The sequence below is a fragment of the Nocardia sp. NBC_00511 genome (genome assembly GCF_045161165.1).
Taxonomy (GTDB): Bacteria; Actinomycetota; Actinomycetes; order Mycobacteriales; family Mycobacteriaceae; genus Nocardia.
This window is the reverse complement of sequence record NZ_CP107849.1, coordinates 113,282-170,952: the sequence shown is the minus strand read 5'-3', so window position 1 is coordinate 170,952 and position 57,671 is coordinate 113,282. Positions and strand designations below refer to the sequence as shown.

Annotated in this window: 52 protein-coding genes (2 of these 52 running past the window's edge); 26 read left to right on the top strand and 26 right to left on the bottom strand. The window is 67.6% G+C overall.

What is annotated here, in order from left to right:
* Both OG300_RS00820 and OG300_RS00815 read left to right on the top strand, forming a co-directional pair.
* Window positions 1–610, top strand: partial view of a bifunctional 3,4-dihydroxy-2-butanone-4-phosphate synthase/GTP cyclohydrolase II gene (locus OG300_RS00820; protein ID WP_405491069.1) — the 3' portion only. Its footprint begins 617 nt before the window's first position; the window shows 610 of its 1,227 coding nt (coding positions 618–1,227); its start codon lies off the left edge, out of view; it ends in the stop codon at window positions 608–610.
* A 25-nt stretch (window positions 611–635) separates the two neighbouring features.
* The gene (locus OG300_RS00815) at window positions 636–1,187 is read left to right on the top strand and encodes a carbon-nitrogen hydrolase family protein (RefSeq protein WP_405491067.1); all 552 of its coding nucleotides are present in this window, start codon (window positions 636–638) and stop codon (window positions 1,185–1,187) included.
* Here the strand turns inward: OG300_RS00815 and OG300_RS00810 are convergent.
* The 3 genes from OG300_RS00810 to OG300_RS00800 form a co-directional block, all read right to left on the bottom strand.
* Window positions 1,184–2,329 (bottom strand): erythromycin esterase family protein, encoded by a 1,146-nt coding sequence (locus OG300_RS00810; protein ID WP_405491065.1) that lies wholly within the window; start codon window positions 2,327–2,329, stop codon window positions 1,184–1,186. The genes OG300_RS00815 and OG300_RS00810 overlap by 4 nt on opposite strands.
* Window positions 2,330–3,437: 1,108 nt before the next feature.
* The gene (locus OG300_RS00805; protein ID WP_405491063.1) at window positions 3,438–4,904 is read right to left on the bottom strand and encodes a DUF222 domain-containing protein; all 1,467 of its coding nucleotides are present in this window, start codon (window positions 4,902–4,904) and stop codon (window positions 3,438–3,440) included.
* 91 nt (window positions 4,905–4,995) lie between these two features.
* On the bottom strand, window positions 4,996–5,598 hold the full coding sequence (locus OG300_RS00800; protein WP_405491061.1) for a TetR/AcrR family transcriptional regulator: 603 nt from the start codon (window positions 5,596–5,598) through the stop codon (window positions 4,996–4,998).
* Between the two features lie 52 nt (window positions 5,599–5,650).
* On the opposite strand from OG300_RS00800, the gene OG300_RS00795 reads away from it, so the two are divergent.
* Entirely contained in the window at window positions 5,651–6,499 is an 849-nt protein-coding gene (locus OG300_RS00795) for an alpha/beta fold hydrolase (protein WP_405491059.1), read from the top strand.
* Between the two features lie 55 nt (window positions 6,500–6,554).
* Window positions 6,555–7,496: an alpha/beta hydrolase gene (locus OG300_RS00790; protein WP_405491057.1), complete on the top strand. Its 942-nt coding sequence runs from the start codon at window positions 6,555–6,557 to the stop codon at window positions 7,494–7,496.
* Here the strand turns inward: OG300_RS00790 and OG300_RS00785 are convergent.
* Window positions 7,471–7,854, bottom strand: a complete 384-nt coding sequence (locus OG300_RS00785; protein ID WP_405498865.1) for a hypothetical protein — start codon at window positions 7,852–7,854, stop codon at window positions 7,471–7,473. The two genes, OG300_RS00790 and OG300_RS00785, sit on opposite strands and share 26 nt — an antisense overlap.
* Window positions 7,855–8,010: 156 nt before the next feature.
* On the opposite strand from OG300_RS00785, the gene OG300_RS00780 reads away from it, so the two are divergent.
* The gene (locus OG300_RS00780) at window positions 8,011–10,311 is read left to right on the top strand and encodes a LuxR C-terminal-related transcriptional regulator (protein ID WP_405491055.1); all 2,301 of its coding nucleotides are present in this window, start codon (window positions 8,011–8,013) and stop codon (window positions 10,309–10,311) included.
* A gap of 4 nt (window positions 10,312–10,315) precedes the next feature.
* Here the strand turns inward: OG300_RS00780 and OG300_RS00775 are convergent, their stop codons facing one another.
* From OG300_RS00775 to OG300_RS00755, 5 genes are all read right to left on the bottom strand, one after another.
* Complete coding sequence (locus OG300_RS00775) at window positions 10,316–10,837, bottom strand: DinB family protein (protein WP_405491053.1); 522 nt, start codon at window positions 10,835–10,837, stop codon at window positions 10,316–10,318.
* Between the two features lie 119 nt (window positions 10,838–10,956).
* Complete coding sequence (locus OG300_RS00770; RefSeq protein ID WP_405491051.1) at window positions 10,957–11,811, bottom strand: alpha/beta fold hydrolase; 855 nt, start codon at window positions 11,809–11,811, stop codon at window positions 10,957–10,959.
* Complete coding sequence (hsaA, locus tag OG300_RS00765) at window positions 11,811–12,971, bottom strand: 3-hydroxy-9,10-secoandrosta-1,3,5(10)-triene-9,17-dione monooxygenase oxygenase subunit (RefSeq protein ID WP_405491049.1); 1,161 nt, start codon at window positions 12,969–12,971, stop codon at window positions 11,811–11,813. Before hsaA ends, OG300_RS00770 begins: the two co-directional genes overlap by 1 nt.
* Before the next feature lie 107 nt (window positions 12,972–13,078).
* Window positions 13,079–15,334 (bottom strand): alpha/beta hydrolase, encoded by a 2,256-nt coding sequence (locus tag OG300_RS00760; RefSeq protein ID WP_405491047.1) that lies wholly within the window; start codon window positions 15,332–15,334, stop codon window positions 13,079–13,081.
* Between the two features lie 65 nt (window positions 15,335–15,399).
* A complete protein-coding gene (locus OG300_RS00755) occupies window positions 15,400–16,908 on the bottom strand; it encodes an FAD-dependent oxidoreductase (protein WP_405491045.1) in 1,509 nt (502 codons plus the stop codon).
* Between the two features lie 166 nt (window positions 16,909–17,074).
* Here OG300_RS00755 and OG300_RS00750 point away from each other — a divergent pair, with 166 nt between their 5' ends.
* The 5 genes from OG300_RS00750 (at window position 17,075) to xylB (ending at window position 24,383) form a co-directional block, all read left to right on the top strand.
* Window positions 17,075–19,462 carry a PEP-utilizing enzyme gene (locus OG300_RS00750; protein ID WP_405491043.1) on the top strand — a complete coding sequence of 796 codons (2,388 nt, stop codon included), beginning with the start codon at window positions 17,075–17,077 and terminating at the stop codon, window positions 19,460–19,462.
* Window positions 19,463–19,720: 258 nt separating this feature from the next.
* Window positions 19,721–20,674 carry a tyrosine-protein phosphatase gene (locus OG300_RS00745; protein WP_405491041.1) on the top strand — a complete coding sequence of 318 codons (954 nt, stop codon included), beginning with the start codon at window positions 19,721–19,723 and terminating at the stop codon, window positions 20,672–20,674.
* A gap of 152 nt (window positions 20,675–20,826) precedes the next feature.
* Window positions 20,827–21,837, top strand: a complete 1,011-nt coding sequence (locus OG300_RS00740) for a glycoside hydrolase family 172 protein (protein ID WP_405491039.1) — start codon at window positions 20,827–20,829, stop codon at window positions 21,835–21,837.
* Window positions 21,838–21,973: 136 nt separating this feature from the next.
* Window positions 21,974–22,981 carry a zinc-dependent alcohol dehydrogenase family protein gene (locus tag OG300_RS00735; RefSeq protein WP_405491037.1) on the top strand — a complete coding sequence of 336 codons (1,008 nt, stop codon included), beginning with the start codon at window positions 21,974–21,976 and terminating at the stop codon, window positions 22,979–22,981.
* Window positions 22,982–22,994: 13 nt separating this feature from the next.
* The gene (xylB, locus tag OG300_RS00730; protein ID WP_405491035.1) at window positions 22,995–24,383 is read left to right on the top strand and encodes a xylulokinase; all 1,389 of its coding nucleotides are present in this window, start codon (window positions 22,995–22,997) and stop codon (window positions 24,381–24,383) included.
* An 8-nt stretch (window positions 24,384–24,391) separates the two neighbouring features.
* Here the strand turns inward: xylB and OG300_RS00725 are convergent, their stop codons facing one another.
* The 5 genes from OG300_RS00725 to OG300_RS00705 all read right to left on the bottom strand — a co-directional run bounded on the left by OG300_RS00725 (window position 24,392) and on the right by OG300_RS00705 (window position 29,186).
* On the bottom strand, window positions 24,392–24,562 hold the full coding sequence (locus OG300_RS00725; protein ID WP_405491033.1) for a ribbon-helix-helix protein, CopG family: 171 nt from the start codon (window positions 24,560–24,562) through the stop codon (window positions 24,392–24,394).
* Window positions 24,563–24,635: 73 nt separating this feature from the next.
* Window positions 24,636–25,295: a TMEM175 family protein gene (locus OG300_RS00720; RefSeq protein ID WP_405491031.1), complete on the bottom strand. Its 660-nt coding sequence runs from the start codon at window positions 25,293–25,295 to the stop codon at window positions 24,636–24,638.
* A gap of 60 nt (window positions 25,296–25,355) precedes the next feature.
* Entirely contained in the window at window positions 25,356–26,831 is a 1,476-nt protein-coding gene (locus OG300_RS00715) for an FGGY-family carbohydrate kinase (protein WP_405491029.1), read from the bottom strand.
* A gap of 1 nt (window position 26,832) precedes the next feature.
* Window positions 26,833–28,251 (bottom strand): L-fucose/L-arabinose isomerase family protein, encoded by a 1,419-nt coding sequence (locus OG300_RS00710; protein ID WP_405491027.1) that lies wholly within the window; start codon window positions 28,249–28,251, stop codon window positions 26,833–26,835.
* A 92-nt stretch (window positions 28,252–28,343) separates the two neighbouring features.
* The gene (locus OG300_RS00705; protein ID WP_405491025.1) at window positions 28,344–29,186 is read right to left on the bottom strand and encodes a glycosyl hydrolase family 32; all 843 of its coding nucleotides are present in this window, start codon (window positions 29,184–29,186) and stop codon (window positions 28,344–28,346) included.
* Between the two features lie 53 nt (window positions 29,187–29,239).
* Here OG300_RS00705 and OG300_RS00700 point away from each other — a divergent pair, with 53 nt between their 5' ends.
* The 5 genes from OG300_RS00700 (at window position 29,240) to OG300_RS00680 (ending at window position 34,485) form a co-directional block, all read left to right on the top strand.
* A complete protein-coding gene (locus OG300_RS00700) occupies window positions 29,240–30,331 on the top strand; it encodes a winged helix DNA-binding domain-containing protein (protein ID WP_405491023.1) in 1,092 nt (363 codons plus the stop codon).
* A gap of 75 nt (window positions 30,332–30,406) precedes the next feature.
* A complete protein-coding gene (locus OG300_RS00695) occupies window positions 30,407–30,724 on the top strand; it encodes a type VII secretion target (RefSeq protein WP_405491021.1) in 318 nt (105 codons plus the stop codon).
* A 4-nt stretch (window positions 30,725–30,728) separates the two neighbouring features.
* Entirely contained in the window at window positions 30,729–32,576 is a 1,848-nt protein-coding gene (locus OG300_RS00690) for a hypothetical protein (RefSeq protein ID WP_405491020.1), read from the top strand.
* 100 nt (window positions 32,577–32,676) lie between these two features.
* A complete protein-coding gene (locus OG300_RS00685) occupies window positions 32,677–33,450 on the top strand; it encodes a hypothetical protein (RefSeq protein ID WP_405491018.1) in 774 nt (257 codons plus the stop codon).
* Between the two features lie 231 nt (window positions 33,451–33,681).
* The gene (locus OG300_RS00680; protein ID WP_405491016.1) at window positions 33,682–34,485 is read left to right on the top strand and encodes a hypothetical protein; all 804 of its coding nucleotides are present in this window, start codon (window positions 33,682–33,684) and stop codon (window positions 34,483–34,485) included.
* 25 nt (window positions 34,486–34,510) lie between these two features.
* On the opposite strand, the gene OG300_RS00675 is transcribed toward OG300_RS00680, so the two are convergent.
* A complete protein-coding gene (locus tag OG300_RS00675; protein ID WP_405491014.1) occupies window positions 34,511–35,272 on the bottom strand; it encodes a tyrosine-protein phosphatase in 762 nt (253 codons plus the stop codon).
* The gene (locus OG300_RS00670) at window positions 35,262–37,424 is read right to left on the bottom strand and encodes a pyruvate, phosphate dikinase (protein WP_405491013.1); all 2,163 of its coding nucleotides are present in this window, start codon (window positions 37,422–37,424) and stop codon (window positions 35,262–35,264) included. The genes OG300_RS00675 and OG300_RS00670 overlap by 11 nt, the downstream gene beginning before the upstream one ends.
* Window positions 37,425–37,690: 266 nt before the next feature.
* Here OG300_RS00670 and OG300_RS00665 point away from each other — a divergent pair, with 266 nt between their 5' ends.
* The gene (locus tag OG300_RS00665) at window positions 37,691–39,310 is read left to right on the top strand and encodes an AMP-binding protein (RefSeq protein ID WP_405491012.1); all 1,620 of its coding nucleotides are present in this window, start codon (window positions 37,691–37,693) and stop codon (window positions 39,308–39,310) included.
* A gap of 226 nt (window positions 39,311–39,536) precedes the next feature.
* Here OG300_RS00665 and OG300_RS00660 read toward each other — a convergent pair whose 3' ends face one another.
* From OG300_RS00660 to OG300_RS00645, 4 genes are read right to left on the bottom strand one after another with little or no spacing between them, the layout of a single operon-like run.
* Window positions 39,537–40,352 (bottom strand): SDR family NAD(P)-dependent oxidoreductase, encoded by an 816-nt coding sequence (locus tag OG300_RS00660; RefSeq protein ID WP_405491010.1) that lies wholly within the window; start codon window positions 40,350–40,352, stop codon window positions 39,537–39,539.
* Between the two features lie 10 nt (window positions 40,353–40,362).
* Complete coding sequence (locus OG300_RS00655) at window positions 40,363–41,094, bottom strand: glucose 1-dehydrogenase (RefSeq protein ID WP_405491008.1); 732 nt, start codon at window positions 41,092–41,094, stop codon at window positions 40,363–40,365.
* A gap of 1 nt (window position 41,095) precedes the next feature.
* Window positions 41,096–42,850, bottom strand: a complete 1,755-nt coding sequence (kstD, locus tag OG300_RS00650) for a 3-oxosteroid 1-dehydrogenase (RefSeq protein ID WP_405491006.1) — start codon at window positions 42,848–42,850, stop codon at window positions 41,096–41,098.
* Between the two features lie 12 nt (window positions 42,851–42,862).
* Window positions 42,863–43,618 (bottom strand): glucose 1-dehydrogenase, encoded by a 756-nt coding sequence (locus OG300_RS00645; RefSeq protein ID WP_405491004.1) that lies wholly within the window; start codon window positions 43,616–43,618, stop codon window positions 42,863–42,865.
* A 174-nt stretch (window positions 43,619–43,792) separates the two neighbouring features.
* Here OG300_RS00645 and OG300_RS00640 point away from each other — a divergent pair, with 174 nt between their 5' ends.
* From OG300_RS00640 to OG300_RS00625, 4 genes are all read left to right on the top strand, one after another.
* Window positions 43,793–44,974: an LLM class flavin-dependent oxidoreductase gene (locus OG300_RS00640; RefSeq protein ID WP_405491002.1), complete on the top strand. Its 1,182-nt coding sequence runs from the start codon at window positions 43,793–43,795 to the stop codon at window positions 44,972–44,974.
* A complete protein-coding gene (locus OG300_RS00635) occupies window positions 44,967–45,719 on the top strand; it encodes an SDR family NAD(P)-dependent oxidoreductase (protein WP_405491000.1) in 753 nt (250 codons plus the stop codon). Before OG300_RS00640 ends, OG300_RS00635 begins: the two co-directional genes overlap by 8 nt.
* Before the next feature lie 28 nt (window positions 45,720–45,747).
* The gene (locus tag OG300_RS00630; protein ID WP_405490998.1) at window positions 45,748–46,707 is read left to right on the top strand and encodes an alpha/beta hydrolase; all 960 of its coding nucleotides are present in this window, start codon (window positions 45,748–45,750) and stop codon (window positions 46,705–46,707) included.
* A gap of 125 nt (window positions 46,708–46,832) precedes the next feature.
* A complete protein-coding gene (locus OG300_RS00625; protein WP_405490996.1) occupies window positions 46,833–47,270 on the top strand; it encodes a DUF4189 domain-containing protein in 438 nt (145 codons plus the stop codon).
* 74 nt (window positions 47,271–47,344) lie between these two features.
* Here the strand turns inward: OG300_RS00625 and OG300_RS00620 are convergent, their stop codons facing one another.
* The 3 genes from OG300_RS00620 to OG300_RS00610 form a co-directional block, all read right to left on the bottom strand.
* On the bottom strand, window positions 47,345–47,713 hold the full coding sequence (locus tag OG300_RS00620) for a DUF5313 family protein (protein ID WP_405490994.1): 369 nt from the start codon (window positions 47,711–47,713) through the stop codon (window positions 47,345–47,347).
* Window positions 47,710–48,201: a MarR family winged helix-turn-helix transcriptional regulator gene (locus OG300_RS00615; RefSeq protein WP_405490992.1), complete on the bottom strand. Its 492-nt coding sequence runs from the start codon at window positions 48,199–48,201 to the stop codon at window positions 47,710–47,712. The genes OG300_RS00620 and OG300_RS00615 overlap by 4 nt, the downstream gene beginning before the upstream one ends.
* A 98-nt stretch (window positions 48,202–48,299) precedes the next feature.
* A complete protein-coding gene (locus tag OG300_RS00610) occupies window positions 48,300–48,728 on the bottom strand; it encodes a nuclear transport factor 2 family protein (protein ID WP_405490990.1) in 429 nt (142 codons plus the stop codon).
* Window positions 48,729–48,812: 84 nt separating this feature from the next.
* Here OG300_RS00610 and OG300_RS00605 point away from each other — a divergent pair, with 84 nt between their 5' ends.
* From OG300_RS00605 to OG300_RS00595, 3 genes are all read left to right on the top strand, one after another.
* Entirely contained in the window at window positions 48,813–49,367 is a 555-nt protein-coding gene (locus tag OG300_RS00605) for a TetR/AcrR family transcriptional regulator (RefSeq protein WP_405490988.1), read from the top strand.
* A 223-nt stretch (window positions 49,368–49,590) separates the two neighbouring features.
* The gene (locus tag OG300_RS00600; RefSeq protein WP_405490986.1) at window positions 49,591–50,814 is read left to right on the top strand and encodes a transporter substrate-binding domain-containing protein; all 1,224 of its coding nucleotides are present in this window, start codon (window positions 49,591–49,593) and stop codon (window positions 50,812–50,814) included.
* 80 nt (window positions 50,815–50,894) lie between these two features.
* A complete protein-coding gene (locus OG300_RS00595; protein WP_405490984.1) occupies window positions 50,895–52,118 on the top strand; it encodes an RtcB family protein in 1,224 nt (407 codons plus the stop codon).
* 5 nt (window positions 52,119–52,123) lie between these two features.
* Here OG300_RS00595 and OG300_RS00590 read toward each other — a convergent pair whose 3' ends face one another.
* Both OG300_RS00590 and OG300_RS00585 read right to left on the bottom strand, forming a co-directional pair.
* Entirely contained in the window at window positions 52,124–52,609 is a 486-nt protein-coding gene (locus OG300_RS00590) for a hypothetical protein (RefSeq protein ID WP_405490982.1), read from the bottom strand.
* A 119-nt stretch (window positions 52,610–52,728) separates the two neighbouring features.
* Entirely contained in the window at window positions 52,729–53,475 is a 747-nt protein-coding gene (locus OG300_RS00585; protein WP_405490981.1) for an MBL fold metallo-hydrolase, read from the bottom strand.
* A gap of 70 nt (window positions 53,476–53,545) precedes the next feature.
* Here OG300_RS00585 and OG300_RS00580 point away from each other — a divergent pair, with 70 nt between their 5' ends.
* Window positions 53,546–54,157: a TetR/AcrR family transcriptional regulator gene (locus tag OG300_RS00580; RefSeq protein WP_405490979.1), complete on the top strand. Its 612-nt coding sequence runs from the start codon at window positions 53,546–53,548 to the stop codon at window positions 54,155–54,157.
* 31 nt (window positions 54,158–54,188) lie between these two features.
* On the opposite strand, the gene OG300_RS00575 is transcribed toward OG300_RS00580, so the two are convergent.
* Complete coding sequence (locus OG300_RS00575; RefSeq protein WP_405490977.1) at window positions 54,189–55,382, bottom strand: amidohydrolase family protein; 1,194 nt, start codon at window positions 55,380–55,382, stop codon at window positions 54,189–54,191.
* 176 nt (window positions 55,383–55,558) lie between these two features.
* On the opposite strand from OG300_RS00575, the gene OG300_RS00570 reads away from it, so the two are divergent.
* Both OG300_RS00570 and OG300_RS00565 read left to right on the top strand, forming a co-directional pair.
* On the top strand, window positions 55,559–55,927 hold the full coding sequence (locus OG300_RS00570; protein WP_405490975.1) for a hemophore-related protein: 369 nt from the start codon (window positions 55,559–55,561) through the stop codon (window positions 55,925–55,927).
* 140 nt (window positions 55,928–56,067) lie between these two features.
* Window positions 56,068–57,671, top strand: the 5' portion of a protein-coding gene (locus OG300_RS00565; RefSeq protein WP_405490973.1) for a RecQ family ATP-dependent DNA helicase. It continues 541 nt past the right edge of the window; only the first 1,604 of its 2,145 coding nucleotides appear in the window; it begins with the start codon at window positions 56,068–56,070; the stop codon falls past the right edge of the window.

Genomic DNA, 57,671 nt, shown 5'->3' with positions numbered 1-57,671 from the left:
CGGCATCACTCGTGTCGTGGAGACGCGTTTGCCGACCCGCTTCGGCGAGTTCCGCATGCTCGGCTATTCGGACGCGCATTCCGGCGCGGAGCATCTTGCGCTGGTGTACGGCGAACCGTCCGGCGCCGACGTTCTCACCCGGGTGCATTCCGAATGCCTCACCGGTGACGCCTTCGGTTCACTGCGCTGCGATTGCGGCGAACAGCTCGACGCCGCCCTGGAAACCGTTGCCGCCGAAGGCCGTGGCGTGATCGTCTACCTGCGCGGGCAGGAAGGGCGCGGCATCGGCCTGCTCAACAAGCTGCGCGCCTACGAACTCCAGGACGCCGGAGCCGACACCGTCGACGCCAATGTCCGGCTCGGCCTGCCCATCGACGCCCGCGACTACGGTTGCGCCGCAGCCATTCTCACGGATTTGGACATCGAATCCGTTCGTCTGCTGAGCAACAACCCCGCCAAGCAGGCGAGCCTGGAAGACAACGGCATCGTTGTCATCGCGCGCGTTCCGCTGCAAACCCAGCCGACCGAGCACAACGTCCACTACCTGAGCACGAAGCGCGACCGGATGAGCCACCAGCTCCCGCGCTTCGACGCTGTCGGCTACCGCTGAGTAGTCCACTGCCATGCTGGAGCGCATGAGGATCGCCGCCGATCCGGCGCTCTGGACGCAACCCACAGACCCGAGGCTGGACGCACTGCGCGGCAGCGGCATCGTCACCGTGATCAATTGCGCCGCTGTCGGCGAGAACGGTCCGGTCATAGCGACTTTCGTCTACGGACCGGATGGCGAACTCCTCACCCGCTATCACAAACAGCACCTCTACGCGCACGAGCAATCCGTCTTCACCCCGGGTGACGAGGACGGCTGTTTCGAATTCGCCGGTCTACGTTTCTCTCTTGCCACCTGCTACGACAACCATTTCCCCGATCTCACCGCTCGCGCCGCCGACTGCGACATCCATCTGGCCAGCTCCCTCTACGGCACCGGCGGTGGAATACACGAACGCGCCACGATCTATCCACGGATCGCTCACAACTCGAATATGTATGTGGCCCTAGAGAATCACGTCGGCCCCGCCGGGCCGTGGACCGGCTGCGGCGGGGCCGCGATCTGGGCACCCGGCGGGGTGCTTCTCCAGGAGTGCGACACCATCGCACCCGGAATCGTCACGGCGACAGTCGGTTAACTCGACAGCCACCGCACCGCCGACACCTCCCGGATGTGCACAAGGACATCGAACGCCTCGGGCAGATCACTGACCCCGAGGTGCTCGTCGGCATCCCGGACCGGGTCGTACACACCGCTGATGACCCGCAGCTTGGCCGGGCCCGGCATCGGATCCGTGCGCAAGTCGACCCAGAGTTCCGACAGACCGGCATCACCCAGTGCCGCATCCAAGAAGTCCGCGGCGGGTGCCGGAACATTCGCCACCCCGAGATCCCCGTGATGGAACCCGATCGCCACCGAGGCGTATGCGCGCCCGAACCGAGCCCGCAACACACTCCCGACCGTGGCCTGCGATCCGGCACTCGCGCCCAGCCCGAAGACGGACGGCGCAGCCGAAACATGGCTGATGCCATCCCAATACACGACTCGAGCCCCAGTCCGTTCCACATCCTCGACGATCGTCTGGGCCCACAACTCGGCCTCACCGGCGTAACTCCCGCGCCCGGCAACACTGTGCGCGTGGTATTCGACGATCGAATCCATTCGGGCAAGCACGGATTCACCAACCTCCGGCAGCTGCGCGACTAGCGCGGCAGCCTCACGAGCCTGCTCGACGAACGGACGCCCGGGATGCACACCTCTAGCCCGCTGCACATGCTCGTCCAGCACATGAGCAGTCCGAATCGGATCCAGCCGAGCCGCGACCTCCGCCAATCGTTCCGGCGCATGCCCCCTGACCGCATCCAGCACAGCGTCATAGTCATCGGCACTCGCCAACACAGGCTTCACCCCGATAACCCGCACCCGATCATCCGGATTCTCCCGGTTGAACTCCCGAACCCAATCCAACGCCCCCACCATCTCCTCCGTACGCCAAGGCCGCCAAGCGTTCCCCAACGCCTCGACCCCATTCCCCTCTCCCCCACTCACATATCGATCGATCGCCGCCCCGACCCCAGCGGTGTCCTGAACAGCGAGAGTCCGAAACCCGTAGTCCTTGATCAGCGCACGGGTGACAAGCTCCCGGGTGGAGAACGTCTCATGAGAGAACCGCGTCGACTCCCCGATCCCGACGATGGTTGCGCCTGAGAGCGATTCGGCCAGAACTGCGATGGTATCGGCGTTGAGCGGATGCAGTGCCGATGGCGTAGTTGCGATCATGGGATCTACCTTGCAACCTGAACCATTGTTCAGGTCAAGACGGGCGGATGAGGCGCTGCTCCCGTAGCGGTGGACGTGGTAGTCGCTGGGTGAGGTTCTCCCTCGTACCCTTGGATAAACCCATCACCGGTTCACAATGCAGGCTCAGAGATTTAGTTAGCGTGGTCGCGTTGGGTGCCCTACCGGACTTGGGCTGACGCCAGGTTGGGAGCCGCCACCCTCGGTCCCAGCCCACGGACTGCACGCATCACCTTTCAAAACCAAGACCGCCCGGACAAGAACAAGCAAGAACAAGACCCTCAAGACAAACCCGAAAAGACAAACGCCCCAACTACTCTCGCTGTGTAGCCCCGCACCCTCGAACCAAGGTCAGGGAGCTCTCACCGTGGTGAACCGGACATAATTTCACGGTGAGAGCTCCCTGACCTTGATACCGCGGTACGCGAACATACGGAGGCTGCGCGGATCCGACAATCCCGGCGATGGTCGAGCTACTTCCCGGACAGGTGGCCTCTGGGAGGGATTGGTGAAACGTAATGCGTGCAGTCCCTGGGCCGGGACGAGAGGAGACGGCTCCCGTATCGGCGTCAGCCCAAGTCCGGCAGGGCACCCGACGCGACCACGCTTCCCCGATCTTTGTGCCTGCATTGTGAACCGAGGGCGGGTTTATCACAGGGTACGAGCTGGCTTGATCGCTGATGCGGAGTGTCCGACAAGGCATTAGGGAGTCCGGTAGTGCCGGAACCGAGGCAGGCTCGGCTGCACTAGCGAGAAGCAAGTTCTCGATCTGCGAGGGACACAGCCGAGTCGAGTGAGACATCGGATTGTCCCGCGTGACAGCAGGTCCGCCGTCTGCATTTCCGCCGCACCGACTGATGCCCGCATGATGGGCGAGTACAGCTGGATATGCCGAGTCGTAGCGGCTGCGCTGTCCAGATGGCAGTGGTCGTGGCGCCCGCATGATGGGCTCGCTGAGCGTGGCAGGTTCCGCTGGCTGGCACCGACTTACGGAGATGTCTGGCCGCGCACAGTCGAATGTCGTGCAGCGGGCAGCCTTCAGCACGCTGAATGCCGTGTTGGATGTGGCAGGCCGAGATGCGACTGTCCGCTATTCGGGTGCGCGGTGGGCGATGCGCGCTTGATACGCGAGCCGTGCTCGCCGATTCTGGCTGCGTGCCACGGACTGCGCGATCTGCTCGGCCCTGTGGTGGAGATGATTGACTTGCGGAGTTTGTGTCGGATCGACAGGCAGAGGCTTGATCCACCCGGTCCGACCGGCAAAGGGTGAATCCTTACCCATCACTACGGTTTTCCACCCATTCGGGCCGTCATTCACCAACGCATGGCAGTGATCGCACGCCAAGGTCAGGTTCCGCAGGTCGGTGGGTCCGCCCTTGGCCCAGTCGGTGACGTGATGCACCGCGCACATGCTGGGCGGGGCATCGCATCCCGGTCGGGTGCAACCCTTTTCGGAGGCAATCAACGCGAGGCGCTGAGCCGAACTGGCCAGGCGGCGGGCGCGGCGCAGGTGCAGGGGCATGCCGTGGCGGTCGAAGATCGCAAGGATCGGCTTAGTGCCCGCCGCCATCTTCAACGCCTCATTGATCGAAAGCTGCGTACCAGTCGCGGTGTTGGCGATACCGGCCGCGTTCTCCAAGTCTTCCAGGCTCATCGTGATGACCGCCTGGACCGGAAGGCCGCGGTGCTTACCGAGCTTGGCCGGATCGATGTCCGGGTTCAGGACCATCGCCAGAGCATCATGAATACGCATCGCTGCGGTACGCGTGTCACGCCGCGCGGCAGCCTCGAGGACAGCCTTGTCGACCTTGCCGTAGAACAAGTTCGGGCTCTCGGGATCATCGAGGTTGCACACACCGGGGCGCGCGTACTTCGAAATGATCACATCCCAGACAGTGCGAACGGTGGGCATGATCCAGCCCTGGACCCAGGACATGCCGTCGGCGCGTTGGCGACCGATCGTGATGCCCCGCATACGCTTACGATCCGCATCAGTGGTCAGGGAACCGTCGGGGTCGAGGCGTGCGGTGATTTCACGACCGATGCGCGGCAGGTCATCCGGCCAACCCTCACGCGAGTAGTCGAGCAACTGGGTTTCGACCTCGGTACGGGTTTCCGCGTCGACCGCGTCGGGCAGCTGATGCAGGACCTCGATGATGTTGCGGACATGGTCACGGGAGATCTCACCGATCTCGTACGCATGTGCCGTGGCAGCGAGAGCAGGCTCGCGCAGATGCCCTGTGGGGTCACGGAATTCACCGACCTGCTCGGTGACTTTCGCGCGGCAGGTGGCGTCGTATTTGGTGAGCCGCAACGTGTCCCGCAGGTACCGCACCACCCCACCCGCGCCGGAAGTTTGTGGCATGGAGCGGTCGGAGACTTCGATGATCAACCGGGAATCCATCGCCGACAACACACGCTTGCACATCTCGCACTGCTGCAAGAACTCCGTGAGCTCATCCTCGGAGAAGTGAGTGAAATCGGTGGAGGCGACACCATTCACCGCGGCGACCAGGTCGGCCATACCGCTCATGTTGGATGATTCCCCCGAATTCATACCTCCATTCTACTCCTGCGCAATCGCATCAGGAACCCAAAATGTCCACTATCGCAAGGATTTTCGAGAAGTTGACCTGCGATATTCCAGCCTATTTCGCCACATCCGCACGGTCGAGAATTTCTGTAATTCTCGCCTTCATTGCCTTCCCAGCCGACAGCAGCGGCTCAGTGGAGCGAAGGGTTCTGCTGAGGATGAATGCACCCTCCAGAGCGGAGAGGGTTGCGAATATCAGGTCTCGGGATTCGGGTGGAGATACGCCTCGTTGGACGAAATATTCTGCGCCCTGGTCTATCCAGGATGTCATGACTTCGGCTGCGACCGTTCGGAGTTCGGGTTCGCTGTCGGCCGTTTCTCCTGCCACCGTAGCGACGGGGCACATGTTCATCCAGCCGCTGGAGGAAATGACTTCGGCGGCGGCCTCGAACGCGGCCGGGATGGCTTCGCGGAGGTCCTGGTGAACGTCCATCAGCAGCGGCAGCAGCTGGATGTAGGCCGCGCCCGAGGTGCGCAGGGCCTCGGCGGCGATCTGAATTTTGCCGTTCGGGAAGTGGTGGTAGAGCGAGCCCATGGGGGCGTTGGCGGCCGTGGTGATCTGTTTGACGGTGATCGCGCTGTAGCCCTGCGTGCGCATGAGTTCCGCGACCGCGGTGATCAGTCGGTCGCGGGCGGTGGTTGACAGCTTCTCCGTCATGGTTCCAGACTAGAGCAAACGCACTAGAGCGTCTGCTCTATAGGAGGGCGATATGCCTACTATCGATATTCCCGCAGGTCGGATCCACTATGCCGAGCGCGGGGAGGGGCCTGCGGTGGTGCTGTTGCACGGGCTGCTGATGAACCACACGCTGTGGGACTCGGTGCTCGACAAGCTGCCGGACGGGTTCCGGTATGTGCTGCCGGATCTGCCGTTCGGGGCACATCCGGAACCGCTGAAGCCGGACGCCGACCTCAGCATGCGGGGTTTGAACCAGGTCATCGCGGACTTCCTCGCGGCACTGGAATTGCGGGATGTCACCCTGGTGCACTCGGATTGGGGTGGCGGGTTGTTCCTCACCGCGTACGGCCTCGATGAGCGAGTGGGGAGGTTGATCGTGCTGCCGTGCGAGGCTTTCGGCAACTTCCCGCCGGGACTGCCGGGCAAGATGGCGATTGTCGCCGCTGCCCTGCCGGGTGGAATCGCCCTGGCGCTCAGGCAATTACGGATCTCGTGGCTGCGGAGTTCGCCGCTGCTCTTCGGCTGGATGGCGCGCTACCCGATCGCGGATGAACTGGCGTACGGCTGGACCGTTCCCGGCCTGCGCGACAAGGATATCCGCCGGGATGTGCTCGCCTACGCCAGATCTCCGCGCAGCAAGTCGGAGCTGATCGCGAATACCGAAGCGCTGCGCGACTTCTCCGGTGACGCGCTGGTCCTCTGGTCCTCGGCGGGCAAGGTGATGCCGCGCGAGCACGGTCGCCGCCTGGCCGAGATCATCCCCAAGGCGCGGCTGGTCGAAATCGACGACGCCTACGTGCTTTCCATGTTGGATCAACCCGATGCGGTCGCACAGGCCATGTCGGCGTTCCTCACCGGAGCGACCATCGAACACGAGTAGCGGCGGTTGGGTATCGTCGAGGCGGCGGACCGGCTGCCGAGCACATGGAGGTGCGATGCCCAGCTTCCTCAGCGAAATGGTGCCCTGGTATCTGCGGATCACGCGCGCGAACCAGGCTTTCGTCAGCGCGGAGGGGGCGTGGAATCACATTCGTGAGCGCAGTCTTCGACCGCAGTCGTATGGCCCGCCGCGACTGCTGCGGTCGGATGTCACGGTGTCCGCGTCGCGGTACGAAGGCTGGCCGATCTACACGGTGACGCCGCGATCTCGTTCCGCGCGTGGCAAAGTCGCCACTCCCCCGCGTGGCAATGTCGTCTACTGCCACGGCGGCGGGTGGGTCAATGAGATCGCTCCGCAGCATTGGGCGTTGGCCGCCGATATCGCGGTGGGGGCCGGGACCACGGTGACGGTGCCCATCTATCCGCTGATTCCGTTCGGCACCGCGGACCGGGTGATTCCGGCGTTCGCGGAACTGGTGCGCGCGAACACCGCCGAGTACGGCGCGGTCTGTCTGGCCGGAGATTCCGCGGGCGGGCAGATCGCCCTGTCGACGGCGGCACTGCTGCGCGATCAGGGACATGCGAGTCTGCCTCGGACCGTGCTGATCTCACCAGCCACCGACCTGTCGATGAGCAATCCGGAGATCCCGGTGATCCAGCCGTCCGATCCGTGGCTGGGCAAGGCGGGCGGTCTGGTGCTGGGCGAGCAGTGGCGGGGGTCGCTGCCGATTCATGATCCGCAGGTCAGTCCGTTGTTCGCGGACTTCAGCGGGCTCGGGCCGCTCACCGTGTTCTGCGGCACTCACGACATCCTGGTGGCCGATGTCCGGTTGATGGTGGAGAAGGCGCGGGCGGCGGGGGTCGAGGTCGACTATCACGAAGGTGCGGGGCTGGTGCACGTATATCCGCTGACGCCGACACCGGAGGGCCGGGCGGCCAGTCGCCTGATCGTCAGCACCCTGCGGGACGCTCTCAGCCGAGCGGAGAGCCTTCGGTGACACCCCGGTCGGCCAGCCAGCGTTTCCCGCGGGTGGCCGAGGCGCGCGAAAGCCAGGCGTCCCGAATCACTTCCGCGAGTTCGCTCACGGACAGTTCGGGAATTCGGCTGCCGCGCAGCAGGACCGAGAGGTGGCCGTCGAAGTGCGCGGTGGTGAAGAACGGTGAGTCCGGGTCCTGGGTGAGGGCCAGTTTGTCGGACTCCGACGGGACCCAGAAGACGATGACGTCGCTGTAGCGTTCGCCGGTGTCGGGGTCTTTGGCGTCGGGGCGCGGAGTTCTGAAGAAGACGAAGGATTTGCCGCCCACCTGGTACACCGGATTCCCGGCGGGACCGTCCACCACGGTCACGTGCGGCATGGCCTGGGCCAGCTCGTGGACGTCTTCGAGGCGGGCGCGGCGCGATTTCCTCGGCACCCGGTGAGTCTATCGAGGCGCGCCATACCAGAGCGACGCGAACAGCCTTTATGTACCGCCGGTGGCATGGAATGGGACAGATCACATAGGTTGGAGTCCATGGCGCGGCGTGTCAATGGAAACCTCCCCGAGGAGGTCACCAGTTTTGTCGGCCGCCGCGACGAGCTGGCCACCGCCAAGCGACTACTGCCCACCACCCGGGTGCTGACCCTGCTCGGACCGGGCGGTATGGGCAAGACCCGGTTGTCCCGGCAGATCGGCCAGCTGGTGTCGCGCGCGTTCCCGGACGGTGTCTGGCTGATCGAGCTGGCCGACATCCAGGACCCCGACCTGGTGACCCTGAGTGTGGCCGAGGCGCTGAACCTGCGCGACGAGTCGACCGCGCCGCTGCCGCGGCTCACCGAATTCCTGGCCGACAAGCGGCTGCTGCTGATCATGGACAACTGCGAGCATCTGATCGAGGCGTGCGCCGCGCTGGTCGGGCGGATTATCGCGACCACCCCGGACGTGCGGGTACTGGCCACCAGCCGCGAGGTGCTCGGCATTCCGGGCGAGCAGGTGATGCCGGTGCCGCCGCTGACCGTGCCCGCCGCCGGTGAGGACGGGGACGCTCTACAGCTGTTCATCGAGCGCGCGAGTGCCGCCAATCCCGGGTTCACCGTCACGCCCGCGAATCGGCTGGTGCTGGCCGAGATCTGCCGTCGGCTCGAGGGGATGCCGCTGGCGCTGGAGCTGGCGGCGCTGCGGCTGCGCATGTTCACGCCGGAGCAGATCCTGGACCGGCTCGACGACACCATGGGGCTGCTCAGTGCCGGGCCGCGTACCGCGCCTGAGCGGCAGCAGACCATCGAGGGTGCGATCCGCTGGAGTTACGACCTGTGCACGCCGGCCGAACAGCTGCTGTGGGAACAGCTTTCGGTGTTCTCCGGTGGTTTCGACATCGAGGCGGCGGAGGCCATCTGCGAGCTCGGGGCCGGATCGCTGATCGTCGCGCTCACCGGGCTGGTGGACAAATCTGTGGTGGTGCTGCGCCTCGACGGCGACACCGCGCGCTATTCGATGCTGGAGCCGATCCGTCAGTTCGCCGCCGATCGGCTCGCCGATCGTGGTGTGGCGCAGGAGGTTCGGGCTCGGCACCGGGAGCACTATCGGCAGCTGGCCATGCGCGGGCAGACCGCGTACTGGACGGCGGCCGACGTCGACTGGTTCCGGGAGCTCAGTCGCGAGCACGCGAATCTGCGTGCGGCGCTGCGGTCGGGGCTCGAGGACGAGCCGTTGCGGACCATGGCGACAGTTACTGTGCTGCGGCCGTTCTGGGAGCACAACCGGTTCCTGTCGGAGGGGTACCGCTGGCTGACCGATTCGCTGGAGCGCAACCCGGAGCGGACCGCGGAGCGAGCCAAGGCGTTGTCGTCGGCGGCTTCGCTGGCGGCGCTGCTCGGTGATCGGGAATCGGCGAGCCGACTGGTCACCGAATGCCTGGAATTGGCCGCGACTTTGGACGACAGCGACATCATGGCCGAGGTGGCCCTGGATCAGTCGCTGCTGGCGTTCGCGGAGAGCGACCGGGAGCGGTCACTCGAATTGGGGCGCACGGCAATCGAGTTGGCGGCCACGCACGGGCAGCATGCCATCGAGATGGATTCGCACGCCTTCTCGTTCATGGCGGCGATGGTGCTGGATGCTCCCGGGCGGACCGAATTGGCCGACCGTTTCCTGGAATTGACCACCGCGAGCGGGTCGCATCTGCTCGGCGGGCTGGCGTTGTGGACGGTCGGCATCGACCATTGGCGGCGCGGTGAACTCGATACGGCGGCCGAATTCCATGGTCGTGCCATCGAGCAGCTCGCGCTGTTCGAGCGGTGCATCTGGTTGTCGTCCGCGTTCGAGGGGCTGGCGTGGACGGTTTCGGCGCGCGGCGACCACGAACGCGCGGCGCGGCTGCTCGGGTCGGCGGAGAGCTTGCAGCGCAGCACCATTCGGCTCGCGCACACCATCACCACCGAGGTGGGCGACAAGGAGCGCAAGCAGGTGCAGGAGGCACTGGGCGAGGACGCGTTCCGGGCCGCGTTCGGCGCGGGGGCGAATCTGCCGTTGGACGAGGCCATCGACTACGCGCTGGGTCGCACTCCGGCCGCGGCGGAAATCGTGGTGGCCGCGGCAGTTCCGAAGCGCGCGACCCGCACCGCGATGGCGACGGCAGCGGAGACGGCGCTGCTGACCAGGCGGCAGAAGGATGTCGCGCGGCTGGTCGCGGCGGGGCACAGCAACAAGAAGATCGCCGCCGATCTGGTGATCTCCATCCGGACCGCCGAGACCCATGTCGAGCACATTCTCACCAAGCTGGGGCTGACCTCGCGCACCCAGCTCGCCGCGTGGGCCCACGAGCACGAACTGTGAGGCGTCAGTAGCCGGTCGCGCCGTCGATGCGTTCGCGCAGGAGATCGGCGTGGCCGTTGTGGCGGGCGTACTCCTCGATCATGTGCAGGTAGATCCAGCGCAGGGACAGGTCCAGGCCGGTGCGGGGGTGGGTGACGGTGTGGTCGAGGGGCAGGGCGGCGACTGCCTTGTCGCACAGGGTGATTTCCTCGCGGAAGCGGGTGAAGTCGGGTTCGGCGTCGGCGGGCACGGTGTCGTCGAAGTCGCCGTCACGGTTGGTTTCGGTGCAATAGACGTAGGGGACCTGCTCCCCTGCCGCCTTGCCGCGGAACCAGCCGCGTTCGACCTCGGTCAGGTGCCGGACCAGGCCGAGCAGCGACATGCTCGAGGGGTCGGTGCTGCGGGTGGCCAACTGCTCGCCGGTGAGGCCCTGGCATTTCAGGAGCAGCAGGTCACGCTGGTGGTCGAGGAAGGATTGCAGCATGGCGCGTTCGTCGCCGCTCAGGTGCTGTCTGGTGCGCTCGATTTCCGGGGCAGTCCACGTCATGGTCGGACTGTAGCGCTGGGGGCGAGGGGGGAACAGTGAATTGTCGCGGCCGCGAACGACTTCGCGCCCGCCGCGCGACACCCGGGTTCGGATGCGTGCGACGGGCACGAAAGACGTTGTCAGAGACCGTTGTTCAGGAAGTCGATGACCGAGCGCTCGAAGGCGTCCTTGCGTTCGACCATCACCCAGTGGCCGCAGCGGGAGAAGATCCGCAGGTCGGCGTTGGGGAGTTGGCGGGCCGCGAACAGGGAGCCCTCGACGGGGGTGACGCGGTCGTCGCGGCCCCACAGGATCAGGACCTCGCCGGTGAGTTGCTTGAGCCGGGCCCACAGCGGCAGCGGCTCGGCCAGTTTCGGGTTGTAGAAGGTGGCGTAGGCGTCGCGCAGGGCGGCCTGGGCCTTGGGGTCGGCGGCGGCTTTCAGCCGGGTCGCCACCAATTCCTCGGTGAGGGTGGCCGGGTTGGAGACCATGGCGCGCAGGAAGCCCATGGCCTTCTCGTCGGTGGGGTTGGCGTTGAACTCCATCAGGCGCGAAATGCCTTCGGAGGGTTCGGGTCCCAGGATGTTGACGCCGACGCCGCCGGGGGCCATCAGCACCAGGCGGTCCACGCGGGCGGCGTGGTCGAGGGCGAGCAGGGTCGCGACGGTGCCGCCCATCGAGTTGCCGAGCAGGTGGGCCTTCTCGATGCCGAGTTCGTCGAGCAGGCCGAGCACGGCGTCGGCGGCGATGCGCAGGTAGTTGCGTTCGTAGACCTCGGGGCGGCCGCTCGCGCCGAAGCCGGGCAGGTCCAGGACCAGACAGCGGAAGTGCTGCGAGAGGACCTCGAGGTTGTTGCCGAAGTTGGCCCAGCCGGAGACGCCCGCGCCGGAGCCGTGCAGCAGCACCAGGGGTGCGCCGGTACCGGCCTCGTGGTAGCGCAGCCGGTGGCCGTCGACGGTGACCCAGCGGGTGGTGTTCTCGACCGAAAGGGTCATCAGAGCATCCGATCCGCGACCTCGAGGCCCATCGCGCCCTTGCCGTACATGGCCAGCGCGCGCTCCACATCGTTGATCACGTGCACGCTGCCCGCGTGGGCGTCGCGCCAGTTGCGCTCGATGATGTTCGGGCGGCGAATGGCGTGGCCGCCGGAGTTCTTGAACAGCAGGTCGATTGCCTCGAGCGCGCGTTCGGTGCCGCGCACCTGGTCGCGGCGGGTGGCCAGGCGCAGTTCGAAGGGGATCTCCTCGCCCGCTTCGGCGTAGCGCAGCTGCGCGCCCATATTGCGTTCCATCTGAAGGACCGCGGCGTCGATTTCCGATGCGGCGCGGGCGATCCGGACGTGGGCGAAGGGATCCTCGGAGACCTTCTGGCCGCCGTAGGACAGGCGCACGCGCTCACGCTGACGCTCGATGTGCGCGTCGTAGGCGCCCTGCGCGGCGCCGATGATGGGGGCGGTGATGGTGTTGGAGAACAGCGCGCCGAACGAGATCTTGTACAGCGGAGCGGTATTCACGGCCTGGCCGGGACCCACCAGGTTGGCCTGGTCGGCGGCCGAGTAGGCGCGGTGAGTGGGCACGAAAGCCTTCTCGATCACCACATCGTTGGAACCCGTGCCGGACAGGCCGGACACGTTCCAGGTGTCCTCGATGCGGTAGTCGGTGCGCGGCACCAGGACCGTGAAGTAGTCCATGCCGGTGGCGGTGGGGACCAGGGCGCCCAGGAACACCCACTGGCCGTGGTCGCAGCCGGAGGAGAACTGCCAGCGGCCCGAGAGCTCGTAGCCGCCGTCGACGACGGTGAGCTTGCCGGTCGGCGCGTACGAGGAGGACACCAGGGTGTCGGGGTCCTCGCCCCACACGTCCTGCTGCGCCTGGTCCTCGAACAGGGCCAGCTGCCATGGGTGCGCGCCCAGTACCGAGGAGACCCAGGCGGTGGACGGGCAGACGGTGGCGATGGTGCGGATCACCTCGTAGAAGGCGACCGGCGACTCCTCCAGACCGCCGAAGCGGGCCGGCTGCAGCATGCGGAACACACCGGCTTCGGTGAGCTCGGCGATGCTGGCGTCGGGGACCCGCCGCTGCTCTTCGGCCTCCACGGCCCGGTCGCGGAGCGCGGGCAGCAGATCGCGGACTCGATCGAGCACCTTGTCAGTCATGCGGGTGTTCCCTCCTCGTGCAAGAGTTCTTGCACTCGAAGCTATGGCCCGTGAGGTGTTTCTAACCGAAATAGTCCCGATCATCGGAATCCCGGTCTCGGCGGGTGCTATTTGTGGGCGTACTCCCAGGTGATGTCCTCGTCGAGGGCGACACGGACCTTGGCCTCCAGGTCGGGGCTCCAGTCGGTCGGCTGGGCGACGGCGGTCCAGCCGTCGAGGACCAGGGTGCCGTAGCGGTGGCCGTGGCCGGACGGGACGCCCTGCGCGTTGGCCAGGTCGGCGCTGATCTGCCAGAAGGTGACGATGGGCCACCAGCGGATGGATTTGGAGACGTCGGAGCCGCGCGGTTCCTTGAGCCAATCCGGTTGGGTGAACAGCAGATCCGGCGACCACCAGACGATGGGGTCGGAGGCGTGCTGGAGGTAGACGATGCGCGGGTTCACCCACGGGCGGGCGGGGCGCCCGAGATCCGGTGCGGTGCCCGCGAATCGGACGATCAGGCCGTCGGCGTAGACGGGCAGGATCTCGGGAGTGCCCGGATCGCGGCGCTGTTCGAGCTGGGTCCAGATGCGGTTGGAGTTGGGCGGGCCGACCCAGAGCACGCCGTCGACCATGCTGCGAATGTCGTCGAGGCCGGTGAAAGCGCCCTCGGAGCCCTGGGATCCGAGGCTCTCGCCGTAGATCAGGAGTTTGGGGCGCTTGTCGGGCGGCAGTTGCGCCCAGCGTTCGTGGACGGCGTGGATGACGAGTTTGCCGGACTGGGTGGCCTTCTGGCGGTCCGAGAGGAACGACAGCACGCTGGGCAGGTACGAGTACTGGGTGGCGGCGATGGCGGTGTCGCCGCCGAACATGTACTCCACGGAGCCGGTGGTGGTGGAGTCCACCCAGCCGGTGCCGGTGGTGGTGACCACGACCAGCACCTTGCGGTCGAAGGCGTGGGTGCGATCCAGTTCCCGGACAACGAGATTCGCGACGTCCTCGGGGGTCTTGGCGGAGTCGAGCCCGGCGTAGACCCGGATGGGTTCCTTGGCGGGCCGTCCGGTGACCTGGGCGATGCGGTCGGAGTTCGGGCCGTTGGAGACGAACCAGCGACCCTCCGAGCCGAGGGTGTTCCAGGCCGCCAGCGACTGCGGGCTGCCGGAGCGTTCGGCCTGCTGCGGCTGGATCGCGAAGTCGGAGGTCTTGCCGTTGCGCAGGCTGAACGCCGAGTTCGCCACGGCGAAGAAGCCTTTCGCGAGCACGCCCTGGAACAGCAGCACCGCGACCGTGGCGACCAGCACGACGGCCAGCGGGTAGGCGACATTGCGGGGAATCCGCAGGTCCATATTGCCCAGCCGCACCAGTCGCCGAATGACCCAGCGCAGTACGCGATACACCGCGATCACCAGCGCGAGCGTTCCCGCGGCCACCAATTCGGCCCGCAGATAGCCCGAGGTGGTCGTCGGCTGCATCCCCATCAGCGACTCGAGATCCCGCTGCCACCTTGCCGACCGCGCCAGCACCAGCGCCGCCCCGACGATGGTGCCCACCACCACGATCGCCTTGCCGACGGCCCGGGCGGTCTCACCCGGCCGCCACAGCTTGGCCCATCCCACCGAGGACTGCGGGATCCGAGGCAGCACCCACTTGCTGAACGCCCACTCGAGCACACACCCGACGCCGTATCCGATGGCCGCGCTGATCCCGCACACGAGTCCCTCGAACAGCCAGGTCCGGGGCAGCAGCGACGGAGAAACCGCCCACAGGAAGAAGATCCACGCCACCACCAAGCCGGGATAGTTCGGCCGCACCGCCTGCTCGGCCCGATCGAGCACGCCCCACACCCGCGCCAGCAACGACTTGCGGTCTGCGGTGCCACCCGTTTCGGCCGAATCCGCCTGTCCCGCCACGGCTCCGGCAGCCGTACCCGAACCCGCTGACCCGCCTCCGGCCGCACTGTCGGAGGCCCCTGCGGAGACCAGCACCGCAGCCGCGGTCCCCGTACCGCCCTCCGCGTCCTCCGCACGCCGATGCCGGCCGTGCCGCGGTGTGCCGTCCGCCTCCCCGGAAGTCACCAGCTCCGATGCGACCAACGCCGCGGAGGCCGTGCCCGTTTCGCCCAACTTCGCCGCCTCGTGCCGGCCGTGTTCGGGGCTCACCTGTTGTGCGACATCGCTATCCGGTTTCTCCACACCGGTGCTCGTCACCGAGGCGGTCGGCGCGGCGGCAGGAGTTTCACCGGCACCGGCCGATTCCCCACCGCCTGCGGAATCCGTGCGCGGCAACTCTCCCGGTGCCGGGTTCTTCCCCGACTCCGCCTCGTCACCGCGCTCCGATAGGTCGTCCTCTGCCGCTCGGTCCTGCCCCGGACCTTCACCCTTCATGCCCTCGAGTCTGCCCCGCCGCAGGTCAGCCACCCGGACACGACACGAGGCCAATCTGTGATGTGTCAGGAGTTGCGGGCGGCGGAGGTTCCGGCGCGGCGGCCGAAGAAGGTGCCGTCGCCCAGGGAGGTGCCGCTGATGTAGCCGAAGCCGTGCAGGCCGTTGGCGGCTCGGCCCGCGGCGAAGAGGCCGGGAATGGGGCGGGTGTCGAGGTCCAGGACGTGGCCGTCGAGGTCGGTGTGGAGGCCGCCGAGGGTGAAGACCGAAGCGCCGGTGCCGCGGCGGTCGCCGGATTCCGACGGGGGGCGGATTCCGGCCTTCACGTCGATGGCGGCGAAGGGGGCGGTCAGGGGGCGCAGCCAGCGGGGGGATTTGTGGTGGTCGAGATCGGTTCCGGCGGTGGCCAGTTCGTTGTAGCGGGCGAGGGTGGCGGTCAGGGAGCCGGTGGGCAGGCCGGTGAGTTGTTCGAGTTCGCCGGGGGTTTCGGCGACGTGGGTGGGTCGCACGCCCCAGCGCTGGGGTTCGGGGACGTCCTCGAAACCGGTTTCGTCGACGATCACCCAGACGGCGGTGTCGTCGCCCGCCCAGCTGCCGCCCATGTTCTGGCGGTAGAGGGCGTGCTGGCCGATGCGGCCGGGGTAGGTGTCCTCGTTGACGAAGCGGCGGCCCAGGCCGTTGACGACCAGGCCGCGCGCGGCGAGGCCGGGGATCAGGGACATGCCGACCTGGCCCGCGGACAGGTGGCGCACGCCCGCGCCGAGCGCCTGGCCCATGCGGATGCCGCTGCCGTCGTCGGTGCCCGCGCTGACCTTGGTGTGGCCCAGCAGCTGTGGGGCGTGGGCGGCGAGCATGTCGTCGTTGTCGACGAAGCCGCCCGTGGTGAGCACGACGCCGCGGCGGGCGCGGACGGTGATCTCCTTGCCGTATTGCCGCGCAACGACTCCCACGACGGCGCCGTCTCGGGCGACGATCAGGGTCGAGACATAGCAATCGAACATCGCGGTGGCACCGGCGGATTCGGCCGCTGCGGCCAGACATTCCATCAACAGCTTGCCGCCGAAGTCATTGGCGGTGGGGCGGTGGCCGCGCGGTGCGGGGGTGGCCAGTTCGGTGAAGGGCCAGCTGTTCTCGCCGAGCCACATCAGGCCGTCGTCGGTGGGCGGCACCCAGGTGGGCGAGTCCCACAGGGTCGGCTTGAACGGGACCCCGCGATCGACCAGCCAGTGGAAGTGCTCGACGCTGCCCGCGCTGTACTCCTCGATCTTGGCGACGTCCGCGCCGACCCCGAGCGCGGCGGTCAGGAAGGCGGCCATGGCTTCCGGAGTGTCATTGAAACCGCAGGCCAGCTGTACCGGGGTGCCGCCGCCGAGGTAGATCTCGCCACCCGACATGGCCGACGCACCGCCGGGTCCGCCCGCGCGGTCGAGCACCAGCACCTGGGCTCCGGCGTGGGCCGCCTCGAAGGCGGCCGACGCCCCGGCCGCGCCGTAGCCGACGACCAGCACGTCGGTCTCGATGTCGTAGCTGGCCACTTCGCCGGCCGCCCGGGGCGTGACCGAATTCCGCACTGTCATGCCTCGACGGTGCCTGCTGCGGGCCCCCGTACTTAGCGCCCCATCTTGCTGAGCGAATCCCCGATCCCGTTGACCGGGACTGTGACCGGTGAGCCGAGTGCGCACTGGGGATGGTGTGTGAACGGCGTCACTGTGGTTGGGGATGCCTGCACGAGGAGGAGAGTCAATGCGGATTCTGGTCACCGGAGTCACCGAACCGAGCGGACGCGCCGTGGCGCGCATGCTGACGGCAGCCGGCCACCAGGTCGTCGGCCTGGACCGGCAGCGGCATCGCTACGTGGACCCGCAGGTCGAGGTGATCGTCGGCGATCTGTCCGATGCCCGGGTCTGCGCCCGTGCGGTGGCCGGAGTCGACGCGGTCGTGCACCTGGCCGGTCCGGCGGTGGCCGCCATCGCGGCTGCCGCCGAGGACGCCGGGGCGCGCCTGGTGGTTCCCGTTGCGGCGGGCCAGGATTCGGGTGTCGAGAAGATCGTCACCGGCAGCGGGGTGGACGCGCTGATCGTGCGCACCCCGGTGGTCGCGGGCCGCCGCATCGACGACAGCAGCTGGCGCACCCTCGAGACCCTCACCGCCGGTCAGGCGATCCTGCAGGTGCTGCACTACGACGACCTGGAACGCTTCCTGGTGCTGGCGGCGCTGTCGCAGCGCGGCGGCGTGGTCGGACTGGCCGCGCCCGGCGAGCTGGCCGGGCCCGAGGTGAAGCGCATCTTCACCGACGCGGGCGTGAAATACAGTGCGTGGCTGCCGAAGTCGTCGTCGAACCGGCCGAAGGTGGACACCGCCGCCGCTCGTGACGAGTGGGGTTTCCGGTACGGCTGGACCGCGGCCGAGACGATCGCGGATGTGGCGCGTGGGCTGCACGGGCGCAAGAGCGGCGGCTCGGGCATTCGGGCCAAGCGTGGTGCGATCCCGCTGCCCTCGCACGTGGTGCCGCAGAATGCCCCGACCTCCGACGGCTACGCATTGAAATCCGCTGCCCCCGAGGGCCTTCAGGGCGAGTTCGACGATCAGGTCGACGACCGCATCCCCGTCTACACCGCCACCAACACCTCCGAGGCGCTGCCCGGCCCGCTGACTCCGCTCACCATCGATCTGCAGGCGGGCGCGATCCGCCTGGGCAACGAGGCGATGGGCCACATGATCGCGATCGAGGGAATCGCGTTGGAGCACTGGGTGTCCCGGGTGACCAGCGTGCTCGGCCACCACATGTACATCAATGCCTCGATCGGCGTCTTCTCCGCGCAGAACATGCCCGGCTGGGACGAGGAGAGCGTGCGCCGCGACGTCTACGGCACCATCGGCGATGTCGAGCTGCATCCGAAGGGCCGTCCCGCCATGCCGACCGGCCTGGCCGCGCGAGCGGGCACCTTCAAGGCCATGGGTCGGGTCGCCGCCACCGCGCTGAAGTTCTCCGCGACCGCCGAGCACATCAATGCCGCCTCGCACGCGGAAGCCCTTGACCGCGACCGGATCTCGGAGCTCACCGACGAGCAGCTGCACGCTCGCGCGCTGCTGTGGCGCGACCGGCTCAACCAGGCCTGGCAGGCCGCCTCGATCGGCGTGATGATGACCGGTGCGGCCACCGCGGCGCACAAGGGCGAGGTGAAGATCGACCTCAACCGGCTGGAGTCCGCGAAGACCATGCTGGCCGTCGAGCGTCTGGCGGCGTTGTGCCGCAAGGACTCCGGATTGCAGGGTGTCGCCAAGAGCGGTGATGTGGGTGCGGCGCGCGAGAAGTCGCCGGAGTTCGCCAAGGCCCTCGACGAGGAGCTGGCCCGCATCGGCCACCGCGGTCCGGGTGAGTGCGAGCTGATCAACGCCACCTTCGGCGACCGTCCCGAACTGCTGGTGACCGCCGCCGGTCGCGCCGCGGAAATGCCCGCGCCGCAACGGCAGCCGGTGCCCGAGCCGACCAGCCGCACCGCGAAGATGGCGGTCGGCGCGACCGTCTACCGCGAGCGGGCCCGCGACGCGGTGGTGCGGGTGACCAACTGCCTGCGCCTGGTCACCCAGGAGCGGGCGGCCCGGCTGGTGCAGGCGGGCAAGCTGACCGAGATCGAGGATTCGGTGTTCCTGAACCTCGACGAAATCCTGTGGGCCCCGGCCGATATGAAGGACCGGGTGGCCCGCCGCCGTGCCGAGCGCGCTCGCTTCCAGGAGCTGCGCATGCCCGACGTGGTCAACGGCCCGTGGGAGCCGGAGGAGATCTCCGGGGCGCTGCCGGTCGGTGAGACCCTGACCGGTCTGGGTGTGAGCCCCGGCGTGGTGGAGGGCACCGTCAAGCGGGTGCTGGGCCTCGACGACGATATCGAGCCGGGCGACATTCTCGTTGCCGCCGTCACCGATACCGGCCACACCGCGATGTTCGCGTACGCAGGCGCGGTGGTCACCGATATCGGTGGCGCGGCCTCGCACGCCGCCATCGTGGCCCGCGAATTCGGCGTCCCGTGCGTGGTCGACACCAAGACCGCGAGCACCGCGCTGGCCGACGGTCAGCGGGTGCGGGTCGACGGCGCGGCGGGCACCATCACGTTGCTGGCCGACGTGGAGTAACCCGCGCGCTAACACGCCGCCGCCGACCTGTCCGCGCGAAAACCGTTGGTGCGATGCGCGATCCCGCTCAGCGGGACCCGCACCGGACCGTTGCCCGCAGGACACTTTGCCGCCGCTCGTCGGAAACCGATCGGTCCGGAAACTCCGGCCGAATGATCCGGCCCCGCGGGCGCTCTCCCCGACCCCGGTGGAAAGCGCCCGCGCCAGAACTCGGACCGGGACACCTACAACCGGTCCGTGATGGAAAGGAAACCCCTAGTGACGATTTCGCGTGCAGTACGCGGCACACTGACCGGTGCAGCCGCAGCGCTCATCGCCATCACCCCGATGACGCTCGCACCGGCCGCCTTCGCGGCTCCGGTGTCGATCGTGCATCAGGCCCCGGCCCCGAGCTTCGGGCTGCAGGCCGCTCCCAATGCCCGTGACATCGGCGGCGTCGCGGCGATGAACGGCAGCATCAAGTCCGGTCTGGTCTTCCGCTCGGACGCGCTCAACCGCTTGACCGCGGCCGATCAGCAGTCGCTGGTCACCGCGGGCATCACCAAGATCATCGACTTCCGCAGCCCGACCGAACGGGCCGCGAATCCGGATCAGCCGGGTTCGGTTCCGGTGGAGTCGCTTCCGGTCTACGACCCGAACAACGATTTCTACGTGTTCTTCGGCAAGGTGGTGCAGGGCGGTCCGACCGTTCAGCAGCAGCAGCTCGGTGACGGCAAGGGTGCCGCGTACATGGAGAACTACTACCGCTGGATGGTCACCGACGACACCGCCCGCGCCCAGTTCTCCACCGCGCTCAAGGAGATCGCCAACACCGGCGGCGGCGTGCTGTACCACTGCACCGCGGGCAAGGACCGCACCGGCTGGATGACCGCGATCCTGATGACGATCCTGGGCACCCCGCAGAACAACATCTACGACAACTACCTGGCGTCCAACGATCGCCTGGCGGCCAGCAACAAGGCCACCCTGGACGCGCTGGTGTCGCAGGGCCTGGTGACCGACCGCAGCCTGTTCACCCCCGTGCTGGGTGTGCAGCGCAGCTTCCTGGACGCGGCGTTCACGCAGGCTGTGGCGTCCTACGGTTCGATCCAGAACTTCATCAGCAATGGTCTGGGCATCGACGCCGACACCTACAAGGCGCTGCAGACCAAGCTGATCGCGCAGGGCGCGTCCTCGGGCTCCTCGGGTCTGGGCACCGGTTCCGCCAACTGATCGCCGCGCGCCGTTCGGATCGATATCGCGTTCTGAACGGTCGGTAGATAAGCACTGAACTCGAATGCCGACGCCGGGTGTGGGACGGCGTCGGCATTCGCATGTCCGCATCATGTCCGCTTCACATTCTCGTTCGCCGTGCGAAAATTCGCATGGTGCAGGAGATCTGGCAGCTCGATGGGCGGCGTACCCGTTCGATAAGCGCGGAGAACCCCACCGGCGAACCCGGCGCGGGCGGCCGGGCCATTTCCGGGACCGGCGCATTCGCCGCCGCGGGACTCGGTCGCGGCTGGAAAGTCTCACCGTCGATAGATCTGCCCGCGGGCGAAACCGCCACGCTCGCCGACATATCCGGCGGGCCGGGTGTCATCCGCCATCTGTGGCTCACCACCGACCGTGCCGTTCTCCGCGATTTCACCCTCCAGATGTATTGGGACGGTGCGGCGGAACCGGCGATCGCGGTGCCGCTGGGGGATTTCTTCTGCAACGGCTGGGATCAGCTGGCGCTGGTCAATTCACAGCAGATCGTGGTGGCTCCGGCGGGCGGGCTGAACAGCTACTGGCCCATGCCTTTCCATTCCAGCGCGCTCATCACATTGCACAATGGTTCAGACCGGTCGGTACCTGTCTACTATCAGATCACCTACGTCGAGGAAGAGTTACCCGAGGCCGCCGGGTACCTGCATGCCCGGTGGCGCTGTAGCGATCCGCTCGGCACGCCCGCCGAGCATCCGCTGGTCGAGATCGACAGTGGCCCAGGCCGATACGTGGGCACCTACCTGGCGATCGCGCCGCGCGCACCCGGCTGGTGGGGCGAGGGCGAGCTGAAGTTCTACCTGGACGACGACACCGAATTCCCCACCATCTGCGGCACCGGCACCGAGGATTACTTCGGCGGCGCTTGGAATTTCGACCTCGACGGGGCTTATCGCCCCTACTCCACCCCGTATCTGGGCATGGTGCAGGTGCTGCCGCCGCATCGAATCTACGAACCGCACCAGCGATTCGGCATGTACCGCTGGCACATTCCCGACCCGATCTGTTTCTCGCACGGGCTGCGTGCGACGGTGCAGGCGCTGGGCTGGCGCGAGGACGGACATTACCTACCGCTGGATCAGGCGCACGTCGCCTCCACCGCCCTCTGGTATCACCTGCTCCCTTGATCCCCCACCGGCGCACCCATTCTGCTGCCTCGCATCCCCTACGCGCTCCCGTAACGATTGCGAGAAGACAGAAAGAATGCGATTGCTATTGCGTAAAACGCGCCGAGCACGCGCCGCCCGGGTGCATGGTATTGCTATGCGCGCCTTGGTCGTCGAGAAGCCTGGACAGTTCTCGGTGGAAACCGTGCCGGACCCGGTACCGGGTGCCGGCGAAGCGGTGATCCGGGTGGACGCCGTCGGGATATGCGGTACGGATATCCATATCGTCGAGGGTGAATTCCCGCCCACGCCCTATCCGATCGTGCCCGGACACGAATTCGCCGGGGAGGTAGTGGCACTCGGTGCCGACACCGCCGGAGTGCGCGTCGGCGACCGGGTGGCGGTGGATCCGTCACTGTTCTGCGGACGCTGTCACTACTGCGCGATCGGCCGCGGCAACCTGTGCGAGAACTGGGGCGCGATCGGCGACACCGTGGACGGCGCGATGGCCGAATACGTGAAGGTGCCCGCCGCCAACTGCTATCGGCTGCCCGGGCACCTGTCGCCCGCGCACGGGGCGCTGGTGGAGCCGCTGTCGTGCGCGGTGCACGGATTCGACGTGCTGCCACGGCAACTCGGGTCGCACTATCTGATCTACGGCGCGGGCACCATGGGGTTGCTCATGCTGCAGTTGGCGATCGCGGCGGGCGCGGCGTCGGTGTCGATGGTGGACACCAATGCCGACCGGCTGGCGATCGCGCGCACCCTCGGCGCGGACGGGGCCACCATCTCCGCCGACGATCTGGACCGGCCGCAGGGCTGGGAGATCGTGATCGATTGCAGCGGAACGATCGCCGCCATCGAGGACGGTCTAGCGCGGGTGCGCCGCGGCGGGACCTATCAGCAGTTCGGCGTCGCGCCCGCGGCGGCGCGGGCGAGCATCTCACCCTTCCGCATCTACAACGACGAGATCACCATCATCGGATCCATGGCCGTGCTGCACAGTTTCGGGCGCGCGGTGGATCTCATGGGCGAGGGCGTGATCGACGCCGACACCGTCATCACCCACGACTTCTCGCTCGACGAATTCGGCGATGCCCTGGCGACTTTCCGCGCGGGCACCGGTCGCAAAATTCAGCTGCATCCCGGACGTGCGGCACGATAGACGGGCAGGACCAATGACGGTCGTAGCCGGTGTGGATTCGTCCACCCAATCCTGCAAGATCGTGGTGTGTGATGCCGACACCGGAGTGGTGTTGCGGCAGCGGCAGATTCCCCATCACGACGGCACCGAGGTGCCACCCGGGATGTGGTGGGACGCGCTACGCGCGGCCTGCGATCGGATGATGCGCGATGTGGAGGCCATCGCGGTGGCCGGGCAGCAGCACGGGCTCGTCGTGCTGGATGTGGCCGGGAATCCGGTGCGGGACGCGCTGCTGTGGAACGACACACGGTCCGCGGAGGCGGCCACGCAACTGGTGACCGAACTGGGCGGTCCGCAAGCTTGGGCGGACGCGGTGGGTAGTGTGCCGCTGGCCGCGCACACCGTGGCGAAGCTGCGCTGGTTCGCCGATCACGAACCCGAATTGGCCGACCGCACAGTGCGAGTGCTACTGCCGCACGATTACCTCACCTGGCAGTTGCGGGGTGGGGATCCGCGCACCGAACCCACCACGGATCGCGGGGACGCCTCAGGGACCGGGTACTGGTCACCGGCGGCCGGGGCGTATCGCACCGATCTGCTGTCGATGGCGTTTCGCGGACGAAATCCCGGACTGCCGCGCGTGCTGGCCCCCGCCGAGATCGCCGGGCACACCCCTGGCGGGCGGCTGGTGGCCGCGGGCACCGGCGACAATGCCGCTGCCGCACTGGGTCTGGGCATCGAAGACGGGGATGTGGTGATCTCGCTGGGTACCAGCGGCACGGTGTTCACCCGCGCCACCGAACCGAGCGCCGATCCCTCGGGGGCGGTCAACGGATTCGCCGATGCCACCGGAGCGTTCCTGCCCCTGGTCTGCACCCTCAACGCGGCCCGAGTCCTGGACGCCACCGCCGTCCTCCTGGGAACCGACATGTCCGGCCTGGAAGTCCTTGCGGCCCAATCCCCCGCCGGTGCCGACGGTCTGACTCTGCTCCCCTACCTGGCAGGCGAACGCACCCCGAACCTCCCCCACGCCACCGGCAGCCTGCATGGCCTGCGCCCGCACACCATGCGCCCACACCACCTGGCCCGCGCCGCCATCGAGGGCATGCTCTGCAATATCGCCGACGCCTTCGACCGCCTGCCGACGGTCCCGCGCCGAATCCTGTTGATCGGCGGCGCATCCCGCTCCCGCATGATCGCGCACGCCGCGGCCACCATCTTCGGCTGCACCGTCACCGTCCCGGAGCCGAGCGAATACGTGGCCCTCGGCGCCGCTCGCCAAGCGGCCTGGGCCCTGCGCGGCGGCCCTCGCCCACCCAAGTGGCCCACGCCGGGCGCGAGCGAATTCCATTCGGTCGCCGTCGGAATCGGGGCGGCGATCCGCCAGCGCTACGCCGACATCAGGGATGCCTACTACCCCTGACGCCCGATTCAGCCGTAGACGACGGAGTCGTCCGAGAGGTAGTCGTCCCAGGTCTTGTGCCGAGTGATGTAGGTGCGAACGGCGTCGCGAACCAGCTCCTGTTTGGAGCGTCCCTCGACCGCCGCCTGCGCGCTCAGCGCAGCTTCTTCGTCCTCGCTGAGCCGCAAAGTCCATGCCACCGGCAAGTCATACCATCCCGGAGACACACTGTCTGTAAAACGGGCGTCCAGTATGGAAACCGGAGGTTACCGATCAGAGCCGGTCGAGTCCGCCGATGCGCGGGGAGACAGCCGAATACACCTGTAAGGCGATGAGCAGGCCGATACTCAGGTAGGTGCTGATCGGGGACACGGCGACGCTCACCAGGTAGAGCAGCTGGAAGATGCCGATGCGGCGGCGGACGGCCGTGACGTCCTCGGATGGGGTGCTCTCGGCCAGCAGGTCGGCTCGGCGGGCGTAGCGCAGGCCCGCGAGTTGGACCAGGCCGAGGTAGAGCAGGTCGATCCAGTAGACGAGGACGGCCAGGCGGGATTGGGGGAAGGCCGCGAGCAGGGAGGTGGCGAACGGCACCAGGCAGATGCCGAACAGGAACATGATGTGGATCCAGGTGAGGGAGCGGTCGGCGCGTTCGAGCAGGTTCAGTTGGGTCTGCTGGCCGATCCAGAACATGCCCAGGGTGAGGAAGCCGAGCAGGCAGATGAGGAATTGGGGGCCGACGTGGGTGAGGGCCTGCCAGACCGGTTGTTCGTCGGAGACCGCGCCCGGTGACCACAGGGCTCGTGCGCGCCACGTCTCCTCGGCGGGGACTCGTAGGTCCAGCACCAGCAAAGTCATGGCGACAGCGAAGATTCCGTCGCTGAGCGCCCCGAGTCGCCCGAGATCCTGACCCGCGATCCGGTGATACCTACTCATGCGCCGGACATTAGCGGTGTGGGACCTCGTGCGCCCTATGAGAATTCGTGGGCACCTCGGTCACGGGGCGGCGCGGTGCTGTTCCCGCGCCAGGAAATGGGCTGTGGCGCGGGTGTTCTCGTAGAGGGTGCGGTAGTGGCGGTAGAAGGAGTCGTAGTGGCGGGTGCGAGCCGGGTCGGGCTCGACGGTGGCGATGACCGGGTTCCAGGATGAGGTGTCGCGGCCCTGGGATTCGGCGGCGAGGTAGGCGTTGCCGAGGGATGCGCCGATGGTGTCGGTCGGGAGTTGCTGTGGGAGGCCGGTGATGTCGGAGACGATGCGGGTCCACAGGCCGCCCTTGGTGCCGCCGCCGACGGCGACCAGGCGTTTGGCGTGCGCGCCCGCGTCCGACATGACCTCGAGGTTGTGGCGGACGCCGTAGCCGATGCCCTCGAGTATCGCGCGGTAGATCTCGGGGCGCTGATGGCTGAGGGTGAGTCCGGCGATGATGCCGCGGGCGTCGGGGTCGAACAGGGGCGTGCGTTCACCTGCGAAGTAGGGCAGCACCAGGAGGCCGCGGCTGCCGGGCGGGACCCCGGCGGCCTCCTCGAGGAGTTCGCCGAACTCGCCGCCGGTGAGGACCCGCAGCCAGTCGGTGACCGCGCCGGAGGTGGCCATGCCGGCGGCGGAAGTGTATGTGCCGGGCCAGGTTCCGCAGGTGGTCCACAGGCCGGGGTGTGGGCGCGGGAGGGTCAGGATCTGGGTGAGGAACATGGTGGTGCCGTACATCAGCATGATGTCGCCGGGCTCGCGGACGCCGACCCCGGCGGCCTCCGCCCAGGCGTCGATGGTGCCGGTGGTGACCGGCAGGCCCACCGGGAGGCCGGTCGCGGCGGCCGCCTCGGGGGTGATGCGGCCGACAACCTCTGTGGGCCAGGCCAATTCGGGTAGTCGCAGGCCGGGAGCCACGGATTCGGCCCAGTCGATGGCCCAGTCGCGGGCCATCAGGTCGTACATGGGCACGCACTGGCTGGCGGACTGGTGGTCGAGCACGTAGCGGCCGGTGAGGCGGTGCACCAGAAAGGAGCTGGCCATCAGCAGCATGCGGGTGGCCTTCCACACCTGCGGTTCGTGGCGGATCAGCCAGCGTAGCTTCGGGCCGACCGCCTGGCTGGTGAGCGGTGAACCGCAGCGCTCCAGCACGGTCAGCGGGCCCAATTCGGCTTCCAGTTCGGCGATTTCGACGCCGGCGCGGGTATCGACACCGTAGAGGATGGCCGGGCGCAGCGGGCGGCCGTCGACGTCGGCGGGCAGCAGGCACGGGCCGATGCCGCTCACGGCCAGAGCCTCGATCGGCTCGCCGTCGGCGCAGCGCACCAGTTCGCGGGTGAGAGCCACGAAGTCGGCCCACCAGATCGTTTCCGCGTCGTGTTCCACCCAGCCGGGGCGCGGGGTCGAAACACCGTGTGGTTTCTCGGCTCTCACGATGGCCTTGCCGTCCGGCCGGACCAGGACGCCTTTGGAGGTGGAGGTTCCGATATCGATTCCCAGGTACATGTCAACGCGCCCTGGTGAATTCGTCGACCGTGATGTCGAGTAGTTCGCACGCGGTGCGGACGGTGTCGCGGTGATCGCCCGGGACGGCGTGAATGTGGTTGGCTCCGAAGCGCGACAGGAAGTCACCGGCGTCGGCGTCCAGGCGGGCGAAGGCGTGCGGCCACTCCCAGGTGGACTGTTTCATCAGCGCTTCGTTGGTGACGTCGTCGTAGGATTCGAACTCGCCGAGCATCAATTGCATTCGGTAGGAACCGTTTCGGCGGGTGAAGCGGCCGAAGGTCATCTCTCCGGGCGCGGCCAGGTGGTGGACGGACGCGCCGCCCGCGGGGAAGAAGAACACCTCGGGGTACAGGTGCACGCGGGACAGGTTCTCGGCCGGATCGTCGCTGCGGGCCGCGTACCAGGTGGCGTGCTGGCCGGAGTTGCACAGATCCCAGATATCGCGGTCGGCGTGATAGTGGCGGACGTCGGCGAAAAGCACCGGCGTACCGGCGATCTGCTGGAACAGCTGCATGGTGAGCGCGCCGTCCATATCCGCCTCGGTGGCGCAGACGTGCGGCTGCTTCGGGCCGTTCCAGTCGTAGGGGTCGTTGAGGAACGCCTCGGTGATGTCCATGGTGGCGAAATACTGGGTGAGCTCCGGCTGGCCCTTGATGCCGGAGAAATCCAGGTGCCATTCGGCGATCAGGTCCCGCATGGCCAGGTACGAGCGGATCTGGCGTTCCAGGATTTCCGGGGTGAGTTTGCGGTCGTCGTAGTGCACTCCGGCCGTGGTGCGCTCCAGCCATTCCCGGGCGGCGCGCGCCTCACCGGCGTCGGCGAGTTCGGCGCGGCGCACGATCTCCCACTGGTCGATCTCCTCGACGTCGATACCGAAGAGGCGTTGCCACTGATCGGTATTGGCGACGGCGGTGTTCATGCCCATCGGGCGGCCACCGATGCGGCCGAAGGTCTTGCCGCGCAGACTCGCCACCGCCGCGGCCGCGCGGGCCCGCACCCCGATGGCGGCGATCAGTTCCGGATCGGCCGGGTCACCCCACAGTCGGGCGTGTTCGCGGCCGATCTGATCCAATGCGCCACCGGCGGCCAGCATCCCGACCATGCCCGGCTGCACCGGGTCGATATTGGACAGCAACAGCAGCGGGCCGTTCAGCGCGCCCGCCGCCAGCATGGTGAAGTGCGGGAACGCCCACACCGCGTAGTGCAGCACGGTGAGGTCGACGCCCGCGGCCTGCACCTTGCGGGACACCTCGACCGCCTGCTCGTTGCCGCCGACCGGTTCTACACCGCGAATCACGGTGTGCCCGGCCGCGGTCAGCTCGGCGACGAGCCGATCCTCCACCGTCCGAATGAAACCGACGATGCCGCCGTGCACATAATCGCGGCCGTCGGAAAAGCTGATCACGCCGATTCGGGCCATACTTGCCTGCCTCCCCGCACTGGGTGGACTCTCGACTCCCGTTCAGAATCCCAGTTCAGAACGATCGCCACGCCCGAAATCGGCACATTCGCTCAGTCGGCGAAGATCAAGGGGGCCAGCGCTACTCCGCCCTGCCCCCAGCCGCAGTGGGTGATCCAGTGGGTGTCACCGGCGGTGATCACCTCGGCGGCGTGGGCCGGGAGCCAAGCGATCCGGTCGGTCGGTTCGAAGTGAAAAGGGTTCCGGCTGCGGAAGATTTCGGTGCCGACGTAGTCGGGGCGCGGGCCGATCAGCAGATACCAGGCGTCGCCGTGACGCAGCACGAACGGGGATTCGGTATTGCCCGCGCCGGTGCCGGTGGTCGGGTCGGCGTAGGCGACGCGGCGATCGCTCCAGTGCAGCAGGTCGATGCTGGTGCGGTAGGCGACCACGTGGTTACCGCCGCGCGGAGTGGAATTCGCGCAGTAGTACATGACCCACCGGTCGCCGACGCGCAGCACCATGGGGTCACGGGCGTCGTAGCCGTCACGGAAGACCGGGGTTCGTGGGTGGCGGGTCCAGGTGACCAGGTCCGGGGAGGCGGCCAGGCCCATTCCCGTTGCGGTGCGGTCGATTCCGCCGCCGTCGTAGAACATGAAGTAGGTGCCCGCGTCGTGCACGACGAACGGAGCCCACAGGTGGGTTTCACCGTAGCCCGGAGCCACCGACAGCACCGGCGGGTGTTTGGTCCACGGCCCGTGCAGATCCGCGGCGGACGCGTGCGCGAACTCGGTCTCGTCGAACGGGTCCGCCGGTTCCGGGTGGGTGATGCCGAACAGATGCCACCGCGCGTCCGGCCCGCGGATCACGGTGTGATCGTTGATGTACCAGCGCCGACCGGGCTCGCTCGGGTCGTAGATGTGCCGGAATTCGCCCGCCCGCACCTGCCGTCGCACAGCCCCTCCAAGTAGGACACGAATGGTCCTAGTTGCCTCGCATACTGGGAAACATGCGAGAACTGTCGTTGCGAACTCTAAACCGCACCCTGCTGCTGCGTCAGCGGTTGACCGAACGGGTCTCGATGCCTGCCGCCGACCTGATCCGGCAGCTGATCGCGGTTCAGGGGCAGGACGCCAACTGGCCGTACATCGGGCTGTGGACGCGGCTCACCGACTTCCGCAACGAGCAGTTGAGTGAGCTGATCGAGCAGCGAAGCGTGGTGCGCGCCACCATGATCCGCCGCACCGTCCACCTCGCGCACGCCGACGATTACCGCTGGCTCTACCCCACCGTGCGTCCCGACAGTGCCGCGGCCTTCAACACGGCCTGGTTCCGCGACGATCTGGCGGGCCTCGACGCCGCCGAATTGGCCACCGCCGGAAAGGAACTCCTCAGCGGCCGCACCCTGCCCCGCCGCGAATTGGGCCGCGCACTCGCCGATCGTTTCCCGCATCGCGACACCGCCAAGTTGGTTCACGCTCTGGGCCATCTGCATCCGCTGGTCCACGACTCGGCGGCCGGTGCGTGGGGTGCCTGGCGCGGCCGTTCCGTCGCGGTCTCGCTGGCCGAGGACTGGCTCGCCGCGCCCCTGTCCCCCGGCCCGCAGGCCGAAACCATGGTCCTGCGGTACCTCGCGGCCTTCGGTCCGGCCACCGTCGCCGATATCCAAGCCTGGTCGGGAACCACCCGCCTGGCCCCGGTCGTCGAGCGCCTCCGCCCCGACCTCCGCACGTATCGGGACGACTCCGGGCGCGAACTCTTCGATGTCCCCGATGCTCCCATCGCCGACCCTGACCTGCCGGTTCCGGTGCGGTTCCTGCCCGCGTTCGACAATGCCCTACTGGCGCACAAGGACCGCCGTCGCGCGATCAGCGACGAGGATCGGGCCCGCATCGCGAAGATCGCCTCCGGTGGCGTGCCCATGTATCTGGTCGACGGATTCGTGCACGGCCGTTGGGATCTCGATGGGGAGGACATTCGAGTCACTCCCTGGCATCCTTTGTCGCGTGCCGATGAGAAGGCGGTTCGGGCGGAGGCGGAACAGCTGCTGCCAGCCATCACACCCAACTCCGAAGGCCGGGTCATCATCGAAAGCCGCTGATCAGACGCCTTCCACATCCGGTTAGCAACGTCGCAGCAATGGTACGGTTGCCGCGAATATCCGGGAGGGGAACTCATGGGCCTGAAAGTGACGCCCGCCTCGCTGACCGACGCGGCGAACACCATCGGAAAACTGCAGGACGGCATGAACGACGCCAAGGCCACGCCGCCGCTGGGCGCGAGCCGCGGCGTCGACGGCATGAAGGGTTCGGCCATCGCCGCCGCACTGGGCAAGGCGGACGCCGCCAGCTCGGTCGCCAAACAGGTGCTCAACGGGCGTTTTCAGCAGTTCTCGCAGGCCCTGTCCACCTCGGCCAAGACCTACCACGACACCGACACCGATGCGGCCACCAAGCTGTGGGCGATCGGCGAGCTGAACGACGGACAGGTCTGACCTCGTGGGCACGCCGAGCAAAGACCAGGTGCTGGCCTGGAACCCGCTGTCGCTGGCCGAGGTCGCGTCCGCCGCGAACGGCATCGTGATCACCATCGACAACGCCGCCGACACGGTGCAGCGCACCATCCACAACCTCGACTGGTCCGGCGGCGCGGCCACCGCCGCCCTCGGCCGCGCCGACCACGAATACACCCAGATCAAGGCCGTCGCCACGGCGTATTTCACCCTGGCCGACGCCTGCTCCCAAGCGTATTCGGCCATGCAGCCGATCATTTCGGACCTGCAATCGAGCGTGAAGGCCCTCGAAGCCGACAGCTACACCGTCGACCAGGACTTCACCGTCCACGACACCAAGAACGACAAGGCCCGCGCCGACACCGCGAAAAACGACACCATCCGACTACAGGCGCTGGCCGAATCTTTGGGCACCAGCGACGACACCTGGGCCGCCGAGATCACCACCGCCATCGCCGACATCGAAAAACTGGCACCCGTCACCAAGGTCGACAACACCTTGATCGGCCTCCTCACCGGCGGCCTCCAACAACCACCCCAGGACGCCTTCAACCCCGCCCTCGCCGCAGTGAAACTCCACGACGGCATCCCCGTCTCCACCGAAGGCCCCGACGGCAGCCGCCTCACCCTCACCCCCAACCCCGACGGCACCATCACCACCGCCCAATCCACCGTGGGCCCAGACGGTGTAATCACCACCAAAACCCACACCGGCCCCGGCGGCCCCGAAACCACCTCGGTCTCCACCCCACGCAACGACGGCACCGGCACCATCGACACCGTCACCACCGCCCCGGACGGCAACACCTCCCGCACCGTCTCGACGCCGAAGGGCGACGGCCGCATCAGCACCCGCCCGGTCTCCACCGACGGAACACTGGGCCCCGAAACCCTTTCCAGCCCTTTGGGAAACGGTGCCACCCTCACCGAAATCCCTGGCGCGGACGGCAAATCCGTCACCAATGTCCTCACTCGCCCGGACGGCTCCACCAACACCCAAACCTTCGCCATCGGCCCCGACGGCAAACAACAGCTGATTGCCATGGCCGACTCGCGAGGCACACGGTCCACTCAGGAACCGGACGGATCCATCTACACCCAGTACGCCGACGGCAAATCGGCTATGACCACCACACAACCCGACGGCAAGGTAGTCACCAGATTCAGCGATGGATCCGTGCTCGGATCTCCTGCCCCGGCGCCGGGACAGCCGAGCCTGGTGGCGTGGGATTCAGTGAAATCCTGGACGGGCAAGCAGTTCGGTGAGTTCTGGGACTCGACAACCGGCACATTCAGAGAGCATCCCGGCGCTATCACGACCGGTATCGTCGCCGACGCGGCTGGAAAGCAGATCGACCTCTCGAGCCAATCCATGGCGCAGCGGGCTCAGATACTCTCCCGGACGTCCGATGACGCCCTGACGAACATGGTCACTCAATTGGAAGCCGGCGACCCCGCCGCCGGGCGCAGTGCGGTCACCGCTGTCAGCACCGCCGATGATGCGGCAAACCTGGCGGCAAGGGCCGAAACACTAGGAAAGATCAGCAAATTCGGTGGACCCGTCGCCAGCGCCGGACTCGCGGCCTATGTCAATTGGCAGGACTGGGAACACGGGAAGCCCGCACCGGCCGCGATCGCGAATGCGGTGGGCACCACAGCCGGCGATATCGGCGGCGCATGGGCGGGTGCGGCGCTCGGCGCCCAGGTCGGGCTGATCGGCGGCCCCTTCGCAGAGGTCACTGTCCCAGTCTTCACCGTGCTGGGTGCGGCGGCAGGCGGTTGGTTCGGCGGCTCTCTGGGCGGCTGGGCGGCAGAAAAACCATTCGACAACTGACACTTCGAGGTAGGTACGCATGCACGTTCCTTGGCCCACTGAATTCGGCAGGTCGCCTCGGTGGCCGATCGCCGCAATCCTCATGTTCGGTGCAGCCTCGGTGTACTACGCAGCGATCACTGTCGGTGGACTGTCCGCCGGAGACGGTGGCCGGGCTCTGTTCGGACTATCGGGATTGCTGGTTTCGGCGTTGTTCGTGGTGCTGGGTGCCCTCCGCCTACGCCCACACCGGCCCACCTCCGCAGGTCGAATCCTGCTCGAACACAATGAGAACGGCGGGACCTCGGTTGCCGTGCCCGCATCGCGCTCGTCTTTCGTTCTGGGCTCGCTCCTGAGCCTGTTCGGTGGTGTTTTCCTGCTGATGATGGCAATCACCCGAATCGCCTCCCACTCGAGCGGTTCCGCGCAGGCCGCGCGCCTACTGCTGGCCGTGCCATTGTTGGCCGCTGCGATCGCCGCGATCGCAGTCGCGGCACTACTGGCGGCGGTACTGCGTGTCCCACGTCGACTCGTTTTGTCCGAGCAGGGCGTTCATCAGAACAACGGCGCGCTGGACCAGTACCTCCCGTGGGCCGCGATCGCCGAGGTGGAACCGGTCCGAGCTGACCCCACCGGTACCCGCTCGAAACGACGTATCCCGATGGTGCTGCTGCACCCGACCATCCCATCGGACATCGCGATTCTGTGGCGGTTCCGGTGGTTCCGGCAACGCACCTTCCTCGATGCGATCTCCATCCAGCCTGTCACCTACCCGGTCGACGGCGGATTGCTCTACTACACGCTCCGCTTCTACTGGCAGCACCCGGAATTGCGGCACGAGCTTGGGTCCGACGGGGCGATCGAGCGGATGCGGCGTGGGGATGTAGTGGGCTGAAACACAGCCGAGTTCCGTGGCCGGACGAATTCGGCAAGCCGCCATCGTGGCCGATCGCCGCAATGCGGATGTTCGGTTCTGGCTCTGTGTTCTACACGGCGGATCACTAGGCAGATAGGCGGAGAAACCATTCAGATGACGACACCAGGAAATCACTCGGATAACAGCACCGGCCCTGATTCGGTCCCGTGGCCAGATGAATTCGGGCGCGCCAGACCGCGGTTCCCCACCGTGGCGGCAACCATGTTCGCCTGCGCGGCGGTCTATTTCGCGATCGCGATGATTGTGGCACTTGCCGCCGGGCAGTTGCTGCGATTCGTGCTCGATGTGGGCGGGCTGGTCTTCGCGGGTGCCGCTGCGATTGTCCTCGTCGAACGGCTGCGACCGCGCAGGCCACTCACCTCGGGCACTGTCTCGATGGAGTCCGGCTCCGACGGCACTGCGGCGGTGGCCATTCCGATGAGTCGGCTGCTCGGCATCGCACTACCGACCGCATTTCTCGGCGGCGCGGTATTCATGGTCGCCCTCGCCATCGTGCGGATGACGGACCATCCGAACGACTCGGTACACCCGATCCGAGTGGTGACCAGCCTGTTCCTGATCGTCGTCGCACTCACCTGCCTGGCCATGGGCATGCTCATGGCGGCAGTGAGCCGAGTTCCACGCCGACTGGTGATGTCCGAGAACGGGATTCACCAGAACAATGGCTCGCTGGATCAGTATGTGCCGTGGTCGGCGATCGCCGCGATCGTGCCCACCGAAGCAGATCCGACGCAGGGTCGATCACGCCGACGAATTCCCATGGTCCTGATCGAGCCGAACACCGCATCGGATATCACTGTGCTGTGGCGGTTTCGGTGGTTCCGCCAGCACACCTTCCTGGATGTGATCTCGGTGCAACCGACTGCCTACCCGGTGAACGGCGGCCTGCTCTACTACACACTCCGCTTCTACTGGCAGCATCCGGAATTGCGACACGAACTCGGGTCCGATGCCGCGATCGAACGGATGCGGCGGGGCGATGTGATGGGGTGATCGTGCCCCGCCGCTGGGTGCGGTTCTAGTGCTGGTCGACCAGGGCGGTGTGGAGGTCGTCGAGCTCTTCCTGCGAAAGGCCGTTGGCCAGTAGCCATTTGGCTGCGCCGCCGTGGTCGGCGTGGAGGTTTTCCAGGAAGCCGAGCATTACCTGGGGGGTGATGGCGAGGATGCCGGTGTTGGCGGCGGGGAGGCCCTCGTAGGAGGGGAGGGCGTTGAGGCGGTCTCGGACTTTTTGCATGCGTTCGTTGGTGAGGATGTAGTCGGTGGCGATTTCTTCGGCGGGGACGCCTACGGCGTCGAGGAGGACTGCGGCCAGGACGCCGGTGCGGTCTTTGCCTGCGGCGCAGTGGAAGAGGACCGAGCGGGCGGAGGGGGTGATGATCAGGCGGACCGCGGCGACTATGTGGTCGCCGCTGCCTGCCAGGAGTTGGCCGTAGAGGTCGGTCAGGTCTACTCGGGTCTTGTCGGGGACCAGATCCCTTGCCGCGAGGGAGGACTGGGGGGATTTGCGGATGGGGAGGTTGGCGATTTCGACGGGGGCTTCGGAGATCAAGCCGTAGCCTTCTCGTTCGACTTCGTCGGGCAACCTCAGGTCGATCACCGTGCGCAGGTGCAGGTCGTCGACCAGGTGGGAGAGGTCTTCGGGGGTGGCCTGCTGCAGGGTGCTGGAGCGGAAGACCACGCCGAAACGGGTTGTGCCGCCGCCGATTACGGGGAGACCGCCGAGGTCGCGGACGTTGTCGATCTGGGCGAAGTCTACCCAGCGGGGGGTGTCAGTGGGCACGGCCGGCCGCCGCTTCCTCGGCGCGGGTGAGACCGCACAGGCCGATCAGGTCTTCGTGGAGTTCGAACCAGACGGTGTGGTAACTGTCCATGATGGGGCGGGCCACGTAGGTGTGGTCGCCCTCGGCGATGCGGTCGACGGCGCGGTCGAGGCGGTCGAGGTAGCGCGACAGGCGGGGGGCCGTGCGGCCGAGGCTCGCGATCAGATCGCGCAGGCTCTGGTGGGTTGCGTTGAGGCGGGCCAGGACCGAGGCGTCGTAGTCGGGGTCGCCGTGGTCGTTGACGGTGGCCGGATCCTTCATCTGCCAGTCGGTGATGATCACCTTGAGGTCGGCGTTGTAGACGCAGAACTCGTGGTAGGCGGTGGTCAGGGCGGCGGCGTCGACGGTTGCGCGCTCCTCTTCGAGCAGCTGCGCGAGGCGCGGGCGGCCCTCGGGGGTGAGACGGAAACCAGCGGGCGTGGTGGCGCACAGGCCCGTGGCGACCAGCTGCTCACAGCAGGCGGCGACCTCGGCGGCGTCGGCGAACAGGCTCAGTGCCAGGTTGTCGGCGTTCACCCGGCCCTTGATGCCGACCAGGCGCAGCACGGCCAGCTCTGTCACCGGGCCGTCTACGGAGACCTCCTCCTGCACAACGCTTTCCGGTGCGGCGGTGCGCTCTTCGAGGCGGGCGGCCAGCTGCTCGCCGGGGACACCCGCCCACTTGCCGAGCTGTGCGATGTCGTCGAGGACGCTCTGCTCGACCGGCTTGGCGGTGACCTCACCGGCGAGCACCAGACCGGCGCCGCCGTCCACCGTCACCGTGCGACCGGTCAGCGCGGCGACCACGCCGGGACCGCAACCGACCACGCACGGGCGGCCGAGCTCGCGGCTCACCAGCGCGGCATGCGAAGTGGTGCCACCCAATTCGGTGACGATGGCGCGGGCGGCGATCATGCCGTGCAGATCGTCGGGGCTGGTGGTGGGACGCACCAGGATGACATCCTCGCCCGCCTCGGCACGTGCCTCGGCCTCGTCGGGGTCGGTGACCACGATGCCGGAAGCCAGTCCGGGACAGGCGGATTCGCCGCGAGCGAGCGGCTCCTGACCGCCGGTCTCGCTGGAGGCCGGGCGCAGCACGTCGCGCACCTGATCGGCGGTGACGCGGTCCAGGGCCTCGTCGGCCCCGATCAGGCCCTCCTCGACCATGGCGACCGCCGCCCGCACCGCGGCGCGCGCGGAACGCTTGGCCGGACGCGACTGCAACAGCCACAGCACCCCGGATTCGACGGTGAACTCGACATCCTGGATATCGCGGCCGTCACGCTCCAGCAGCTGCGCGGCGGCGATCAGCCGCTCGTGCACTGCGGGCTGGGTGCGGGCCAGCTCGTCGAGCGGGCGCGGGGTGAGACGGCCGGACACCACGTCCTCGCCCTGACCGCCGACCAGCCACTCGCCGTACACCGGACCGTCGCCGGTGTTCGGGTTGCGGCTGAAAAGCACTCCGGTACCGGAGGATTCGTCGAGATTGCCGAACACCATGGCCTGCACGGTGACCGCGGTGCCGAGCGTGTCCGGCAGTCCGCGATGCGCGCGATAGGTCTTGGCGCGCGGGGAATCCCACGACCGGAACACCGCCTCGACCGCGCCGCGCAACTGCTCCCACGGATCGGCCGGGACGACGCCGTTCGCGTCGGCGAGCACGGTCTCGCGGTACTGGTGCACGAAACGGGTGCGGGTGTCCTGCGCGTAGTCGGGGTTGCGGGTCTCGGTGGCCAGCGCCTGCTGCACCGCATCGGTCATGCCGAGGTTCAGGACGGTGTCCATCATGCCGGGCATGGAGATCGCGGCACCGGAACGCACCGACACCAGCAGCGGACGATCCGGCGAACCGAAACGGCGGCCGGTGCCGCGCTCGATCATGGTGATGCCGTCGAGCACCTGCGCCCAGATCTCCTCGGCGATCACACCGCGCTCGGTGTAGTCGGCCCAGCCGTCGGTGGTGATCACGAACGCGGGCGGCACCGGCAAACCCAGCGCCCGCATGTGATCGATGCTCCACGCCTTGCCGCCGATCTTGTCCCGGGACAACCCGCAGGCGCCGTCGAGTTCGACGACGGTCACCGCGGCGCCCGCATCGACGGATCGCTGCTCGAGCTCCGCTCCGGCCGTCATGTCACTCCTTAGAGGTCGAGGATTCATTTCGCTCTCCAGCACTCCGCCGCCACTCCGGACGGCCCGCCGGGCCACATCCCGTCCCCCCACGGGACCACATGTATCGAGGGTGCCGCGTGGCCCGGCCCACACCCAACCCCCATCCCGATGACCGGAACCACCAGCGGTCATAACTGGACATCCGCCCGCAACCAGGCACGGCCGGTCACTGGGATGGCACGGTCGAAATGTGCTTCGGAACAGGCTCGGTGGGGCAGGATGGGCGGATGGATCGGCGGCACTCGGTGGCCACGGGCGGCACTGCGGCGGGCGGGCCGGTAACCACCATTCCGGCGTTGGTGGCCGACCGGGCTCGGCGATATCCGGACGCGTTGGCGGTGGCCGGACCGGGCGGACGACTCACCTACGCCGAGCTCGCCGAGGAGGTGGCGGCGGCCACCCGGGCGGCCATGGCCTCGGGTATCGAGGTCGGCGACCGGATCGGGATGTGGGCGCCCAACAGCGTGCGCTGGATCGTGACCGCGCTCGGAATGCTCGGCGCGGGAGCCACTCTGGTGCCGATCAGCACCCGGCTGCGCGGCGCGGAGACCGCGGACGCGCTGGCTCGCAGCCGCGTCAGAGCCGTGTGCACGGTGCAGGATTTCCTGGGCGTCGACTATCCGGGGATGCTGGGCGAATTCGGCGGCGCGCTACCGGATCTCGAACATCTGATTCTGCTCGACGACGCGCGCGGAGAAGGCTCGCCGCACTGGGACACCAGCTCGTGGGCGGGATTCCTGGCCCCCGGCACCGTGATCGCGCCGCAGAGCGCCTACGAGCGGATGGCCGAGGTGAAACCCGATGCCGTCTGCGACATCCTGTTCACCTCCGGCACCACCGGTGCGCCCAAGGGGGTGCTGGCCACGCATCAGCAGACCCTGGAGGTGTTCTCGCTGTGGGCCGACGCCGTGACACTGCGGCCCCGCGACCGGTATCTGCTGGTCAACCCGTTCTCGCATACCTTCGGATACAAGGCGGGCATCCTGGCCTGCCTGCTGCGCACCGCCACCATGATCCCGATGGAACGCTTCGACACGGTGCGGGCATTGCAGCTGGTGGAGGCCGAACGGGTCACCGTACTGGCCGGTCCCCCAACGCTTTTCAGTGACCTGCTGGCCGCCGACCACGGCGATTACATTCTCGGCTCGCTGCGGCTGGCGGGCACCGGCGGCGCACCCGTCCCGGCCGAATTGGTGAAACGCATCCGCGACGAGCTTCGGGTCCCGCACGTGTTCACCGCCTACGGACTGACCGAATCGGTCGGCGTGGTATCGGTCTGCCCGCCCGACGCGCCAGCCGAACTCATCGCGGACACGGTCGGAAAACCGTTGTCCGGCACCGAGGTCCGCATCGTCGACCTCGAGGGCAAACCGGTCGAGCCGGGTGCGACCGGCGAGATCACCGTGAAAGGCCCGAACGTCATGTTCGGCTACCTCGACGACCCGCAAGCCACCGTCGAAGCCATCGACGCGGACGGCTACCTGCGCACCGGCGACATCGGCAGCCTCGCCGAGGACGGCTACCTGCGCATCACCGACCGGCTCAAGGACATGTTCATCGTCGGCGGCTTCAACGCCTACCCGGCCGAAATCGAACGAATCCTGCTGCAACACCCCGACATCCGCGATGTGGCCGTCATCGGCGTCCCCGACGACCGGCTGGGCGAGGTGGCCCGCGCGGTGATCGTCCCCACCGACGGCAGCACCCCCGACCCGGCCGACATCATCGCCTGGGCGCGTACCCACCTCGCGACCTACAAGGTCCCGCGTGACGTGGTCGTCACCGACGCGCTCCCCCGCAACACCGGCGGCAAGATCCTCAAACACCTGCTCCGCGACCGAAATTGACCATCACGTAGCCGACGAACAACGGCAGCCCCGCACCCGAGGGCGCGAGGCTGCCGTCCGCCCGAGCTGCGCGGTGCCCGGACACGAATACGGTTCTACCGCAGCCCACTCCGGCATCGACAGCAGAAATCCACTGACTGGTGGGTAATCAACGTCGGAGCCCCACCTACCCTCGGTCCGTGCCCGGTGCGGAACGCACCGGGCACGGGAGCTCCCGAGAGCTGGGTTAAATCTCTTTGCGCATCTGCGCGGTCAGGGGCTTCATGTAGCCGCTGCCGAGCACGCGGCGCATGATGTTCATGGCCTTGGCGTCCTTGCCGATCAGGATGAGCGGCTTGTTCTTCCGGATGCCGTCGACGATGGTCTTGGCGCAGTCCTCGGGGCTGGTCTGGGCCAGGCGGTCGAAGTTGGCGGCCAGGTCGTCGCGGTCGCGGGTGGCGGCAGCGCGGGCCTTCCAGGCGATCTCGGTCTTGATCATGCCGGGGTGGACGCTGGAGACGCCCACGTTGTATCCGGCGATGATCATTTCCTGGCGCAGCGCGTCGGTCAGCGCGTGCATGGCGTACTTCGAGGAGCTGTAGCCCGCCTGGCTGGGGCAGGCCACCAGGCCGAACATGCTGGAGACGTTCGCGAAATGCCCGTCACCGGAGGCGATCACGTGCGGCAGGAACGCCTTCACGCCGTGCATGGTGCCCCAGAAGTTGATTCCGAAGATCCACTCCAGGTCCTCCCAGGAGACTTCCTCGATATTGGCGGTCAGCGAGACACCGGCATTGTTGATGACGATATTGACCTTGCCGAAATCCGCGGCCACCTCGTCGGCGTGCGCGTAGACGGCGGCGCGATCGGTCACGTCCAGCTTGTAGGCGCGGGCCTTGGCGCCGACCTTCTCGCACAGCGCCGCGGTCTCGGCGACATTGTCGAAATTGCGCCCGGACAGCGCCAACTGAGCGCCGTTGCGTGCCAGCTCCAGGGCCACGGCCCTGCCGATGCCCGCTCCCGCGCCGGTGATGACGGCGACTTTGCCGCGGAAGTCCTTCATGGGTTTTTCCTTACTGAGAGGTGAAGCCGCCGTCGGCGACGAATTCCGAACCGGTGCTGTAGGAGGAGTCATCGGAGAGCAGGAACAGCACCAGGTTGGCGAGTTCCTCGGGCCGGGCCGGGCGGGCGATCGGCTGATTGGCGGCGATGTTCGCCGACCGCGCCGACGCCGACACCATCTCGGTGGCCACGATGCCGGGATGCACGGAGTTGACGCGGACGTTGTCGACCGCGAATTCCTGTGCGGCCGTTTTGGTCATGCCGCGCACCGCCCACTTGGAGGCCACGTACCCCAGGATGTTGGAGTAGCCGATCAGGCCGCCGGTGGAGGAGATATTCACGATCGAACCGACGCCGGCGCGGCGCATGGAGCCGATCACGGCCTTCATGCCGAGGAACACCCCGACCTGGTTGACGTCGATCACCTTGCGGTAGTCGGCTTCCGAGAGCTTCTCGATGCCGTCGACGTGCACGATGCCCGCGTTGTTGACCAGACCGGAGACCGGCCCGAAGACCGCCTCGGTGCGGGCGACGACGTCGTTCCACGCCGCCTCGTCGGTCACGTCGAGCGGGAGAAACATTGCGGCGTCACCGATTTCGGCGGCCAGGGCCTGTCCGGCGTCGCTCAGCACATCGGTGATGACCACCTTCGCGCCCTCGGCGGCCAGCTTGCGGGCGAAGGCCGCGCCCATGCCACGCGCACCGCCGGTGACGATGACGACCTTGGAATCAACGCGTCCCATGTCAGTTCTCCTGTGCGGCAGAGACTTTGCGGGCATTGCGCTTGACCGGGGCGGCCGCGACGGCCTCCGGCTCGGCGTCCGATCGGGCCTCCGGCTCCGCGTCCAGCTCGGCGAGATGGTTGGCGGCGATGAAACCGAACACCATGGCGGGTCCGATGGTCGCACCGGCACCGGCGTAGTCGTTGCCCATCACCGCGGCGGAGTTGTTGCCCGCCGAGTAGAGGCCGGGGATGACCGCGCCCTGCTCGTTGAGCACGCGGGCGTGCTCGTCGGTGACCAGGCCGCCCTTGGTGCCCAGGTCGCCCGGCACCATCTCGACCGCGTAGAACGGGCCGCGCTCGAGCGGGGCCAGGGTCGGGTTGGGCTTGACGGTGGGGTCGCCGTAGTAGCGGTCGTAGGCGGAGTCGCCGCGCAGGAAGTCCTCGTCGCGACCCTTGCGGGCGAAGCCGTTGAAGCGCTCGACGGTGGCAGCCAGCTTGTCGGCGGGGACGCCCAGCTTCTCGGCCAGCTCGGCAAGAGTGTTCGCCTGCTTGATGATTCCGGCGTCGAAGTACTTCTGGGGCAGCGGCCGCTTGGGGAAGTTGCCCAGGAACAGGTACCGGTCGCGGAAGTTCTGGTCGAAGATGAAGTGCGCGGGAATGCTGCCCGGCACCTTCTTCTCCTCTTGGTACATGGTGTGCACGACGTTCACGTAGGGCGCGGATTCGTTGACGAAGCGCTCACCGGCGGCGTTGACCACGATCGCGCCGGGCTGCGAACGCTCGGCCAGCATGAAGAACGGCGGGCCGTCGGGGTTGCGCACGGACGGGCCCCACCAGGCGTCGTCCATGAGATCGACTGCGGCACCGGCATGCTGGCCCGCGACGATGCCCTCGCCGACGTTCTCGGTCGCGCCGACGGTCCAACCGGTGTTCTGCGGGCCGTCGATGTACTGCTCACGCATCTCGAGGTTGTGCTCGAAACCGCCCGCGGCCAGCACCACACCGCGCCGGGCCTTGATGGTGACCGGGCGGCCCTCGTGCTCGGCGCGAATGCCGACGACGGCGCCGTTCTCGACGATCAGCTCGGTGAGCGGGGTGTTGAGCCACACCGGCACGCCCGCCTCGCGCAGCGACAGCCACAGTCGGGCGGCCAGCGCCTTGCCCAGACTCAGCGGCAGCGCGCCCTTGACCAGGTTCAGCGCGGTCTTCGCGCCGACCTTCATGGCGGTCTTCTTGCCGTTCCAGGTGCGCGCGATCATGTTCAGGTCGTGGAAGTCCTTGACCGTGATGGCGATGCCCTTGGGTGCGGACATGGTCGGCTGGTTGATCTTGTGCAGATCGCCGCCGAGCAGTCGGCCGTCGATCGGCTTGGGCTCGATGCTGCGGCCCTGCGCCAGCCCGCCCGGATACTCCGGGTGGTAGTCGGAATAGCCGCGGTCGTAGGCGAACTCCCAGTACTTGGAGCGGGCGCCGATGTAGCGGAACATCTCCGGGCCCTGATCCAAGAACGCGCGCTGCTTGGCCTCCGGAACCCGGTCGCCGACAACGGCTTTCAGGTAGGTGCGGGCCATCTCGGGGCTGTCGGGGACGCCCTCGGCCTGCAGCACCGGGTTGTTGGGCACCCAGATGCCGCCGCCGGAGCGCGCGGTGGAACCGCCGAACAGGCGGCTCTTCTCGATGAGGGTGACCGACAGGCCACGGTAGGCGGCGGTCAGCGCGGCGGTCATGCCCGCCGCACCGGAACCCACGACAACGACGTCGAATTCGAATTCCATGTAATCGATTCCTTAATAGCCGCAGCTGGTCAACATGCCGCCGTCGACGACGAATTCGCCGCCCGTGCAATAGCTCGAGGCGTCCGAGGCCAGGAACAACGCCACCTCGGAGACCTCGACCGGCTGACCCCAGCGCGGAATGGGCAGTTCGGAGAAGAAGGTGTTGCCGTCCACCCCGGACGCGCCCGCCACGGACGCGGTCATGGGGGTGGCGATACCGCCGGGATGAATCGAGTTCACCCGGATACCCGAGTGACCCAGCTCCCGCGCGGCCGACTTGGTGAGCCCGCGCAACGCGAATTTGCTTGCGCTGTAGGCGGATAGACCGGATGCACCCACGAAGCCCTCGACCGAGGAGACGTTCACGATGGACCCGCCACCGGCGGTGGTGAGCGCGGGCGCGGCCGTCTTGATGCCGAGGAAGGCACCGGTCACGTTGATGTTCATGATGGTGTTGAACTCGTCCAGGCTCATCTCCAGGATGCGCTTGAACCGCAGAATGCCCGCGTTGTTGACCAGTACGTCCAGCTTGCCGAACCGGGTGGCGGCCGCGGAAACCGCCGCCTGCCAATCGCTTTCGCTGGTGACGTCGTGATGCAAGTAGTGCGCGGCATCGCCGATCTCGGCCGCCAGGGCCTTGCCCTCGTCGTCGAGCACGTCACCGAAGACCACCCGCGCGCCCTCGGCCACGAACCGGCGCACATGCTCCGCGCCCATGCCCCGAGCGCCACCGGTGACCAGTGCCACCTTCCCGTCCAGCTGTCCCACCGATTCCCGTCCTTCCTCAGCGTGTCAACCGACGCTAAGTCCGTATGCGGAATACCGGCACGGTGTGGTCCCGACCACTGAGACAACCGAATGACCTGAGGCTATGGGTGCAGAAGTATTCCGGTTAGGCATAAACGCCCGGACGGGCGCGAACCATGGCGGCAAGGAGCCGGAGTGAAGTTCTCGATGATCTTCGAGGCGCAGATGGCCGACCCCACCGCCGCCCACGAAGCCCAGGTGCTGCGCGACTGCGTCGAGCAGGCGGTGCTCGCCGATCAGGTCGGGTTCGACACCGTGTGGGCCGTCGAACACCACGGGCTCAAGTGGTACGCGCACATGAGCGCACCGGAGATCTTCCTGACCTGGGTGGCCGCGCAGACCTCGCGAATTCGCATCGGGCACGGCGTGGTGTGCATGCCGTTCAACTTCAACCATCCGGTGCGGGCGGCCGAACGCGCCGCCATGCTCGACGTGCTGTCGGGCGGACGGTTGAACCTGGGCGCGGGACGGGGCGCGACCGCCGTCGAAACCTCCATGTGCGGCGTCGATCCCGAGCGCACACAGCAGGAGGTGGAGGAATCGCTGCGGATGATCGCCGCGGCCTGGCAGGACCCGGACGGCGAATTCGAGTACCACGGTGAGCTGCTCGATATCGGGCCGCATCATCTGCTGCCGCGACCAGTGCAGCGACCGCATCCGCCGCTGTTCATGGCGTGCACCAGGAAGGACACGCTGCGGCAGGCGGCCGAGTACGGAATCGGTGCTCTGGTACTGGGTTTCGCGGGGATCGAGGAGATCGCCGAGTTGCGGCGCATCTACGACGAGGCCATCGCGGCCCGCACCGGGGAACGGTTCGTGTCCACCGTCGTCAACGATCATTTCGCGGCACTGTGCCCGACCATCGTCCTCGACGATCGCGAGCGGGCCCGGCGGATCGGGGCGCGCGGGCAGCGGTTCTTCGCGCAGTCCATCAAGTACTACTACGGCGCGGGACCGGTGCCCGACGAAGCCGTGGACCCGGCCGCCGACGAAATGGCGAGAATGCGGGAAGCCGCCGACGAACACGTCGCCTACCTGCACGAAGCCAAGATTCCGGTGAAGACCGGGGCCACCGCCATCTTCAATACCGAGCACGCCTACGGCACCGCCGAGGACGCCATCGCCTACGTCGAGCGACTGGCCGCCGCCGGGGCCGACGAGATCCTGTGCCTGATCCAGATGGGCACGGTGCCGCAGGAAGCGTGCCTGGAAACCATTCGGCAGTGGGGCGAGAAGGTCATCCCCCACTTCCGTGACAGCCGACCATCGCGAGAACCAGTAGTGCCGAACGAAAGAGAAGGAAGTCGAAATGGCTGATCTGACAGGCAAAGTCGCCCTGATCACCGGGGCCGCGCGCGGCCAGGGCGCGGCCGAGGCCCGACTGTTCGTCGAGCAGGGCGCGCAGGTGGTCATCACCGACGTGCTCGAGACCGAGGGCAAGGAGCTCGCCGAATCCCTCGGCGACGCCGCCACTTTCGTGCGCCACGACGTCACCGACGCCGACAGCTGGGAGGCCGCGGTCAACGCCGCCGTCACCACCTTCGGCAAGCTGGACGTGCTGGTCAACAATGCCGCCATCTACATCATGAAGCCGCTGATCGAGACGAGTGCCGATGAGCTGGAACGGATTCTGAAGGTCAACCTGGTCGGCGCGTTCCACGGCATCAAGGCCGTACTGCCCGCCATGACCGCGGCCGGTGGCGGGTCCATCGTCAATATCTCCTCGCAGGCCGGGCTCGAGGGTCTGATGAACCACGCCGCCTACGGGTCCTCCAAGTGGGGGCTGCGCGGGCTGTCCAAGATCGCCGCACTGGAGCTGGGCCCCAGCCAGATTCGCGTCAACTCGGTACACCCCGGACCCATCGCCACCCCGATGGTCCCGTACCTGACCACCGGCCCGGGCAGCTTCCCGACCCTGCCGCTGGAGCGCTCCGGACTGCCCGAGGAAGTGGCCGAACTCGTCGCCTTCCTCGCCTCCGACGCCGCCGCCTACATCACCGGCGCGGAAGTGACCGTCGACGGCGGTCTGGCCGCGGGCAAGTTCATTCCGCGCGGCATGTAACCACCACACCACCACCCGAGGAACCGCGATGACCCTCTCCCCCGAATGGCGAACCTTCACCGACGCGGCCAGCGCCGCCTTCCCCGCCCTCGGCACCGAGGTGCTCGACGCCGCGGACGCGCGGGCCTTCCTGGCCGCGCGCTCCGCGCCTCCGGTGGAGCCGATACCGGTTGCGGGAGTGGAGGACTGGCTGGTACAGGGACCGGAGGACGCGCCCGAGGTGCCGGTCCGGATCTACCGGCCGCTCGACGCGGAAGCGGTTCCCGGCGTGGTGGTCTTCTATCACGGTGGCGGATTCGTGCTGTGCGGCTTGGACTCTCACGATCGCTTCTGCCGGACCATGGCCAACGCGGCCGGGGTCATCGTGGTGTCGGTCGACTATCGCCGCGCGCCGGACACCCGGTTTCCCGGTGCGGCGCAGGACGCCTACGCGGTGCTGCGCTGGGTCGCCGACCATGCCGAATCGCTCGGCGGCGACCCGGACCGGATCGCGGTGGCCGGGGACAGCGCGGGCGGCAACCTCGCCACCGTCGCGGCGATCACCGCGCGCGACAACGGCGGACCCGACCTGATCTTCCAGCTGCTCATGTATCCGATGCTGGACCCGGCCTGCGACAGCCGTTCCTACACCGACAACGCCGACGGGTATTTCACCACCGCCTCGCACATGCGCTGGTACTGGCAGCAGTACCTCGGCAGCGACGCCGAGAAGTCCGACCCGTACGCGAATCCGATGATCGCCGACCTCACGGGACTGCCGCCCGCCCACATCGCCACCGCCGAATTCGATCCGCTGCGCGACGAAGGCGAGACCTACGGACGGTTGCTGCACGATGCCGGTGTCGAGACCGAGATCCAGCGGTGGAACGGCACCATTCACGGCTTCATGACCATGGCCTTCCACCTGCCGGAAACCCAGCGCGCCAACGCCACCGCCTTCGCGGCGTTGCGGCGGGCGCTGAGCCGCGCACCGTCCGAGGCGCGCTGAGATCCGAGAGCTGTTGCGAGCGAACGCGGGTGACGGACGGCGTTGCCGAGAATTCTCAGTCCGTTCGCAGTGTCACCGATTAGCATCACGTACGTTTCGTCCGTATTGAAGCGTCAGGAAAACTCTTGTCGGTTGCACGCATGCTCACCTCGGCGACGGGCACGGCCGCCCTCACCGCGGCCCTCTCCGTCTCCGGCGCACTAATCGCCGCCGGAACCGCCGAGGCGGCCCCGCAGTACTACGGCACCCTCGCACTGTCGCGACTGAAGAACAGCGCGGTCGCGAATACCGACAGCAGCAAGGTCGGAGCCGACGCCGCCGCAATCCGCGACTGCGCCAACTACGACTGTGAGATCGTGCTGCGTTTCGCGGACGGCTGCGGAGCGATCGCCCAGGGGGCGGACGGCAAGTGGGGCTGGGCCGCGGGAGCGAGTCTGCAAGAGGCGCAACAGAATGCCATCGCCGGACTGGGGCAGAGCGCGCCGCCGTTCCCCGACCTCGGCAGCGCCACCGCCCGCGATGCCGCCGTCATCGCTTCGGCCTGCACGCCGAACGTTCAGTAGCGATATCTTTCGACGACAATGCCCGTAAACCGCTCCGGGAGAAGCGATTCACGGGCATCGATCCGTGTTCATGGTCAGTGCGGGTAGCGAGCCTCGTAGGCGGCGCGTTCCGCCGCGCGGCGTGAGGCCCGGGCCGGGTTCTCCAAATCCGCTGGGAGACCGTGCTTGCGGAGCCGGTGCTCACGATTCATCGGCATGTAGGCGACGATGTAGAACAGGGCGAGCAGCAGGCCGAGCAGGATCACGGCCAGGCGCAGCCAGAGTTCACCCGGCAGCAGCAGGGCCAGCGCGAAGATCGGGAGCATCGGCACCAGCTGGCGCACGATGTGGCGCGGGACCGCCCAGGTTCCGGTGAGGTCGTTGCGGACCCAGTCACGCAGGTCCTCGGGCATGGTCTGCCCCAGCGTGTAGCCGAGCCATTGAACAGGGTTGGGGCGCTTCATGTCCGGAGTCCCTTCTGCGGTTCCGCCGAGGCGGCTTCGGCCAAGACCGACCGGCGGGCCGCGGTATTGACCCGGCCCAGCACATCGCGCAGCTCCTCGAGATCCGCGAGGCTCACCCCGAGCCGCGACACCACGGCGGGCGGAATCTTCTCCGCCTCGGTACGCAGTTCCCGGCCGGCCGGGGTGAGATCCACGATCAGGTTGCGCTCGTTGTGCGGATCGCGGCGGCGGGTGATGAGGCCCGCCGCCTCGAGCCGCTTGAGCAGCGGCGACAGCGTCGGCGAATCGAGTTGGATGGCCTCGCCGATGTCCTTGACCGACATCGGCGCCTCACCCCACAGCGCCAGCATCACCAGATACTGCGGGTGAGTCAGACCCATCGGCTCGAGCAGCGGGCGGTAGACCGCCAGCACCGCACGGTTGGCCACCGCCAGCGCGAAGCACACCTGCCGATCCAGCCGCAACGGGTCTTCGACCTCCGACTCCACCGGTCCGCCTCCTCGTTCGTCTTGGTTAGGACAACAATAGTTCGTGCACTAACTGTTAGTCGACGATTCGGCGAGTAATCGGGGTCACACCCCCGGGATCAGCCCTGCTGCGCGAGCTGGGCCAGACCGAGGACTCGGGCGGTGTCCATGTAGTCGCGGAACAGGCTGACCAGGCCGTCTTGCACATGAATCACGTTGACAGAGGTGCGAATCCGGGCCCGCTCGCCACCCGGGCGGGTCAGCTCGACATCGACCTCGGTGATCAGCACCTGCGGATCGAGGGTCTCGTGCACGGTGGCGTCGATGTCGTGCACCACGACACCGGACTGACCCGACCAACGACTCGCGAGGTATTCGCGGATCTGCTCCCGGCCTTCGAGCCGGACCGGCTGACCGGGGATGACGAACGGCATCTCGAAGACGGCATCGGGGGCGAGGAGCGCGACGAACGCGTCGGCATCCCGCGCGGGCAGCGCCGCAAATAGTTGTTCGACCAGTTCACGTGGGGTTCTGACGGTAGTGGACACAATGCCTCCAAAAACGGAACGTAGGACCCGCTTAGTATTCGGGGCGCGCGCCCCGGTTGTCAATGGGTGGGTAAGCTGGGCACCGTGAGCGATCGACCCCTGCGCGCCGACGCCCGCCGCAATCGCGAGCGGGTACTGGCCGCCGCCCAGGAAGCCTTTGCCGCCGAAGGCATCTCGGTACCCCTGGACGAGATCGCGCGGCGAGCGGGCGTCGGGGCGGGCACCGTGTACCGCCACTTCCCCACCAAGGAAGCGCTTTTCGAGGCCGCCATCCTGGATCAGGTCGCCAGGGTCGCCGCACGCGCCGAGGAACTCGCCACCGCCGAGGACCCGGGCCCCGCCTTCTTCGAATACCTGGAGATGCTGGTGCTGCAAGGCGGAGTCAAGCGCGACCTGGCCGACGCCCTCCGATCACAGGGCACCGACTACACCAGGACCGTCTCGCAGTCGCTGAGAATCGCTCTCGGGGAACTGCTTTCACGCGCCCAGCAGGCCGGCGCGGTCCGGCCCGGGATCAGCATCGACGACCTGCTGACCATCATCAAGGGATTCTTCAGCGCCGTGCACGAAGCCGGGGACGATCCGGGGCTGAGGGAACGCACCTTCGCCGTCATCTCCGACGGACTGCGCGCCCGCTGACCCACGCAATCCCCGCGAAACGATCGCTGAAATATTGCGGAATTAACTGAAACGCGTACGAATCGCCCGTGCACTTCGAGAATCTACGCACTATCCGTGCACCCGGATGATTTGATGCCACCATGTGCTGAACAGTTGCCCATCGGGCACCTCGGCCCGAGCCTGTTCTTCGGAGTTCTTCCATTCGTTTTCCATTCGAGTTGACGACAGGAGATCGGATTCGATGAAGCGTGCTATCCGCGCCGTCGCCCTATTGGCTGGCCTCACCTTGACCGCCTGCGGCAGCACCCCCGAACCCGGCGCCGCGCCGCAGCCTCCACCACCGCGAACACTCACCATCGGCATCAAATTCGACCAGCCCGGACTGTCCGTCAAGGGAACCGACGGCAAACCCGCCGGATTCGATGTCGACACCGCCGTCTATATCGCCGGAAAACTCGGCGTCACCCCCGACCACATCACCTGGCGTGAAGCCCGCTCCGAACAGCGCGAAGACCTGTTGAACTCCGGTGCGGTCGATTTCATCGTCGCGTCCTACTCCATCACCGCCGCCCGTCAGCAACTCGTCTCCTTCGCCGGGCCCTACCTGATGGCCGGACAGGACCTGCTGGTACGGCAGAGCGAACGCGCCATCGACCGGCCCGAGGACCTCGACGGCCGAACCGTCTGCAGCGCAGCGGGATCCACCTCCGCCGACAAGATCCGGCGCAGCTTCGCGGGCAACGTCAAACTCACCACCCGCGACACCTACACCCAGTGCGTGGGCGACCTCATCGCCGGCACCGTCGACGCCGTCACCACCGACGACGTCATCCTCGCCGGATTCGCCCACGAGCACCCCGGCATGCTGCGCCTGGTCGGACACCGCTTCACCCGCGAGCGCTACGGCGTCGGCGTCCACAAGGGCGACCTCGAACTGCAGAACCGCATCACCTCGGTGATCCGCATGATGATCGACGACGGCAGCTGGCGGCGCGCGCTCGACGCCGACCTCACCGCCAGCGGCTACCAGCCGCTGCCCGCACCCGTCGTGTTCAACGCACCCGACCAGGCCGTCGCCCCCGGCGACCCCACCACCCTCGACCCGGACCTGGTCAACGTCACCACCGCCGTGGCCGCCACCTCCAATGCCCGTGACTGGGAAGGCTTCCGGTCCCTGGTGTGCCCGGAAACCGCGGACACCATCGACGAAATCGTTTTCCAATACACGCCGCAGTACGACAAATCCCTCGGCGCGGAAATACGGAGCGCGGGCTACACCAATACCGTCACCGGGGTCACCCAGACCAACCCCAACTCGGCCACCTTCGCCTTCCACGAAGCCTTCACCAATGTGCCCGAGAAATACCGCAGCTATTTCAAGGACATCGACTACACCGGGACCATGGTGCGCCGCAACGGCTCCTGGAAACTCTGCGGGTTGGCCGCCGACTTCGTCGAACCGTGAGGCCGGCTCCCGAATAATGCGGTGCGCCGAGACGGGCGGTGCACCTACGGTGGACGGCAATCGAAAGAAAGGACAGTCCAATGTTTCCCGTCGAGCTGCGCGGCACTCGCGCGCAGACGCTCATGTGGGCCCACGAGCACGAGGTCGAACCGGCCGCACTGCAGCAGCTGCGCAATATCGCGCAACTGGAATGGGTGCACGGCGTACGGGTGATGCCGGACGTGCACCTGGGCAAGGGCGCGACCGTCGGATCGGTGATCGCCATGCGCGACGCCGTCGCCCCGGCGGCCGTCGGCGTCGACATCGGGTGCGGAATGGAGGCGGTGCGGACTTCGCTGACCGCCTCCGATCTGCCCGACAGCCTGGTATCGCTGCGTTCGCGCATCGAGGCGGCGGTGCCGGTCGGGTTCGCGGCGCACGACGACCCGGTCAACGTCAACCGGCTGAACGCGGAGATCTCCGGTCAGCGGGCCGCGGGCACCACGCTGCGGGCGGGGTGGGAGCGGTTCTGGAAGGCGTTCGATTCGCTGGATCCGGCGGTGCATTCGCGAGAGTCCAAGGCGCACAAGCAGATGGGGTCGCTGGGGTCCGGCAACCATTTTGTGGAATTGTGCATCGACACCGAACAGCACGTTTGGATCCTCCTGCACTCCGGGAGCCGCAATATCGGCAAGGAACTCGCCGAGCGGCACATGGCGGTGGCGCGGACGTTGTCGCACAACCAGGATCTCGTTGATCGCGACCTGGCCGTATTCCTGTCCGGAACACCGGAAATGGCGGCCTACCGACGCGACCTGACCTGGGCGCAGGAGTACGCTGCCCGCAACCGGGCCGTCATGCTCGCCCTGGTGTGCAAGGCCGTGCGCACCGAATTCGACGGTGTGGCCGTCGAATTCGACAAGCCGATCTCCTGCCACCACAACTACGTGGCAGAGGAGCTCATCGACGGGGTGCCCATGCTGGTCACCCGCAAGGGTGCCGTGCGGGCGGGCAAGGGCGAGCTGGCGCTGATCCCGGGCTCCATGGGAACCCGGTCGTATGTGGTGCGCGGCAAGGGAAATCCCGACTCGTTCCAGTCCGCGTCACACGGCGCGGGACGGCGGATGAGCCGCAACGCGGCCAAGCGGCAGTTCACCGTCGCCGACCTGGTGGCGCAGACCGAGGGCGTGGAGTCCCGCAAGGACGCCGGGGTGATCGACGAGATCCCGGCGGCCTACAAGGACATCGACCAGGTCATCGCCGCCCAGGGCAACCTGGTCGACGTGGTCGCGACACTGCGACAGGTGCTCTGTGTGAAGGGCTGAAGGGGTCAGCGGCGGCGGAAGGTCGCCGCTGCCCCCGAGCCGATCAGCAGGATTCCCACGATGAGCGGGAATCCTGTTTGCAGCCACTGGAACAGCGCGACGTGCATGTCATCCGACATGCCCGGGAGATCGCCGATCAGGCGGAAGGTGTCGTTCGGGAAGATGATGTGGATCAGCCCGGGTAGCACCCCCCACACCAGACCGGCGATGATCGTGCCCGGCGGCGAATAGGCCGCCAGCGCCGCCACCACCAGGAACAGGGCCGCGGCCACGATGATCTGCAAGGTCGAGCCGAGCCGATCCGACAGGTCCCCGAGAATCACCCACTGCCGATTGTTCGCGGCCCCGCGCGCGGCGAAGGCGATACCGATCGGGGTCAGGATCAACCCCACCAGCGCCCCGATCACCGTCCGCGAGACCCCACCACCCGTATTGCGAAATTGCGCCCCCGGCGGAGACCACCCCGCGGGCGACGGAAACTTCTCCGGCATCCAGTTCTCCCTGCCCAGCCCCCGGACGCCCTTCGTGCCCGGAACCTCATTGTCCGCCCGGGCACCCGTTTCCGCGCGATCTTGACCCCACCGCAATCCAGTCGCCGCCTACCGCCTCCCTACAGCGCAAATGTTTGTCCTGTTGGGAGGATTTGCACCGTTGACTGCGGGGCGAGATCGGCTGCGGCAGCACGGAAATGCTCCGCACCCGCACGATCCCCCTTGGTGATGACGCGGTCGCCGAGCGGGCCACTGGAGAACGCGTAGTGGATGGGCACCGCCACCCGCGGCCGCAGCACCCGGGTGAGGTCGGCGGCCTCGGTGGCATCCATCACCACCTGCTTGTTGAGCACCGGGCGGATGCGCAGGCCGTTGACCGGCAGCAGCGCCAGGTCCAAATCCGGGTAGCGCCGGGCGATTTCGTCGAGCTCGGCGATGCGCAGGGTGTCCGCGCCGAAGAACACCGTGTGGCCGTCGGCACGCAGCACGAAGGTCACCTCCGGGATGCCGTGGCTGGCGGGGGTCGCGGTGACCTCGACCGGCCCGAGGCGGGTGCTCTGCCACGGCGCGAGTTCGACGACCTGGGTGAAACCGGCGGCGCGCACCCGTTTCGCCAGGCCCGGCACCACCGCGAACGGCACCGATTTGTCGGGGTAGGCGATCAGGGCGTCGAGGTCGCAGTGGTCGTAATGACCGTGGCTGATGACGATTCCGGCGAGCTCGGGCAGCTCGGCGGCGGTCGCGAAGGCGCGCGGCTCGCCCTGGCGGTAGAAGCGGGTTTCCGACAGCCACGGGTCGGTGAGGATCTTGGCGCCGCCGAAATCGAGCAGGACGCTGGCATGGACGACACGGGTCACGGTGAGCATGGCGATTCCTTAACAAGACAGCCGTCTACTTACGAATGTCAGTAGACGCCCGTCTTGTTATGCTGTCAAGGTGAACCAGCCGACCGCCCGTAACCGCAACCGCCGCGGCGAGGGCGCGAAACTCCGCGACGAACTCGTCACTGCCGCAAGCACACTGCTCGAGGACCTCGACAATCAGGAGGCGCTGTCACTGCGGGCCGTCGCCCGAGCGGCAGGCATCGCACCGCAGAGCGTGTACCTGCACTTCGCCGATCGCCGGGCACTGCTCACCGCCGTGTACCAGGTGCGCTTCGGTGAACTGCGCGACGCACTGATCGCCGCCCGCGACGGGGTTTCCGAAGATGCTGCGGCACAGCGGCTCTCGGCCGTCATCCGGTCCTACATCGACTATGGGATCGACCATCCCGGCTATTACCGGGTGCTGTTCGGGACCGCTGGAACGCCCGGCTGGGAGCCGACCGAAGGTCAGCTGCCCGGCCTGCCCACGCTGCAATTGCTGGTCGACGCACTGGCCGATGCGGGCAATGCCCGGCCCGACCTCGCCGCTCAAACCCTGTGGGCCGGAATGCACGGACTCATCACGCTGCGTCAGGATCGGCCGAGTTTTCCCTGGCTGCCCCTCGAGGATCTGGTCGGCGCGCTGGTCGCCGCCCATCTCCCCTCGGGGCCGTCGCGAGGGTGAAAGATTGTGCACGCGTGTGGGATTCGCGCTGCTAGAGGAGGGAGACCTGACGAACGTCGGCCACGGGGATCCGGGCATCCTCCGACTGGTCGGCGAGCGCGGCGAGATCGTGCAGGTGCCCGTCCGTCATCACCAGCACGGGCGCGGCCAGTACGTCCAGGCACTGAGTCGGGTTGCCGCGCACCGCGATCAGGTCGGCGTGCTTGCCGACCTCGAGCGTGCCGGTGAGATGCCCGACACCGAGCGCCTGTGCGGCCTGCCGCGTCGCGGATTCGAGAATGCGGGCCGGAGTCAGGCCGAGCTCGGTCCACGCGGCCAGGGCGTCCGCGAAACGGCCGTGGGCGATCCGGTGACCGTCGGCATTCGTACCCGGCAGCAGCGGCACCCCCGCCTCGGCCATTCGGCGCAGGTGGGCCTGGCGCTGCCGCCACGGCAGCCGGTTGCCGGTATGGCGCGAGTGATGACTGATGGTGGGGCACACCGGAATACCGCGTGCGGCGAGCGCCCGCACCAGGCCGGGATCGAGCTCGAAACCGCCGGAGGTCAGCCAGGTGCAGTGCTCGATGCTGTCCACCCCGGCTTCGACCGCCTGCCGGATTCCCACGCTGCCGTGCGCGTGCGCGGCCACCGGCAGCTCGCGATCGTGCGCGGCGTGCACGATGGCGGTCAGTCGGTCGTCGGTGAAATGCAATTCGTAGGGCGAACATTCGCCGCCGTCGGTGAGACTTCCGGTGACCTGCACGGAGATCCAGGTGGCACCGCGACGGTGATTCTCGTCGATCAGGTACTCGACGTCGTCGAGAGTGGCGATCTCGCCGTGGGTTCGGCCGTGCCCGCGGTCCCCGGTGAGCAGGGTGCCGGAGCTCAGCACGCGCGGGCCGGGACCGGAGGCGGCGGGGCCGGGCGCGCCGAAGTCGCGCACGGTCGCCACGCCGCCGCGCACCAGTGCGTCACATGCAGTGGGGTTCGCGGCGAGCACAGCGCGGCGCGGGGTCAGTTGGACATGCGCATCGATCAGCGCGGGCAGCACCGTCGCATCGGACAGGACCAGTCGCTCGATGGTGGGGTCGGAAAAATTCGCCGGTAGGTCGCCGGTATCCCCCACCCAGGCGATCGAGGGACCGTCGACGACGACGCTGCCGGGTGAACACGCGCGGCCGGTGCCCGTGAGCACCCGGGCCGCGTCGATGATTCGCTGCACCACGGGCGGATCTCCCTTCTCCACAGCACGACAATCGCGCTGCCACCGGAAGGTTCGTACCCCTGCCACTTCCGGTTTGGTTGCGGAAAATTCGCCGAAGACCAAGCCAACCGCTCGGCAGCTTCGATATAACTACTAGCCGGTCCGTTCCGGGACCGGTCGTCAACACCTGACACAGTCACTAGAAAGGCCGGTTTCCTATGAGGTTGATCAGTACGCGGTCCGCCATCGCGATCGCCGGATTCGCCGTCGCCGCGGCATTTTCCGGCACGGGCGCGGCCACGGCCGACCCGATGAGCGATCTCGAGCCGCTGCTGAACTCGAGCTGCTCGTTCACCCAGATCGATGCCGCTCTGCACGCGGTCTCCCCCGAGACCGCCGCACAGCTCGATGCCGCACCGGCACAGAAGACCGCCATCCAGACCGCCTACGAGCAGCCGGGCGACCAGCGTCGCACCGCGTTCCAGACGCTGATCTCCCAGCAGCAGCAGATGGGCGTCGCCGCCGCGACCAACGCGGACTTCGGGCCCAAGCTGAGCCAGGTCGTCGACACCTGCAGCCAGTACTGAGTGTTTCGGGCAGGCGAGTGCGGTGCGCGGTCGCCATCGCACTCGCCTGCCCGGTCCCATGCCCGGTCAGCGGCACGCGCCGCGAATCAGGGGGTGCGAACCTGCGGTGCGGGGCGGCGGTGTCGGTCCGGTGAGGCACCATGGAGCGCGTGACCTCGACCGACTCCTCGAACCAGCCCGACTCCGGTAGCCCCGCCGAGCTGCCACCGTCCGGCGGCACGCTGCGGGACGACGCGGAACGGCTGCTGCGCGAACTGGCCGGGCCGCAGGCGAAGCTGCGTGAGGATCAGTGGGTGGCCATCGAGGCTCTCGTGGTGCAGCGGCGGCGGGCGCTGGTCGTGCAGCGCACCGGGTGGGGCAAGTCGGCGGTGTACTTCATCTCCGCGAAGCTGCTGCGGGCACAGGGGCGCGGGCCGACGGTCATCATCTCGCCGCTGCTGGCGCTGATGCGCAACCAGGTCGCCGCGGCCGAACGCGCGGGAGTCGTTGCGGCGACCATCAATTCGGGCAATGTCACCGAATGGGACGAAATTCATGCACAGGTCGCGGGCGGGGACGTCGACGTCCTGCTGGTGAGCCCGGAACGGTTGAACAACCCGGACTTCCGGGATTCCGTGCTGCCGAAGCTGGCGGCCGACGCCGGACTCGTGGTGATCGACGAGGCACACTGCGTCTCCGACTGGGGACACGACTTCCGGCCCGACTATCGCCGCATCCGCACGCTCATCGCCGATCTCGGCTCCGAGGTGCCGGTGCTGGCCACCACCGCCACCGCCAACGACCGGGTCGTCACCGACGTCGCCACCCAGATCGGCACCGACACACTGGTTTTGCGCGGCAGCCTGGACCGGGAGTCACTGCACCTGTCGGTGGTGCGCATCCCCGACGCGGTCGCGCGCACCGCGTGGCTGAGCAAAAAGCTGGGCGAACTGCCCGGCTCGGGCATCGTCTACGCGCTCACCGTCGCGGCCGCCCACGACCTCGCCGACGTGCTGAACTCACACGGTCACCACGTCGCCGCCTACACCGGGCAGACCGACCCCACCGAACGCGAGGCGCTCGAGGTGGCGCTGCTGAACAACGAGGTGAAGGCGCTCATCGCCACCTCCGCGCTCGGAATGGGTTTCGACAAGCCGGATCTCGGGTTCGTGGTGCACCTCGGCGCGCCCTCCTCACCCATCTCCTACTACCAGCAGGTCGGTCGTGCCGGTCGCGGTACCGAACGCGCCGAGGTGGTGCTGCTGCCCGGGCCGGAGGACCGCCGCATCTGGAGTTACTTCGCGTCGGTGGCCTTCCCGCGCGAGCACATCGTGCGCTCGGTGCTGGCCGCGCTCGACCCGAACCGCGCACTGTCCACCGCGGCCCTCGAACCGCTGGTGGAGCTCAACCGATCCCGGCTCGAAATGGTGCTGAAGGTGCTCGACGTGGACGGCGCGGTGCGCCGGGTACGCGGCGGCTGGATCGGCACCGGACAGCCCTGGGCCTACGACACCGAACGCTACGAACGGCTCGCCGCCGCCCGCGACGCCGAACAGCAGGCCATGATCGACTACGAGTCCACCACCGAGTGCCGAATGACGTTCCTGCGCAGCCAACTCGACGATCCCGGCCTGGTCGCCGGGGCGCGCTGCGGACGCTGCGACAACTGCACCGGCACCCGCCAGGACACCACCGTCGACGACGCCGACCTCACCGCCATCCGAGCCCGCCTCGACCGCCCCGGCATCGATCTCGCACCCCGTAA

Bases quoted from the DNA above. Each gene is read 5' to 3' on its own strand.
- OG300_RS00815 (WP_405491067.1), top strand. From the start codon at position 636: ATGAGGATCGCCGCCGATCCGGCGCTCTGGACGCAACCCACAGACCCG.
- OG300_RS00810 (WP_405491065.1), bottom strand. From the start codon at position 2,329: ATGATCGCAACTACGCCATCGGCACTGCATCCGCTCAACGCCGATACC.
- OG300_RS00805 (WP_405491063.1), bottom strand. From the start codon at position 4,904: ATGAATTCGGGGGAATCATCCAACATGAGCGGTATGGCCGACCTGGTC.
- OG300_RS00800 (WP_405491061.1), bottom strand. From the start codon at position 5,598: ATGACGGAGAAGCTGTCAACCACCGCCCGCGACCGACTGATCACCGCG.
- OG300_RS00795 (WP_405491059.1), top strand. From the start codon at position 5,651: ATGCCTACTATCGATATTCCCGCAGGTCGGATCCACTATGCCGAGCGC.
- OG300_RS00790 (WP_405491057.1), top strand. From the start codon at position 6,555: ATGCCCAGCTTCCTCAGCGAAATGGTGCCCTGGTATCTGCGGATCACG.
- OG300_RS00785 (WP_405498865.1), bottom strand. From the start codon at position 7,854: ATGCCGCACGTGACCGTGGTGGACGGTCCCGCCGGGAATCCGGTGTAC.
- OG300_RS00780 (WP_405491055.1), top strand. From the start codon at position 8,011: ATGGCGCGGCGTGTCAATGGAAACCTCCCCGAGGAGGTCACCAGTTTT.
- OG300_RS00775 (WP_405491053.1), bottom strand. From the start codon at position 10,837: ATGACGTGGACTGCCCCGGAAATCGAGCGCACCAGACAGCACCTGAGC.
- OG300_RS00770 (WP_405491051.1), bottom strand. From the start codon at position 11,811: ATGACCCTTTCGGTCGAGAACACCACCCGCTGGGTCACCGTCGACGGC.
- hsaA (WP_405491049.1), bottom strand. From the start codon at position 12,971: ATGACTGACAAGGTGCTCGATCGAGTCCGCGATCTGCTGCCCGCGCTC.
- OG300_RS00760 (WP_405491047.1), bottom strand. From the start codon at position 15,334: ATGAAGGGTGAAGGTCCGGGGCAGGACCGAGCGGCAGAGGACGACCTA.
- OG300_RS00755 (WP_405491045.1), bottom strand. From the start codon at position 16,908: ATGACAGTGCGGAATTCGGTCACGCCCCGGGCGGCCGGCGAAGTGGCC.
- OG300_RS00750 (WP_405491043.1), top strand. From the start codon at position 17,075: ATGCGGATTCTGGTCACCGGAGTCACCGAACCGAGCGGACGCGCCGTG.
- OG300_RS00740 (WP_405491039.1), top strand. From the start codon at position 20,827: ATGGTGCAGGAGATCTGGCAGCTCGATGGGCGGCGTACCCGTTCGATA.
- OG300_RS00735 (WP_405491037.1), top strand. From the start codon at position 21,974: ATGCGCGCCTTGGTCGTCGAGAAGCCTGGACAGTTCTCGGTGGAAACC.
- xylB (WP_405491035.1), top strand. From the start codon at position 22,995: ATGACGGTCGTAGCCGGTGTGGATTCGTCCACCCAATCCTGCAAGATC.
- OG300_RS00720 (WP_405491031.1), bottom strand. From the start codon at position 25,295: ATGAGTAGGTATCACCGGATCGCGGGTCAGGATCTCGGGCGACTCGGG.
- OG300_RS00715 (WP_405491029.1), bottom strand. From the start codon at position 26,831: ATGTACCTGGGAATCGATATCGGAACCTCCACCTCCAAAGGCGTCCTG.
- OG300_RS00710 (WP_405491027.1), bottom strand. From the start codon at position 28,251: ATGGCCCGAATCGGCGTGATCAGCTTTTCCGACGGCCGCGATTATGTG.
- OG300_RS00700 (WP_405491023.1), top strand. From the start codon at position 29,240: ATGCGAGAACTGTCGTTGCGAACTCTAAACCGCACCCTGCTGCTGCGT.
- OG300_RS00695 (WP_405491021.1), top strand. From the start codon at position 30,407: ATGGGCCTGAAAGTGACGCCCGCCTCGCTGACCGACGCGGCGAACACC.
- OG300_RS00670 (WP_405491013.1), bottom strand. From the start codon at position 37,424: ATGACGGCCGGAGCGGAGCTCGAGCAGCGATCCGTCGATGCGGGCGCC.
- OG300_RS00665 (WP_405491012.1), top strand. From the start codon at position 37,691: ATGGATCGGCGGCACTCGGTGGCCACGGGCGGCACTGCGGCGGGCGGG.
- OG300_RS00660 (WP_405491010.1), bottom strand. From the start codon at position 40,352: ATGAAGGACTTCCGCGGCAAAGTCGCCGTCATCACCGGCGCGGGAGCG.
- OG300_RS00655 (WP_405491008.1), bottom strand. From the start codon at position 41,094: ATGGGACGCGTTGATTCCAAGGTCGTCATCGTCACCGGCGGTGCGCGT.
- kstD (WP_405491006.1), bottom strand. From the start codon at position 42,850: ATGGAATTCGAATTCGACGTCGTTGTCGTGGGTTCCGGTGCGGCGGGC.
- OG300_RS00635 (WP_405491000.1), top strand. From the start codon at position 44,967: ATGGCTGATCTGACAGGCAAAGTCGCCCTGATCACCGGGGCCGCGCGC.
- OG300_RS00630 (WP_405490998.1), top strand. From the start codon at position 45,748: ATGACCCTCTCCCCCGAATGGCGAACCTTCACCGACGCGGCCAGCGCC.
- OG300_RS00620 (WP_405490994.1), bottom strand. From the start codon at position 47,713: ATGAAGCGCCCCAACCCTGTTCAATGGCTCGGCTACACGCTGGGGCAG.
- OG300_RS00600 (WP_405490986.1), top strand. From the start codon at position 49,591: ATGAAGCGTGCTATCCGCGCCGTCGCCCTATTGGCTGGCCTCACCTTG.
- OG300_RS00595 (WP_405490984.1), top strand. From the start codon at position 50,895: ATGTTTCCCGTCGAGCTGCGCGGCACTCGCGCGCAGACGCTCATGTGG.
- OG300_RS00590 (WP_405490982.1), bottom strand. From the start codon at position 52,609: ATGCCGGAGAAGTTTCCGTCGCCCGCGGGGTGGTCTCCGCCGGGGGCG.
- OG300_RS00585 (WP_405490981.1), bottom strand. From the start codon at position 53,475: ATGCTCACCGTGACCCGTGTCGTCCATGCCAGCGTCCTGCTCGATTTC.
- OG300_RS00570 (WP_405490975.1), top strand. From the start codon at position 55,559: ATGAGGTTGATCAGTACGCGGTCCGCCATCGCGATCGCCGGATTCGCC.